Annotated in this window: 52 protein-coding genes and 1 tRNA gene (2 of these 53 running past the window's edge); 27 read left to right on the top strand and 26 right to left on the bottom strand. The window is 71.7% G+C overall.

Features of this window, described 5'->3' with window-relative positions:
• From GJ743_RS14980 to GJ743_RS14945, 8 genes are all read left to right on the top strand, one after another.
• Nucleotides 1-950, top strand: the 3' portion of a protein-coding gene (locus GJ743_RS14980; protein WP_155052683.1) for a fumarylacetoacetate hydrolase family protein. It extends 595 nt beyond the left edge of the window; 950 of the gene's 1,545 nt are visible here — the last part of the coding sequence; its start codon lies off the left edge, out of view; its stop codon occupies nt 948-950.
• Nucleotides 947-1,636 carry a GntR family transcriptional regulator gene (locus tag GJ743_RS14975; protein WP_155052682.1) on the top strand — a complete coding sequence of 230 codons (690 nt, stop codon included), beginning with the start codon at nt 947-949 and terminating at the stop codon, nt 1,634-1,636. Before GJ743_RS14980 ends, GJ743_RS14975 begins: the two co-directional genes overlap by 4 nt.
• A gap of 80 nt (nt 1,637-1,716) precedes the next feature.
• Nucleotides 1,717-3,222, top strand: coding sequence for a 5-carboxymethyl-2-hydroxymuconate semialdehyde dehydrogenase (gene hpaE / locus GJ743_RS14970; RefSeq protein WP_155052680.1), 1,506 nt, complete (start codon nt 1,717-1,719; stop codon nt 3,220-3,222).
• A 48-nt stretch (nt 3,223-3,270) separates the two neighbouring features.
• Nucleotides 3,271-4,413 (top strand): 3,4-dihydroxyphenylacetate 2,3-dioxygenase, encoded by a 1,143-nt coding sequence (gene hpaD, locus GJ743_RS14965; protein ID WP_155052678.1) that lies wholly within the window; start codon nt 3,271-3,273, stop codon nt 4,411-4,413.
• Between the two features lie 161 nt (nt 4,414-4,574).
• Nucleotides 4,575-5,078 carry a sugar 3,4-ketoisomerase gene (locus tag GJ743_RS14960; protein WP_155052677.1) on the top strand — a complete coding sequence of 168 codons (504 nt, stop codon included), beginning with the start codon at nt 4,575-4,577 and terminating at the stop codon, nt 5,076-5,078.
• Nucleotides 5,075-6,280 (top strand): NAD(P)/FAD-dependent oxidoreductase, encoded by a 1,206-nt coding sequence (locus GJ743_RS14955; protein ID WP_328289237.1) that lies wholly within the window; start codon nt 5,075-5,077, stop codon nt 6,278-6,280. The genes GJ743_RS14960 and GJ743_RS14955 overlap by 4 nt, the downstream gene beginning before the upstream one ends.
• Nucleotides 6,277-7,155: a glycosyltransferase family 2 protein gene (locus GJ743_RS14950; protein WP_155052675.1), complete on the top strand. Its 879-nt coding sequence runs from the start codon at nt 6,277-6,279 to the stop codon at nt 7,153-7,155. Before GJ743_RS14955 ends, GJ743_RS14950 begins: the two co-directional genes overlap by 4 nt.
• Before the next feature lie 272 nt (nt 7,156-7,427).
• Nucleotides 7,428-7,592: a hypothetical protein gene (locus GJ743_RS14945; RefSeq protein ID WP_155052674.1), complete on the top strand. Its 165-nt coding sequence runs from the start codon at nt 7,428-7,430 to the stop codon at nt 7,590-7,592.
• Nucleotides 7,593-7,628: 36 nt separating this feature from the next.
• On the opposite strand, the gene GJ743_RS14940 is transcribed toward GJ743_RS14945, so the two are convergent.
• Nucleotides 7,629-8,270: a MarR family winged helix-turn-helix transcriptional regulator gene (locus tag GJ743_RS14940; RefSeq protein ID WP_328289236.1), complete on the bottom strand. Its 642-nt coding sequence runs from the start codon at nt 8,268-8,270 to the stop codon at nt 7,629-7,631.
• 123 nt (nt 8,271-8,393) lie between these two features.
• On the opposite strand from GJ743_RS14940, the gene GJ743_RS14935 reads away from it, so the two are divergent.
• Both GJ743_RS14935 and GJ743_RS14930 read left to right on the top strand, forming a co-directional pair.
• Nucleotides 8,394-9,827: an aldehyde dehydrogenase family protein gene (locus tag GJ743_RS14935; RefSeq protein WP_155052672.1), complete on the top strand. Its 1,434-nt coding sequence runs from the start codon at nt 8,394-8,396 to the stop codon at nt 9,825-9,827.
• A gap of 166 nt (nt 9,828-9,993) precedes the next feature.
• The gene (locus tag GJ743_RS14930; RefSeq protein WP_155052671.1) at nt 9,994-10,581 is read left to right on the top strand and encodes a TetR/AcrR family transcriptional regulator; all 588 of its coding nucleotides are present in this window, start codon (nt 9,994-9,996) and stop codon (nt 10,579-10,581) included.
• A gap of 54 nt (nt 10,582-10,635) precedes the next feature.
• On the opposite strand, the gene arr is transcribed toward GJ743_RS14930, so the two are convergent.
• Nucleotides 10,636-11,046, bottom strand: a complete 411-nt coding sequence (arr, locus tag GJ743_RS14925; protein ID WP_328289235.1) for an NAD(+)--rifampin ADP-ribosyltransferase — start codon at nt 11,044-11,046, stop codon at nt 10,636-10,638.
• A 114-nt stretch (nt 11,047-11,160) separates the two neighbouring features.
• Between arr and GJ743_RS20245 the strand changes: the two genes are divergently transcribed.
• Nucleotides 11,161-12,711 carry an adenylate/guanylate cyclase domain-containing protein gene (locus GJ743_RS20245; protein WP_155052670.1) on the top strand — a complete coding sequence of 517 codons (1,551 nt, stop codon included), beginning with the start codon at nt 11,161-11,163 and terminating at the stop codon, nt 12,709-12,711.
• Between the two features lie 117 nt (nt 12,712-12,828).
• Here the strand turns inward: GJ743_RS20245 and GJ743_RS14915 are convergent, their stop codons facing one another.
• Entirely contained in the window at nt 12,829-14,859 is a 2,031-nt protein-coding gene (locus tag GJ743_RS14915; protein WP_155052669.1) for a primary-amine oxidase, read from the bottom strand.
• A gap of 84 nt (nt 14,860-14,943) precedes the next feature.
• Here GJ743_RS14915 and GJ743_RS14910 point away from each other — a divergent pair, with 84 nt between their 5' ends.
• On the top strand, nt 14,944-15,519 hold the full coding sequence (locus GJ743_RS14910; protein WP_155052668.1) for a DUF5134 domain-containing protein: 576 nt from the start codon (nt 14,944-14,946) through the stop codon (nt 15,517-15,519).
• On the opposite strand, the gene GJ743_RS14905 is transcribed toward GJ743_RS14910, so the two are convergent.
• A complete protein-coding gene (locus GJ743_RS14905; protein WP_155052667.1) occupies nt 15,516-17,054 on the bottom strand; it encodes an APC family permease in 1,539 nt (512 codons plus the stop codon). The genes GJ743_RS14910 and GJ743_RS14905 overlap by 4 nt on opposite strands.
• Nucleotides 17,055-17,331: 277 nt before the next feature.
• Between GJ743_RS14905 and GJ743_RS14900 the strand changes: the two genes are divergently transcribed.
• On the top strand, nt 17,332-18,267 hold the full coding sequence (locus GJ743_RS14900; RefSeq protein ID WP_407645248.1) for an AraC-like ligand-binding domain-containing protein: 936 nt from the start codon (nt 17,332-17,334) through the stop codon (nt 18,265-18,267).
• Between the two features lie 15 nt (nt 18,268-18,282).
• Here GJ743_RS14900 and GJ743_RS14895 read toward each other — a convergent pair whose 3' ends face one another.
• The 5 genes from GJ743_RS14895 to GJ743_RS14875 form a co-directional block, all read right to left on the bottom strand.
• On the bottom strand, nt 18,283-19,053 hold the full coding sequence (locus tag GJ743_RS14895; protein ID WP_155052666.1) for an alpha/beta fold hydrolase: 771 nt from the start codon (nt 19,051-19,053) through the stop codon (nt 18,283-18,285).
• Nucleotides 19,050-19,712 (bottom strand): isochorismatase family protein, encoded by a 663-nt coding sequence (locus GJ743_RS14890; protein ID WP_155052665.1) that lies wholly within the window; start codon nt 19,710-19,712, stop codon nt 19,050-19,052. The genes GJ743_RS14895 and GJ743_RS14890 overlap by 4 nt, the downstream gene beginning before the upstream one ends.
• Before the next feature lie 94 nt (nt 19,713-19,806).
• Complete coding sequence (locus GJ743_RS14885; protein ID WP_328289233.1) at nt 19,807-21,315, bottom strand: D-alanyl-D-alanine carboxypeptidase/D-alanyl-D-alanine-endopeptidase; 1,509 nt, start codon at nt 21,313-21,315, stop codon at nt 19,807-19,809.
• Between the two features lie 70 nt (nt 21,316-21,385).
• Nucleotides 21,386-22,606: a M20/M25/M40 family metallo-hydrolase gene (locus GJ743_RS14880; protein ID WP_328289232.1), complete on the bottom strand. Its 1,221-nt coding sequence runs from the start codon at nt 22,604-22,606 to the stop codon at nt 21,386-21,388.
• Between the two features lie 30 nt (nt 22,607-22,636).
• Nucleotides 22,637-23,626: a Gfo/Idh/MocA family protein gene (locus GJ743_RS14875; RefSeq protein WP_155052664.1), complete on the bottom strand. Its 990-nt coding sequence runs from the start codon at nt 23,624-23,626 to the stop codon at nt 22,637-22,639.
• A 110-nt stretch (nt 23,627-23,736) separates the two neighbouring features.
• Here GJ743_RS14875 and GJ743_RS14870 point away from each other — a divergent pair, with 110 nt between their 5' ends.
• On the top strand, nt 23,737-24,555 hold the full coding sequence (locus GJ743_RS14870; RefSeq protein WP_196217019.1) for an SGNH/GDSL hydrolase family protein: 819 nt from the start codon (nt 23,737-23,739) through the stop codon (nt 24,553-24,555).
• A 10-nt stretch (nt 24,556-24,565) separates the two neighbouring features.
• Nucleotides 24,566-25,450, top strand: coding sequence for an SGNH/GDSL hydrolase family protein (locus tag GJ743_RS14865; RefSeq protein ID WP_155052662.1), 885 nt, complete (start codon nt 24,566-24,568; stop codon nt 25,448-25,450).
• 126 nt (nt 25,451-25,576) lie between these two features.
• Here GJ743_RS14865 and GJ743_RS14860 read toward each other — a convergent pair whose 3' ends face one another.
• A complete protein-coding gene (locus GJ743_RS14860) occupies nt 25,577-26,317 on the bottom strand; it encodes a hypothetical protein (protein ID WP_155052661.1) in 741 nt (246 codons plus the stop codon).
• Between the two features lie 172 nt (nt 26,318-26,489).
• Here GJ743_RS14860 and GJ743_RS20240 point away from each other — a divergent pair, with 172 nt between their 5' ends.
• Together GJ743_RS20240 and GJ743_RS14850 are read left to right on the top strand one after the other, a co-directional pair.
• On the top strand, nt 26,490-27,641 hold the full coding sequence (locus GJ743_RS20240) for a sensor histidine kinase (protein WP_155052660.1): 1,152 nt from the start codon (nt 26,490-26,492) through the stop codon (nt 27,639-27,641).
• Nucleotides 27,638-28,312 carry a response regulator transcription factor gene (locus GJ743_RS14850; RefSeq protein ID WP_328289231.1) on the top strand — a complete coding sequence of 225 codons (675 nt, stop codon included), beginning with the start codon at nt 27,638-27,640 and terminating at the stop codon, nt 28,310-28,312. Before GJ743_RS20240 ends, GJ743_RS14850 begins: the two co-directional genes overlap by 4 nt.
• Before the next feature lie 82 nt (nt 28,313-28,394).
• On the opposite strand, the gene GJ743_RS14845 is transcribed toward GJ743_RS14850, so the two are convergent.
• From GJ743_RS14845 to topA, 5 genes are all read right to left on the bottom strand, one after another.
• A tRNA-Thr gene (locus GJ743_RS14845) sits at nt 28,395-28,470 on the bottom strand.
• Between the two features lie 95 nt (nt 28,471-28,565).
• The gene (locus tag GJ743_RS14840; RefSeq protein WP_328289230.1) at nt 28,566-30,095 is read right to left on the bottom strand and encodes an alpha/beta hydrolase; all 1,530 of its coding nucleotides are present in this window, start codon (nt 30,093-30,095) and stop codon (nt 28,566-28,568) included.
• Nucleotides 30,092-31,267 (bottom strand): DNA polymerase III subunit delta', encoded by a 1,176-nt coding sequence (locus GJ743_RS14835; RefSeq protein ID WP_328289229.1) that lies wholly within the window; start codon nt 31,265-31,267, stop codon nt 30,092-30,094. Before GJ743_RS14835 ends, GJ743_RS14840 begins: the two co-directional genes overlap by 4 nt.
• A gap of 91 nt (nt 31,268-31,358) precedes the next feature.
• Complete coding sequence (gene tmk / locus GJ743_RS14830; RefSeq protein ID WP_328289228.1) at nt 31,359-31,979, bottom strand: dTMP kinase; 621 nt, start codon at nt 31,977-31,979, stop codon at nt 31,359-31,361.
• Nucleotides 31,976-34,777: a type I DNA topoisomerase gene (gene topA, locus GJ743_RS14825; protein WP_328289227.1), complete on the bottom strand. Its 2,802-nt coding sequence runs from the start codon at nt 34,775-34,777 to the stop codon at nt 31,976-31,978. Before topA ends, tmk begins: the two co-directional genes overlap by 4 nt.
• A 198-nt stretch (nt 34,778-34,975) precedes the next feature.
• Here topA and GJ743_RS14820 point away from each other — a divergent pair, with 198 nt between their 5' ends.
• Entirely contained in the window at nt 34,976-35,209 is a 234-nt protein-coding gene (locus GJ743_RS14820) for a hypothetical protein (protein WP_154344670.1), read from the top strand.
• A 72-nt stretch (nt 35,210-35,281) separates the two neighbouring features.
• Here GJ743_RS14820 and GJ743_RS14815 read toward each other — a convergent pair whose 3' ends face one another.
• The 4 genes from GJ743_RS14815 to GJ743_RS14800 form a co-directional block, all read right to left on the bottom strand.
• Nucleotides 35,282-36,415 carry a bifunctional 2-methylcitrate synthase/citrate synthase gene (locus GJ743_RS14815; RefSeq protein ID WP_376861890.1) on the bottom strand — a complete coding sequence of 378 codons (1,134 nt, stop codon included), beginning with the start codon at nt 36,413-36,415 and terminating at the stop codon, nt 35,282-35,284.
• A gap of 25 nt (nt 36,416-36,440) precedes the next feature.
• Nucleotides 36,441-37,340 carry a methylisocitrate lyase gene (gene prpB / locus GJ743_RS14810; RefSeq protein ID WP_155052657.1) on the bottom strand — a complete coding sequence of 300 codons (900 nt, stop codon included), beginning with the start codon at nt 37,338-37,340 and terminating at the stop codon, nt 36,441-36,443.
• An 8-nt stretch (nt 37,341-37,348) separates the two neighbouring features.
• Entirely contained in the window at nt 37,349-38,887 is a 1,539-nt protein-coding gene (locus GJ743_RS14805) for an MmgE/PrpD family protein (RefSeq protein ID WP_328289226.1), read from the bottom strand.
• Nucleotides 38,888-38,982: 95 nt separating this feature from the next.
• Complete coding sequence (locus GJ743_RS14800) at nt 38,983-39,666, bottom strand: GntR family transcriptional regulator (protein ID WP_155052656.1); 684 nt, start codon at nt 39,664-39,666, stop codon at nt 38,983-38,985.
• Nucleotides 39,667-39,881: 215 nt separating this feature from the next.
• On the opposite strand from GJ743_RS14800, the gene GJ743_RS14795 reads away from it, so the two are divergent.
• The 6 genes from GJ743_RS14795 to GJ743_RS14770 all read left to right on the top strand — a co-directional run bounded on the left by GJ743_RS14795 (nt 39,882) and on the right by GJ743_RS14770 (nt 47,515).
• Nucleotides 39,882-41,846 (top strand): AMP-binding protein, encoded by a 1,965-nt coding sequence (locus tag GJ743_RS14795; RefSeq protein ID WP_155052655.1) that lies wholly within the window; start codon nt 39,882-39,884, stop codon nt 41,844-41,846.
• Nucleotides 41,847-41,910: 64 nt separating this feature from the next.
• On the top strand, nt 41,911-43,710 hold the full coding sequence (acsA, locus tag GJ743_RS14790) for an acetate--CoA ligase (RefSeq protein WP_155052654.1): 1,800 nt from the start codon (nt 41,911-41,913) through the stop codon (nt 43,708-43,710).
• On the top strand, nt 43,707-44,720 hold the full coding sequence (pdhA, locus tag GJ743_RS14785) for a pyruvate dehydrogenase (acetyl-transferring) E1 component subunit alpha (RefSeq protein WP_376861893.1): 1,014 nt from the start codon (nt 43,707-43,709) through the stop codon (nt 44,718-44,720). Before acsA ends, pdhA begins: the two co-directional genes overlap by 4 nt.
• Nucleotides 44,717-45,721, top strand: coding sequence for an alpha-ketoacid dehydrogenase subunit beta (locus GJ743_RS14780; RefSeq protein WP_328289225.1), 1,005 nt, complete (start codon nt 44,717-44,719; stop codon nt 45,719-45,721). Before pdhA ends, GJ743_RS14780 begins: the two co-directional genes overlap by 4 nt.
• Nucleotides 45,714-47,276: a 2-oxo acid dehydrogenase subunit E2 gene (locus tag GJ743_RS14775; RefSeq protein ID WP_328289224.1), complete on the top strand. Its 1,563-nt coding sequence runs from the start codon at nt 45,714-45,716 to the stop codon at nt 47,274-47,276. Before GJ743_RS14780 ends, GJ743_RS14775 begins: the two co-directional genes overlap by 8 nt.
• Nucleotides 47,273-47,515: an acyl carrier protein gene (locus GJ743_RS14770; RefSeq protein ID WP_328289223.1), complete on the top strand. Its 243-nt coding sequence runs from the start codon at nt 47,273-47,275 to the stop codon at nt 47,513-47,515. The genes GJ743_RS14775 and GJ743_RS14770 overlap by 4 nt, the downstream gene beginning before the upstream one ends.
• A gap of 32 nt (nt 47,516-47,547) precedes the next feature.
• Here the strand turns inward: GJ743_RS14770 and GJ743_RS14765 are convergent, their stop codons facing one another.
• Genes GJ743_RS14765 through GJ743_RS14745 form a run of 5 tightly spaced genes read right to left on the bottom strand, consistent with a single transcriptional unit; the run spans nt 47,548 to nt 50,703 of the window.
• Nucleotides 47,548-47,931 (bottom strand): Rv3654c family TadE-like protein, encoded by a 384-nt coding sequence (locus tag GJ743_RS14765; RefSeq protein WP_328289222.1) that lies wholly within the window; start codon nt 47,929-47,931, stop codon nt 47,548-47,550.
• Complete coding sequence (locus GJ743_RS14760) at nt 47,928-48,236, bottom strand: TadE family type IV pilus minor pilin (RefSeq protein ID WP_155052653.1); 309 nt, start codon at nt 48,234-48,236, stop codon at nt 47,928-47,930. The genes GJ743_RS14765 and GJ743_RS14760 overlap by 4 nt, the downstream gene beginning before the upstream one ends.
• 16 nt (nt 48,237-48,252) lie before the next feature.
• Nucleotides 48,253-48,498 (bottom strand): DUF4244 domain-containing protein, encoded by a 246-nt coding sequence (locus tag GJ743_RS14755; RefSeq protein WP_155052652.1) that lies wholly within the window; start codon nt 48,496-48,498, stop codon nt 48,253-48,255.
• A 58-nt stretch (nt 48,499-48,556) separates the two neighbouring features.
• Nucleotides 48,557-49,624, bottom strand: coding sequence for a type II secretion system F family protein (locus tag GJ743_RS14750; protein ID WP_328289221.1), 1,068 nt, complete (start codon nt 49,622-49,624; stop codon nt 48,557-48,559).
• Entirely contained in the window at nt 49,618-50,703 is a 1,086-nt protein-coding gene (locus tag GJ743_RS14745; RefSeq protein ID WP_155052651.1) for a TadA family conjugal transfer-associated ATPase, read from the bottom strand. The genes GJ743_RS14750 and GJ743_RS14745 overlap by 7 nt, the downstream gene beginning before the upstream one ends.
• Nucleotides 50,704-51,289: 586 nt before the next feature.
• Here GJ743_RS14745 and acs point away from each other — a divergent pair.
• Nucleotides 51,290-53,245: an acetate--CoA ligase gene (gene acs, locus GJ743_RS14740; protein WP_155052650.1), complete on the top strand. Its 1,956-nt coding sequence runs from the start codon at nt 51,290-51,292 to the stop codon at nt 53,243-53,245.
• Between the two features lie 107 nt (nt 53,246-53,352).
• On the opposite strand, the gene GJ743_RS14735 is transcribed toward acs, so the two are convergent.
• On the bottom strand, nt 53,353-53,823 hold the full coding sequence (locus GJ743_RS14735; protein WP_155052649.1) for a RidA family protein: 471 nt from the start codon (nt 53,821-53,823) through the stop codon (nt 53,353-53,355).
• Nucleotides 53,823-54,050 carry a hypothetical protein gene (locus GJ743_RS14730; RefSeq protein WP_155052648.1) on the bottom strand — a complete coding sequence of 76 codons (228 nt, stop codon included), beginning with the start codon at nt 54,048-54,050 and terminating at the stop codon, nt 53,823-53,825. The genes GJ743_RS14735 and GJ743_RS14730 overlap by 1 nt, the downstream gene beginning before the upstream one ends.
• Before the next feature lie 135 nt (nt 54,051-54,185).
• Between GJ743_RS14730 and GJ743_RS14725 the strand changes: the two genes are divergently transcribed.
• Both GJ743_RS14725 and GJ743_RS14720 read left to right on the top strand, forming a co-directional pair.
• Complete coding sequence (locus GJ743_RS14725) at nt 54,186-56,768, top strand: transglycosylase domain-containing protein (RefSeq protein ID WP_230386807.1); 2,583 nt, start codon at nt 54,186-54,188, stop codon at nt 56,766-56,768.
• On the top strand, nt 56,765-57,135 hold the 5' end (the start) of the coding sequence (locus tag GJ743_RS14720; RefSeq protein ID WP_376861896.1) for a metallophosphoesterase. 607 nt of this gene lie beyond the right edge of the window; only the first 371 of its 978 coding nucleotides appear in the window; it begins with the start codon at nt 56,765-56,767; its stop codon lies off the right edge, out of view. Before GJ743_RS14725 ends, GJ743_RS14720 begins: the two co-directional genes overlap by 4 nt.

The raw sequence follows: 57,135 nt of genomic DNA, 5'->3' as shown, positions 1-57,135 counted from the left end.
GTGCACCGGGCGCACCCTCGACCGGACGCCTCGCGACCACCGTCACCCAGGGCGAGGTCGCCTTCGGCGACTTCGGCTCGAAGCCCGCCGTCGACGACCTGCAGCGCGTCGAGGCGTGGGGCTCCGAGTCGGCGCACGCCGCTGCGGTCGCCGCCGGCCGGGCGACCCCGCTCGATGCTTCCGACGGGGCGACGGATGCCGCGGAGCCCGCGTTCGAGCTCACCGACGGGCTGCGCGCCCAACTCTCGTCCGTCGCCGTCGCGACCCTGTCGGTCGCGCTCCGCAAGCGCGGCTACCACGACGTCTTCATCGAGGGCGTGTTCGCCAACCACCCGGGCGACCGCATCGTCGGCCGGGCCCGCACGCTCCGCTTCATCCCCGCCCGGCCCGACCTCTTCGCCTCGCACGGCGGCGGCTACAACGCCCAGAAGCGCGCGTTCGACTCGGTCGGCGCGGGCGAGGTGCTCGTGGTCGACGCCCGCGGCGAGCGCGGCACCGGCACCGTCGGCGACGTGCTCGCCCTGCGCGCCAAGGTGCGCGGTGCGGCGGGCATCGTGACCGACGGCGGCGTGCGCGACTTCGACGCGGTCGCCGAGATCGGCATCCCCGTCTTCTCGCAGGGCCCGCACCCGAGCGTGCTCGGCCGACGCCACGTGCCGTGGGAGACCGATGTGACGATCGCGTGCGGCGGTGCGGCGGTGCAGCCCGGCGACGTGATCGTGGGCGACGGCGACGGCGTCATCGTGATCCCGCCGCACCTCGTCGCCGAGGTCGCGGCCGAGGCCGCCGAACAGGACGCCGCCGACGCGTGGGTCGCCGAGCGCGTGGCCGAGGGCGAGGCCGTCGACGGGCTCTTCCCGATGGACCGCGCGTGGCGCGAGCGTTACGAGCGCGAACGGGAGGCCGCGGCATCCGTCGCCGACGAAGGCCGCACCGGGGAGCCGCGATGAGCGTCGAGAGCAAGTCGCAGCAGGCGTACCGCTTCATCCGGGAGCGCATCGACGACGGCCGCTACGTCCCGGGCTACCGGCTCGTCCTCGCGCAGATCGCGGGCGAACTCGACGTGTCGGTGGTGCCCGTGCGCGAGGCCATCCGCCGCCTCGAGGCCGAGGGACTCGTCACCTTCCAGAAGAACGTCGGAGCCCAGGTCGCACTCATCAAGGAGACCGAGTACCTGCACACCATGCAGACGCTCGCGCTCGTCGAGGGCTTCGCGACCTCGCTCACGGCGCCGTACCTCACGCCCGAGCAGCTCGGCCGCGCGCGGGCGATCAACGACGAGATGCGCCGCACGCTCGAGGACTTCGAGCCGCATCGGTTCACCGAGCTCAACCTCGAGTTCCATGCGGTGCTCTTCGAGGGCTGCCCGAACCCGCACGTGCTCGACCTCGTGCACCGCGGGTGGAACCGGATGCGGGTGCTCCGCGACTCGTCGTTCAGCTTCGTGCCGGGCCGGGCCCGCGCGTCCGTCGAGGAGCACGAGCGCATCGTCGAGCTCATCGAGCAGGGCGCCGACGCGCTCGAGATCGAGCTCGCGGCCCGACAGCACCGCACGGCCACGCTCGACGCGGTGCTCGCCTACCAGGCCGATCACAAGCCGGCGAGTGCGCCGGCACCTCAGGCCGTCGCCACCTGACGCACCGACCCACCCGACCACCGGCAGCGGCGCCCGCCGACGCGCGCCGCCCGCCATACGCCCAACCGGAAGGAACCGACATGACCCAGCACATCCCCGAGGGCCTGCCCGACCGCATCCGCCACTACATCGACGGCGAATTCGTCGACTCGATCGGCGGCGAGACCTTCGACGTGCTCGACCCGGTGTCGAACGAGACGTACGTGCAGGCCGCCGCCGGCCAGAAGGCCGACATCGACCGAGCGGTCGCTTCCGCGCGGCGCGCGTTCACCGAGGGCCCGTGGCCGCGGATGCTGCCGCGCGAGCGCTCACGCGTGCTCCACCGGATCGCCGACCTCGTCGAGTCGCGCGACGCGCGCCTGGCCGAACTCGAGACCTTCGACACCGGCCTGCCGATCACGCAGGCGCTCGGCCAGGCGCGACGCGCGGCCGAGAACTTCCGATTCTTCGCCGACCTGATCGTCGCGCAGGCCGACGACACCTACAAGGTGCCCGGCCGCCAGGTGAACTACGTCAACCGCAAGCCGATCGGCGTCGCCGGCCTCATCACGCCGTGGAACACGCCGTTCATGCTCGAGTCGTGGAAGCTCGCGCCCGCGATCGCGACCGGCAACACCGTGGTGCTGAAGCCCGCCGAGTTCACACCGCTCTCCGCATCGCTGTGGGCCGAGATCTTCGAGGAGGCGGGCCTGCCGCAGGGCGTCTTCAACCTCGTCAACGGGCTCGGCGAGGAGGCGGGCGACGCGCTGGTGAAGCATCCGGACGTGCCGCTCATCTCGTTCACCGGCGAGAGCCGCACCGGGCAGATCATCTTCGGCAACGCCGCGCCGTTCCTCAAGGGCCTCTCGATGGAGCTCGGCGGCAAGAGCCCGGCCGTGGTCTTCGCCGACGCCGACCTCGACGCCGCGGTCGACGCGACGATCTTCGGCGTGTTCTCGCTGAACGGCGAGCGCTGCACGGCCGGCAGCCGCATCCTCGTCGAGCGGTCGGTCTACGACGAGTTCGTCGAGAAGTACGCCGCGCAGGCCAAGCGCGTGGTCGTCGGCGACCCGCACGACCCGACGACCGAGGTCGGCGCGCTCGTGCACCCCGAGCACTACGACAAGGTCATGAGCTACGTCGAGATCGGCAAGGGCGAGGGTCGCCTCGTCGCCGGCGGCGGCCGGCCCGAGGGCCTGCCGACGGGCAACTACGTCGCCCCGACGGTGTTCGCGGATGTCGCGAAGGACGCCCGGATCTTCCAGGAGGAGATCTTCGGCCCGGTCGTCGCGATCACCCCCTTCGACACCGACGAGGAGGCGCTCGAGCTCGCCAACGGCGTGAAGTACGGGCTCGCCGCGTACATCTGGACCAACGACCTCAAGCGGGCGCACAACTTCTCGCAGGCCGTCGAGGCCGGCATGGTCTGGCTGAACTCGAACAATGTGCGAGACCTCCGCACCCCGTTCGGCGGTGTCAAGGCCTCCGGTCTCGGCCACGAGGGCGGCTACCGCTCGATCGACTTCTACACCGACCAGCAGGCGGTGCACATCACCCTCGGGGCGGTCCACAACCCCACCTTCGGCAAGGCCCCGGTGCTCGAGTAGCGCGAAGCGCGTACCGAGATCCATCCGACATCGAGCAAGGACGCTGACATGACGAACCGCGACGACAAGACCCTCACTTCCTCGGGCTTCTACGTGAGCCAGGAGGCTCCGATCCATTCGGGGAACCCGATCCCGACGCCGACGGCGCCGGCCCCCGACATCCTGCGCTGCGCCTACATGGAGCTCGTCGTCACCGACCTCGCCGCGAGCCGGAACTTCTACGTCGAGGTCCTCGGCCTCACGGTGACCGAGGAGGACGAGGACACCGTCTACCTCCGCTCGCTCGAGGAGTTCATCCACCACAACCTCGTCCTGCGGAAGGGCCCGGTCGCGGCGGTCGCCGCGTTCAGCTACCGCGTGCGCACCCCGGAGGACCTCGACAAGGCGGTCGCGTTCTACACCGAGCTCGGATGCCGCGTCGAGCGTCGCGCCGAGGGCTGGACGAAGGGCATCGGCGAGTCCGTCCGCGTCGAGGACCCGCTCGGCTTCCCGTACGAGTTCTTCCACGACGTCGAGCACGTGGAGCGGCTCGCATGGCGCTACGACCTCTACACGCCCGGCGCGCTCGTGCGCCTCGACCACTTCAACCAGGTCACGCCCGACGTGCCGCGCGCGGTCGGCTTCATGCAGGACCTCGGGTTCCGCGTGACCGAGGACATCCAGGACGAGGCCGGCACCGTCTACGCGGCGTGGATGCGGCGCAAGCCCACCGTGCACGACACCGCCATGACCGGTGGCGACGGCCCCCGCATGCACCACGTCGCGTTCTCGACGCACGAGAAGCACAACATCCTCGCCATCTGCGACAAGCTGGGCGCGCTTCGCATGTCGGACGCGATCGAGCGCGGACCCGGGCGCCACGGCGTCTCGAACGCGTTCTACCTCTACCTCCGCGACCCCGACGGCCACCGCGTCGAGATCTACACGCAGGACTACTACACGGGCGATCCCGACAACCCCGTGGTCACCTGGGACGTGCACGACAACCAGCGCCGCGACTGGTGGGGCAACCCCGTCGTGCCGTCGTGGTACACCGAGGCGTCGCTCGTGCTCGACCTCGACGGCAACCCGAGGCCCGTCGTCGCGCGCACCGACGACTCCGAGATGGCCGTGACGATCGGGGCCGACGGCTTCTCGTACACGCGCATGGGCGACGAGGAGAAGGGCTTCAAGCTCGGCAACACGCTCTGAGGGCGAGGCGGGATGCGTCGGGGTCGACCATCCCACCCCCCTCCCGCCGACGCGGCGGGGACGGTCGTTGTCCCGCCCGTGCGGAGGGGATATCGTCGGTCCCCTGAGATCCGGTCCGGCGCCGCCGAGGTCCGGCACGGCCCCCGCCCGTGGAGGAACGCATGGCACCCGCCCCCGAGCCCGTCGACATCGGGGTCGATGGCGATGTCGGCGGTGACCCGGGTCACCGCGCCGACGCAGCCCTCCCGATGCTCCGCCCGACCTCGCTGCTCGATGGTGCGGTCCGACCGCTCGCGCCCCCGCGATTCGTGGACGACCGAGGGTCCCTGACGCCGCTCCAGCTCGCGGAACTCGGGTTCGCCGTCGCACGCACGTTCGTCGTGACCGCGCCGGCCGGAGCCGTCCGCGGCGGGCACGCGCACCGCAGCGTGCGCCAGGTGTTCTTCCGCGCGAGCGGCCGGATCGACGTGGAGTTCCGTCATCGCGGTGCATCCGCTCGGCTGACGCTCGACGAGGAGCATCCGGCTGTCCTGGTCGACTCGGGCGTGTGGGCGCAGCAGACGTACCTCGTCGACGGCTCGACGCTCATCGTCTTCGCCGACGGCGGCTACGACCGGAGCGAGTACCTCGACCACGACCGGGGCGCAGACGGGGCAGCCTCGTGACGCGGCGACGCGTCGCCGTGCTCGGCGCGGGCATCATGGGAAGTGCCACGGCGATCGAGCTCGCGCGTCGCGGGCTCGACGTGACCCTCATCGAGCGCGAGCCGGCCCCGATGTCGGGCACCAGTCGGTGGAACGAGGGCAAGATCCACCTCGGGTTCCTGTACGGCGCCGACCCGACGACCGCGACCGCCGAGCACATCCTGCCAGGCAGCCTCGTGTTCAGCGATCGAGCCCGGGAGCTCATCGGCACCGACCTCGACGGTCATGTCACCCGCGAGGACGACCTCTACCTCCTGCACCGCGATTCGGTCGTCGACGCCGACACGATGCGCCGCAAGTTCGAGGCGATCGGCGCCCTCGTCAGGCGGCATCCGGATTCGGCCCGGTACCTCGTCGACGTGTCGGACGCCCGCGTCACCGAACTCGCACACGATGAACTCGCCGCCATCGCGGGCGACGACATCGTCGCCGGCTTCCGGGTCCCCGAGCGGTCGATCGACACACGCTGGTTCGCCGACCGGCTGGGCGCGGCGGTCGCCGCCGAGCCGCGCGTGACGCTCCGGGCCGGCACGACGGTCATCGGCGCCGAACCGGTCCGCTCCGTCGACGGCGCATGGCGGATCCGGACCGCGGACGGCGAGGACGAGGTGGCCGATGTCGTCGTCAACGCCCTCTGGAACGGCCGGTTGCCGATCGACGTCACGGCGGGCGTCGATCCGGAGCCGCCGTGGACCCATCGGTTCCGGCTCTGCGTGTTCGTCCGAACCCGCGCCGACCACCGGGTGAAGAGCGCGCTCGTCGCGGTGGGCCCGTTCGGCGACGTGAAGAGCTACACCGACCGCGACTTCTATCTCTCGTGGTATCCCGAGGGCCTGGTCGCGGAGGGCGACGACCTCGAGCTCGCGGCGCCGGCCATCCCGGTCGGCGCTGACGCCGCCGCGTTCGTCACACGGGTCCGATCGGCCCTCGGCCGTCTCATGCCCGGCATCGACGAGGTGCTCGAGGACGCCGAGGAGACCGTCGTACACGGCGGATTCGTCTTCGCTCAGGGCCGCGGAGCGCTCGACGACCCCGCTTCCGACCTCCATCGGCGCGATCGGTACGGGGTACGGCGACGGGGCACGTATCACTCGGTCGACACGGGCAAGTACTCCACCGCACCCTGGAGCGCGCGCATCCTGGCCGAGGAGATCGCCGGATGACCGGCCCGACCACTCCGACGGACGTCACGACTCGATGGGATCCGCTCGTGACCGCCCTCGTGCCGACGTACAACGGCGCCGCATTCATCCAGCGCACCCTCGACAGCCTGGTGGCCCAGACCTGGCCGAACCTCGAGATCCTCATCGGCGACGACCGGTCGACGGATGACACGCTCGAGGTCGTGCGTCGCTTCGCCGAGCAGTACCCGCGCACCCGGATCGTCGAGCGCGAGGAGAACCTCGGCTGGCTGCGGAACTCGAACGACCTGATGGGCCGAGCGGACGGTGAGCTGCAGTTCTTCGCGTTCCATGACGACGTCGTCGCGCCGACGTACGTCGAACGCCTGGTCGGCGCACTCGCGGCGAACGACCGAGCCGTGCTCGCGTTCACCGACATGCGTGTGCACGAACTTGACGGACGTCTCGAACTGCACGTGTTCGACGAACTCGAGGGCCTGCGCTCTCCCGTGGCGCGCGGCCGGGTGATGGTGCGTCGACCCGGGTTCTGGTGGGTGCCGAATCGCGGGCTGTTCCGGACGTCGGCCTTCCGTGAGGTCGGTGGCATCCACCCGAACGAGCAGGGCGAGTACTCGGCCGACTGGACGTGGCTGCTCGGCCTGTCGCTCATCGGCGAGTTCGTCCGGGTTCCCGAGGTGCTCTGCACGAAGTACTACAAGTCCGGCAGCCTCTCCAAGACGTGGCCGCACGACCTCGACCAGGTGGCGGCGCTCCGGCGCTCGGGGGTTGCGGAGATCCGGCGGAGTTCGCTCCCCTCCCGACAGAAGGCGGTGCTCGCCGGGTACCTGTTGCGGAGGATCTACGGCCGTCGACTCCCGGGAAACGTGAAGGGCGTGTTCCGCCGGATGGGTCTCTGACCGGCGGCACCGGCGCGTTCGCGCGGGGACGGAACATCCCGAGCCCGCTCGGGCGCGCGAACAATAGCGGAATCCGGCCTCCGCCGGAATGGCTGGACGTCCCGTCGCTCGCGGCGGAATGCTGGTCATGTGGTCGCGGACCAGGGAACGACCGCTTCGCGGGCGATCACGACCGGGGGGACGTCCCCGGGGGACACCCGTCCCCCGGGGCCCGAAGGTTCCCGACCCGCCGTGCGCCGCACGGCGTCATCGCCGATCAGAAAGGCACTTCCGTGAACACCCTGCTCATCATCGTCGGAATCATCGCCATCATCCTGCTGTTCACCGGCGGCTTCGTGCAGTCGCTTCAGTTCCTGCTCTGGGTGGGCATCGTCCTGCTCGTCCTGGCCGTGGTCGTCTGGCTCGTCCGGACCCTCACCGGCAACCGGAGCGTCTGATCGAACCCGCCGGGTCGTGTGCGCGCGACCCGGCGATCAGGCCTCGGACGAGGTCGCATCGCCGCCCGCACCGTCTCGGTGCCGGGCGGCGCCCTCGTTTCCGGGCAGCGCATCGCTCGGCTCGGTGATCGAGACGTCGGGGACGTCTCCGACCGACGAGTCATCCACATCGTGGTGCGGTTCGACGAGTTCGAGCGCCTCGATCATGCCGGCGAGGAAGCGCGCCACAACGCCGAGCTCCCGCTGGTCGAGCCCGTCCGCGACCGCGATCATGGCCTGGTGCATCCGACCGAGGGTGGCCCGCACCTCGGCGTCGCTGTCGGTCGTGCTCGCCACGACGAGCGAGCGGCGGTCGGACGGGTGCGGACGCCGCACGAGGTGGCCGCTGCGCTCGAGGCGGTCGATGAGCACCGTCGTCGACGCGGTCGAGATGCCGAGGAGCTTGGCGAGCATTCCCGGCGTGAGCATCTCGCCCTCGCGCTCGGCGCGCAGCACGTAGCGGAGCGCCAGGAGGTCGGTCTCGCCCATGCCCATCGAGTCCCGGGTCCGGCGGCGCATCTCCTGGTCGGCCGCCCGGTACCGCCGGAGCAGGTTGAGCACGTCGACGCTGCCGAGGCGGGAGTCATCGGCCTCGTACCAGTAGCCGCTCGACTCGAATCCGCTGGGACGACTGGACACCCTGACACCCTAGTCCCGGCCCCCGCGCTTCGTGCGCGCACGTCCAAGCGGGTCGCACGCACCGGCAACGGCGCGGACCGGGCCGCTGCCTACCGTGGAACCCCGACTCAACGTGGAGGTGCCATGAACAGCCCGATCCCAGTCCTCGAGGACACGCAGGCCGACCTGCTCGCCGAGGTCGCGCCGGATGCCGGAGAACGCCGCGAGATCCTCGACCCGGCGACGGGCGGACTCGTCGGCCACGCCCCGGTGCACACCGTCGACGACCTCGAAGCGGCGATCGCCCGCGCGAAGGCGGCGCAGCCCGCTTGGGCGGCGCTCGGGCACGAGCGCCGGAGCGAACTGCTCCTGCTCGCCGCCGACGCCATCGACGCCGAGGCGGAGGCCCTCGCTCGCGTGCTGTCGCGCGAGCAGGGCAAGCCGTTGAACGGTCCGAACGCGCGATTCGAGGTCGGCGCGGCATCCGGTTGGATGCGGGCTGCCGCGGCGACGCCGCTCGAAGCCGAGGTCGTCGTCGACGACGGCGAGACGCGCGCCGAGCTGCACTACCGCCCGATCGGCGTCGTCGGCGCGATCGGCCCCTGGAACTGGCCGCAGATGATCACCGTCTGGCAGGTCGCGCCGGCGCTCCGGATGGGCAACACGGTCGTCGTGAAGCCGTCGGAGTACACGCCGCTCAGCGTGCTCGCGCTCATCGAGGTCATCAACCGCGTGCTGCCCGAGGGCGTCGTCGAGGTCGTCTCGGGCGGCCGCGACGTCGGTGCGGCGCTCGCATCGCACCCGTCGATCGGGAAGGTGATGTTCACCGGCTCGACCGCGACCGGCAAGGCGATCATCCGCAGCTCGGCCGACACCGTGAAGCGGCTCACGCTCGAGCTCGGCGGCAACGACGCCGGCATCGTGCTGCCCGACGTCGACCCGACGGCGATCGCCGAGGGCGTCTTCTGGGGCGCCTTCATCAACACGGGCCAGACCTGTGCCGCGCTGAAGCGCCTGTACGTGCACGACGACGTCTACGACGCCGTGTGCGAGGCGCTCGTCGACGTCGCTCGAGCGATGCCCATGGGGGTCGGGCTCGACGAGGCGAACGTGCTCGGGCCGCTGCAGAACCGGCCGCAGTTCGACATCGTCGACCGGCTCGTGGAGTCGGCGAAGGCCGGCGGCGCGCGGGTGCTGCTCGGCGGCGACCCGGATCGCACGCAGCCCGGCAACTTCTACCCGACGACGCTCGTGGCCGACATCGACGACTCCGCACCGCTCGTGCAGGAGGAGCAGTTCGGGCCGGCGCTGCCGATCATCCGCTACCACGACCTCGACGAGGCGATCGCGATGGCGAACGGCGTCGAGGTCGGGCTCGGCGCCTCGGTCTGGTCGACCGACCGCGACGAGGCGCGCCGCATCGCCGCGCGCCTCGAGGCCGGCACGGTGTGGATCAACGCGCACGGCGCGGTCCACCCGATGGCGCCGTTCGGCGGCGCGAAGCAGTCGGGCTACGGGCTCGAGTTCGGCGTCGAGGGCCTCAAGGCGCTCGGCGTCCCGCAGGTCGTCAACGGCTGACCTGCGGAGCGTCCGCGGGGGCGGGCAGGGATGGGCCGGGAGCGCGATCGTGCTCCCGGCCCTCGCCATGTCGCGGTCGCGCCGCGCGCCCGTCTCCGCCTGCCAGGCTCGGCCCGCCGCGGCGCGTATCGTTGACCCCGACGCCGCGGCGTCGCGAGAGGGGACCATGCCGAAGATCGTCGACCACGACGCGCGCCGCCTCGAGATCGTGCACGCGACCTGGCGCCTCATCGCCGAGAAGGGCTTCCGCGCGACCACGATGCGCGAGATCGCCAAGGCGTCGGGCGTCGCGAACGGCGGGCTCTTCCCCTACTTCCGTAACAAGGAGGAGCTGATCGGGGCGACGTTCGAGCACGTGTTCGCCGCGACGAACGAGCGCTTCGCGGCCGTGCGCGCCGACCTCGAGGGCATGGCGGCCCTCCGCGAGCTGATGCTGCAGATCTTCCCCCTCGACGAAGAGCGGATCCTCGAGGCGCGAATCGTCATCCCCTTCTGGGAGTACGCGGCCAACGAGCCCGATCTGCTCGCCCTGCACGAGCGCACCATGGACCAGTGGCGCGTCGAGATCGGCGGGCACCTCGCCGACGCGAAGCGCCTCGGCGAGATCCGCGAGGACGTCGACATCCCCGTGGTCGTCGACCACTTCATGGCGATGCTCGACGGCGTGCAGGTCATCGCGGTCGTCGCCCCGGCGAGCGCCGACGCCGATCGGCTGACCCGATCGCTCGACGGGTACCTCGACCTCCTGCGCTGAGCGCCGACCGCGTTCCGTTGGCGGCGACGGATGCCGCTGCGCCGGCGTCGCGCCTCAGTTGATGATCTCGCCGCGCTCGTCCGCCGCGAGCTCCGCCAACCGATCCCGCCACGCCTGCAGCGCCTCGGGCGCGAGCCGGGTCCAGTCGGAGACCTCGGCGACGACCCGCAACGGTTCCGTGCTCCGATACGACCGCGTCGGGTTGCCGGGGAACTTCCTGTCGGTGACGTTCGGGTCGTCCTCGAACGATCCGGTCGGCTCGACGGCGTAGACGCGCGGCTCGCCGTCGCCGACGGCGAGTTCGGCCGCGAGGCCGGCGCCATCCGGAAGCGCCGTGAAGTAGACGTGGTTCATGACCACCTCGGGGCGGTAGTTCGAGCGGAACCCCGCCGTCAGGAGGTCCCCGACCCCCAGGTCGGCCTTCGTGCCGTGGTAGAACGGCCCCTCGTCCAGTGCGTCGCTCACCGGGACAGCGTAGACCCCCTTTCCCCGACCCGAGCCCCGGCGACGGCACGTCCGCGTACTACGCTGACCCCGAACCAGCCGAGCGGGTACCCAGCTGCGGAAGGGGCGTGCAGCGTGAGCAACTCACCGACGTCGTCACGACGGGTCTCCCGCAGGGTCGCGACGCTCATCTCGGCGGCGACCGTCTTCGGCGCCCTGATCGTCTTCGCCTACTTCGCGCTGATCGATCCGATCCCGGTCGATGAAGCGGCGGTCTCGCCGCTCGAGACCGAGGGCATCGTGGTGTTCGCGGTCGCCGGTGTCGTGATCCTCGTCGCCGCGATCGCGATGGTCGTCTGGCTCGGGCGACCGATCCGGAGATGGCTGCGCCTGATCGAGGCCGGCACGCCCGCCTCGGAGATGCCGCCGAACGTCGCCCGGCTGGTACTGATCTGGCCCCTCGTGGGGGCCTCACTGGTCGCCGCCGGCAGCCTCGTCGTCGCGATCTTCCTCTCGATCCTGTACGACGATCCGGGCAACTTCGTCGGCATCGCCATCGGCGGCGCGGTCGGCACGACGATCGTCTACTTCGGCACCGACCTGATCTGGCGGGAACAGATCCCGACCTTCTTCCCGGACGGGGACCTGAGCAGCATCCACGCGTTCCGGCTCTCGGTACGGCGGCGGTTGCTGCTGGCCTTCGCCCTGATCGGAGGGCTCACGCCGACCCTGCTCGTGGTCCTCACGCAGGCACGCACTCGCGCGATGCTCGACGCGGAGAATCCGCGGGCGATCCTGGACAACCTCGTCGTCGTGCAGCTGTACATCCTCGGAGTCGGCCTGCTCGCCGGCGTCATCACGGCCGTGCTCGTGGCGCGGGCCATCGTGGGGCCGCTCGAGGCGTTGCAGGCGGCGATGGGTCGCGTGGAGAACAGCGAGCTCGACACGAGGGTCGCGGTGACCACCAACGACGAACTCGGCTACCTGGGCGAGCGATTCAACGTCATGACCGACGGGTTGCGTCAGGGCGAGCGGCTCCGGGAGCTGTTCGGCCTCTACGTCAGCGCCGAGGTGGCGCAGGCGGCCGTGGAGAGCGGGGCCGGCCTCGGCGGCACGCTCGTCGACTGCACGGTGGTCTTCTCCGACATCCGCGACTTCACGACGCTCAGCGAGCAGATGCCGCCCGCGCGACTGGTCGACGTGATCAACCGGTACATGACGGCGATGGTGTCGGTCATCGTCGACCACGGGGGCGTGGTCACACGCTTCGGCGGGGATTCCGTCCTGGCGGTGTTCGGCACGCCGCTGAATCCGATGGCCGATCATGCGGACCGCGCGGTGAGGACGGCGATCGGGATGCGTCGAGCCCTGGCGGCGTTCAACGACGAGGAGACCCTCGACCGTCTCCCGAACCTCCGCTCGGGGATCGGCATCGCGACCGGACCGGTCATCGCCGGGAACATCGGCGGCAGGGAGCGCATCGAGTACACGGTGATGGGCGATGCAGTCAATCTCGCCGCTCGGTTGGAGGAGAAGACCAAGGAGGCCGGCGCGCCCATCCTCATGAGCGCCGAGACGTACCAGGCACTCGACGGCGCCGACGCCCCGCACGCCCGCGCGTTGACGGATCTGGAGATCAAGGGGAAACGAAGCCCTGTGACCGCCTACGCCCTCGCCGAACCCTGACCGGTACCAGTCCGCGACTGGTCGGCGCGCGCGAAGTGCACCCCTTGCACGGGAACGACGACGGGCGGATGCCGCGCCCCCGCGACATCCGCCCACCGTCGTTCGGTCGACCGGGCGTCAGGCCCCGTGCCCGTGCGCGTGCCCCGAGCAGGTGCACTCGCCGGCAGCGCAGTGGCAGCCGCCGGCCGCGGCATCCGTGTGGCAGGCCATGCCCATCGCCTCGGAGGAGGGCACGTTCAGCGTGGGGTTCCGCCCGAAGAAGCCGTAGGGCTTGAGCGTGAACTTCGCGTAGTCGACTGGCATGACCGGCCAGTCCTCGACGCGCGGGAAGTGCGTGGGGCCGAAGGTGTGCCAGAGGACGATGTCCTCGCCGTCGATCGAGCGGTCGGCTTCGGTGTAGCGCGGGAGGCCGTCGCCGCCGGGGTTCTGGTTCACGAGGTCGCCCGCGGGGTAGCGCTCGTCCTGGTCGTAGCGCGTGACCCAGAGGTGCTTGCGCGTGAAGCCGGCGCGCTTGGCGATGACCGACTCGGGGTCGGCGAGCAGCGTCGGCGAGCCCTGTGCGAGCAGCTCGTAGGCGACGGGGCGGCCGAGCCGGTTCTGCTTCTCGGTGTTGACGATGTGCCAGGCCCGGCCTGCGACGGGGTCGGCGTCGCGCGCGCCCTCGGCCTCGGTGCGGAGGCGTGTCGTGCGCTTCGTGAAAGCGTTGCCGTAGGGGTTGCCGTCCCCCATCGGCACGCGCACCGCGTCGACCTCCTCGACCGCGTTCGCGACGCCGTCGACCATCATGTCGAGCCGCGCGCTGAACAAGTGCTGGTGGTACGGCGCCCCGAGACCGGGTGCGACCTCGCTCGCGTGATCGCCCGCCTCCGGGTCGTACGCCGATGAGAAGAGCACGCCCGTGAGCTTCGCCTCGCACTCGATCGTGCCGTCGAGGTACAGGTACCAGTAGAAGCCGTAGTCGTAGTTGCCCACCGTGGTGAAGAAGCTGATCACGAGGCGCCGCTGGCGGCGCACCTCGTTCGACCCGGTGTAGATGTCGGTGTGCTTCCAGAGGGTCCCGAAGTCCTCCTCGTGCATGCAGATCGCGTTCGGGATGACGCGGGGGTGGCCGAACTCGTCGGCGATCGTGGCGTCGAAGTAGTGGATCTCGCCGAGGCAGTCGCACCCGAGCTGCAGCGAGTTCGCGTAGCGGCCGAACACGTACTCGCCGGTGTCGAAGTAGTTCTGCCAGAACCGCGCGGGCGACGGGTCGCCGTACGGCACCACCATCTCGGCGATCGAGGCGCGGTAGACGATGTCGCGCTCGGCGCCGCCCTGGTCGGCGTCGACGTAGCGGATGCGGCGGAGCACGAGCCCCTCGCGCGCGTCGAACGCGAGCGAGAAGCGCCAGTTCGCCCAGCTGACCCGGTCCTCCTCGACGGTGAAGCTCGGCCCCTCGGGCTGGGTGATGCTGATCGGCTTCAGCGTGTCGAGCGGCGCGCCCTGCACCTCGGGGTCGTCGAAGTTCCCCGACTCGGCGGGGATCTCGAAGACCTTGTGGTCGACGAGCTCGAACATCCGGCCCTCGATCATGTCGACGTAGGCGCAGAGGCCGTCGACGGGGTGCGCCCAGCAGTGGTCCTGCTCGTCGTGCCGCATGAAGGCGAGCACGCGGATGACGCGACGCCCGCGCTCGGCTTCGAACCCGTACTCCCCCGCCGAGAGCGGGGCGAGCGCGACCTGCTCGTGCGTGATGCCGCGCTTGGCGAGGGCCTCGTGCCAGTCGGGCTCGGCGCCCAGCAGGTCGTAGATCGCCTCGAACTCGACGTCGAGGATCGGGACCTGGCCGTTCGCGCCGTCGATCTCGGTGCGGCTGACGATCGCGCGGTCGGTGACCGAGACGCGGACGTCAGCCGAGGCGCCGGTGGCGCGGTCGAGCAGCAGGACGCGAACGATGCGGGGCAGCTCGGCCCCCGCGAGGACGTCGGGCTTGGCCGGCTCGTCGAGCCCGACGTAGACGAACCGCGTCTGCTCGGCGAGGAGGCCCGCCTCGGCCAGGATCTCGCGCGTCGCGTCGATCTCGGCGGCCGTCAGGCCGCGCAGGGGATCCGCCACAGGCCGGCCCTGATCGGGTGACCGGTGCCGCTCGGCGGCTCGGGTGGTCGACATCGTCGTCATGGTGCACCTCGTTTTTCTCTACGTTTGTCGAGTAATATAGCCGGACTCACCGGAACAGGGAAGATTCGGGGACGAATGGCCGAGATCGCACACGGAGTCATGCTCGCGGGCGCGCTCGCCGGCACCGGCGCGACGCTCGCGCGGGGTCGGCGACTGCGGGCCCTGGATGCGCTCGCCGCGCTCGCGATGCTCGCCGCCATGCTCGACACGGCGTTCACCGGCGTCCTGCCCGGAGTGGCGTGGGCGGCCGTCCTCGTCCTCGCGGGCCTCGCGATCGGCATCCGCTCGCGCCTCGACCGGTCGCGCCGGTCCGCTTCCGCTGTTCCGAAGGGCCCTCGGCCGGTCGGCTCCCGCAGTCGCCCACTTCACGACCTGCACCACGCGCTGGCCCTCATCGCGACCGGATGGCTCGTGGCCGCCGCCGGTCGCAACGACGCCGGGGTGTCCGGTGCGACGCACGCCCACGCCGCCGCGCTCCTCCCCGCCGGGACCATCGTCGTGCTCGCGGTGGTCGCGCTCGGCGCGTGGGTCGCGGCTCGCGCGCTGCGCGAGGGCCGCCGCGGGGTCGGCCACGGCGTGATGGCGGCGAGCATGACCGTCATGCTCGCCGCCATGGCCGCTCCCGGCCTCGCGACCGCGCTGGGGGCCTAGAACCCCCGGTGCGCCGGGACCTCGACGACGGCCGCCTCGGCCTCTTCGATACCGTGGCCGACCCGGGCGTAGAGCTCGGGGTTGCGCCGGCGGATGACGAGCCCCCACACGACGCCGGCGATGCCCGGGACGATCAGGAGCGCGGGCAGCACGAACGTGACCGCGGTGGTCTCGGCCTGGCCGAGCAGCACGTTGAAGTTCGCGAGGATGAGCACGAACACCGCGAACAGGACGACCGCCGAGATCGCCGGCGCGATGAGCGTCTGCCAGGCGCCGAGTCCGCGTCGGTCGCGGCGGAAGAACCCGATCACCGCGATCGCGATGACGCCCATGAGCAGCACGAGCCCCATGGCACCCGTGTTCGTGAGCCACGTGAACATCGTGAGGACCGGGTAGAGGAACTCGACCGGCGCGAAGTCGGCCTTCAGCCCCATGACCTCGCCCGCGATGACGAACCCGAGCGTGACGACGATCGCGATCACGCTCTGGGCGACCGAGCCGGCCCACGGCGCGCGCGAGGCGGCCCGGACCGAACCGAGGCCGCGGTGCAGCACGCCCTCGCGTCCGAGCGAGAAGAGGTAGCGCGCGACCGCGTTGTGGAAGGACTGCAGCGCCGCGAAGAGGCTCGTGAGGAACAGCACCTGCATGAGGTCGCTCACGATGACCGGCGCGTGCTCGCCCATGAAGACGAACATGAGGTCGGGGCCGTAGGTCGCCGACGCCTCGACGATCTGCGACGGTCCGATGCCGACGGTGAAGGCCCAGGCGCTGAACGCGTAGAACACGCCGATGATCGCGACCGCGGCGTAGGTCGCGCGCGCGACCGTGCGCTTGGGGTCCTTCGACTCCTCGCCGTAGATGGCCGCCGACTCGAAGCCCATGAACGCGGCGACGCCGAACGAGAGCACCGCGCCGACACCGGGCACGAACAGGTTGGCCGGCTCGATGCCCGCGGTGCTCACGCCCTCGGGCGCCACGGCGAACGAGACGAGGTCGAAGACGAGCACGGCCGCGAACTCGAGCGCGACGAGGATGCCGAGCACCTTCGCCGAGAGGTCGACGCGGTTGACGCCCAGCGCGCCGACGACGGCGATGCAGGCGAAGATCCAGAGCCACCACGGCGTGACGAGCCCGAACTTCGCCTCGAGGAACATCGACAGCTGGAAGCCGAAGAGCCCGTAGATGCCGACCTGCATGGCGTTGTAGGCCACGAGCGCGACGAGCGAGGCGCCCACGCCGAAGGGCCGCCCGATGCCCTGGGCGATGTAGGCGTAGAACGCGCCGGCGTTCGTGACGTAGCGGCTCATCGCGGCGTAGCCGACGGCGAAGACGGCGAGCGCCGCGGCGAGCACGATGAAGCCCACGGGCACGCCGATCACGCCGGTCACGGCGAAGGTCGTGGTCACGCCGCCGGCGACGACGGTGAGCGGCGCCGAGGCCGCGATGATCATGAGAGTGACGGATGGCACGCCGAGGCGCCGGTGGCCGAGTGCCCCGGTCGCCGCGGGCGTCGACGTCGTCGTTGAGGAGGTCATGGCTGGGGATCCCTTTGTCGACGGAGGGCGAGCCACGGCGGCATCGCCCGGTTCCGGCCCATGGTTCCGTGCGCCGACGTCCGGGACTTGTCGGAGAGCGTACGCCAGTTGACGTCGACCGCAGACCCGCCCTGTCGCTTTTCGCTCAACGGGCGTAGAGTTTCCTCTCGACCCGGACATCGTCGTCCCACCCAGAGATGAGGTGCATCCCGTGCCCCACGGTTCCTCCCCCTCCCCCGCTCTCGCGTCGGACGCGCCCGCCGCTGACGCGACCGCCATCGACACGTCGGCTCTGCCGCTCGACTTCGCCGAGTTCAGCGCACTCGCCTCGCAGTCCTTCGTGCCGCTCCGGGTCCGCTCCGACGATCCCGACGCGTTCCGCGGCGACATCCGTGCCTCGGTCGGCGACGACATCCAATTGTCGGTGGTCACCGCCACGGGCCACGAGATCCACCGCACGCCCGAACTCGTCGCGCGATCGGAGCATCGCTCGTTCAAGCTCGGGCTCCAGCTCTCCGGCACCGGCCTGCTCATCCAGGACTCCCGGGAAGCCGTGCTCCGACCCGGCGACCTCACGATCTACGACACCGATTCGCCCTACACGCTCGTCTTCGAGGAGGCGTTCAGCACGCTCGTGCTCATGGTGCCGCACCGGATGCTCGAGCTGCCCACCGACGCCGTGCAGGGCATGACCGCGGCCCGCATCGCGGGCGACCAGGGCCTCGGCCGCGTCGTCGCGCGCTTCCTCGCCGAGCTGGCGGGCGACCTCGACCAGCTGGGCGGTCCCGTCGGCGGCCGTCTCGCCCGCAACGCGGTCGACCTCGTCGCGACGCTCTACGCCCGCGAGCTCGACGTCGCCCGCGACGCCGACCGCCCTCATCGGGCGATGCTGCGCGGCATCCAGGCCTGGCTCGAGGACCGGCTGGGCGACCCCGACCTCACGCCGGCGACGATCGCGGCGGCGCATTTCATCTCCACGCGCCACCTCCACGCGATCTTCCACGAGGAGGGTCTCACCGTCTCCAGCTGGATCCGCTCGCGGCGGCTCGACCGCTGCCGCCGCGAACTCGGCGACCCGCTCGCGGCGCACCGACCGGTCGCGCAGGTCGCCGGCCGCTGGGGCTTCGCCGACGCCGCGCACTTCAGCCGCGCCTTCCGCGCCGAGTTCGGCGAGCCGCCGAGCGCCGTCCGGGCTCGCGCGACCGCCGCGTGACGCGGGCCCCGGCGCTCAGACGAGGAAGTCGATCGCCGCGTCCTTGAACGTGCGGGACGTCAGCGTCGAGACGTGGTCGCGGCCGCGGATGGTGATGAGGTCGCTCCCCCAGTCGAGCGCGAGCTGCTGGACGCCCACCGGCACCGGGTCCTCCTCACCCGCGACGAACAGCACCGGGATGTCGCCGGGGATCGCGAGCGGGGCACCCGAGACGCCCTCGACGCACGCGAGGAGCGCGTCGCGGTCGGCGCCGGCGCGGATCGCCGGACCGAGCACCTGGGCGATCACGGGGTTCCGAGGCGCCGTGCCGTCGTGGAGGTAGGCGCGTGCGTCCTCGACGTCCCACGTCGCGAAGAGCTCCGTCGGTCCGGCACCTCCGACGACGACCCGCCGAACGCGATCGGGCGCGAGCTCGCAGAGCGCCGAGATGATGCGGTTGCCCATCGAGTAGCCCACGGCGTCGCAGCGTGCCGCGCCGGCCGAGTCGAGCACGGCGACGAGGTCGGCGCCGAGCCGGTCGGGCGCGTACGCGTCGGCCGTCACCGGCTTGTCGCTCGCGCCGTGCCCGCGAAGATCGGTCGTGATGACGCGACGCCCGGACTCCACGAGCGCGCGCACCCACCCCGTGCCGTCCCACGTGATCGTCGAGTCGGACGCGAAGCCGTGCACCAGGAGCACGGGCGGGCGTCCCGACTCGGCGTCGTCGCCGTGCACGCGGTAGGCGATGAGCACCCCGTCGGGCGCCTCGGCGTGCAGGATCGGGGCCGGGGACGACTGCTCGTTCACGCGCGACCCGCCTCGTCGTCGGCCGGCGAGCCGGCGGCATCCGCATCGGGACTCTCGACCACCTCGCCCGGTGGCAGCTCGGACGACTCCACGATCGCCGCCCCGGCGTGGCCGAGCTCGGCGATCGCCGCGTCGGACGTCTCAGTTGCGACGCCCGCGATCAGGTCGCGGAGCACGCGCACGTGCCTCCCGTGCTCGATCGCGTCGAGCGCGCTCGCGCGCACGCAGTAGTCGGTCGCGATCCCCGCGATGTCGATGTCCGTGATGCCGTGCCGCTCGAGCACCTCCGAGATCGACGCGCCCGAGTCATCCGTGCCCTCGAAGATCGAGTAGGCGGGCACGCCCTGGCCCTTGCGGATGTGCACGTGGACGCCGCTCGTGTCGAGCGCGGGGTGGTACTCGGCGCCGGGCGTGTCGGCCATGCAGTGCTTCGGCCATGTGCTCACGAAGTCGGGCTCGGCGTCCGTCGCGAAGTGCCCGTCGTTGTGGTCGTCGGGGTTGTGCCAGTCGCGGGAGGCCACGACCAGGTCGTAGCGTTCGGCGTGCTCGGCGAGGTAGGCCGTGATGCCGGCAGCCACGGCCGCACCGCCCTCGACGGCGAGCGCGCCGCCCTCGGTGAAGTCGTTCTGCACGTCGATGATGAACAGGGCCCGACTCATGATCGGCTCCTTCGCTCCTCGGGTCTCGGGCGGGGTTCTTCCGGCCGCCGCTCCCATTCTGTCGCGATTCGCGGATGCCGCGGCGGGCCCTCGGTCACTCGTTCGAGAGCTCGTCGCCGCAGCGGTAGAAGCCGGTCGTGAGGGTGTCGATCGCGACCTTCGCGTCGGCCGTGATCTGCGAGACGTCGCCGAGTGCGTAGATCGCGAAGGTCAGGGTCGTGCCGTCCTGGGCGTGGATGATGCCGCCGAGCGTGTAGCCCGTGTCGATCCATCCGGTCTTGGCGAACACCGCGCCGTGCGCGGCGGCGTTGTCGCCCGCGAACCGGTCGGCGTACGACAGCGACCCGCGCTGTCCGGCGATCGGGAGCCCGTCGCGGATGACGCCGAGGTTCGCCTCGCGCGCCTCGACCTTCGCGAACAGTCGCGTGAGGTACGCGGGCGGCACCGCGTTGTCGGGCGAGAGACCCGAGCCGTCGATGACGCGGATGCCGCCGCGCGCGATGCCGTACGCCTCGAGCGCCTGGCGCACGGCCGGGTCGATCGCCTCGAACGTGTTGCCGGTACCGACCGCGATCGCGACCTGCCGGGCGAGCATCTCGGCGACGGTGTTGTCGGAGACGACGAGCGACTTGTCGACGAGCTGCGCCACGGTGGGCGACCACACCCGACCGAGCTCGGTCGCGCCGCCGGGCGCCGTGCCGCGCTCGATCACCGAGACGCCGCCGAGTTCGGCCGCGAAGGCGTCGCCCGCGCGACCGACCGCGTCGGCCCCTCGACGCGAGGTGTTCGCGTACGGGTCGTCGCGGTCGCCGTCGACCATGAGCGCCGTGATCTCGGGCATGTAGCCGAGCTCGCGCTCGGTCGGCGCCCAGCTCGCGTGCCAGGTCTCGCCGCCGAAGTACGACGCGTCGAGGACGAGCTTCGTGAGCGGCGGGTTCGACGGGTCGGCGTCCCACGCCGCCCGCACCTGCCGGGCCAGGTCGTCGAGGTGCGCGGCACCCGGGTAGACCGTCTCGTTGCCCGTCGCGGTGCGCGAGAGCGTCAGGTCGCCGCCGCCGACGAGCACGACCGATCCGGGTTCGGAGCCCTTCACGACCGTGGTCGCGAAGCGGTCGTCGGGCGAGAACACGGCGAGCGCCGCCGCCGCCGTGACGACCTTCATGACGCTCGCGGTGCGCGAGGCCGTGAGACCGCCGCGGTCGAAGAGCACCTCGCCGGTCTCGGCGTTCATGACCTGCGCCTGCAGGTTCGCCAAGCGCGGGTCGGCGGCGAGGCCTGCGACCGAGCAGGTGCGGACGCGCGCCGCCGGTTCCGGGGTGGGCGTCGGCGTGGCGGTCGGCGTGGGCGTCGGTGTCTGGGTCGGGGTCGGCGTCGGGGTCGCCGTCGGCGACGCGTCGTCGCCCGTCATCGTCGCGGCGAACGCGACGGCCGTGCCGAGCAGTCCGACGGCGGCCACGGCGGCGACCGCGGCGAGCACGCGATGCTCGGCGATCAGCGAGCGGATGCCGCGTGGGCGGGTGGGCTTCGACGGGACGGGGTCGCCCGGCGGCCGGGGCCCGCCCGGCAGGGGCGTCGCGCCCGCGGCATCCGTCTCATCGTTCACCCGGGCATTGTACGGACGCCGCCCGGGCGACTCCCGAGTGCCGGCGCCGTCCTCCGCGGCCCGAACGCCGTCAGCGGGCGGATGCCGCGGTGTCCGGCTCCCCGCAGAAGTCCCTGATGACTCGGCCGATCACCGCGACCAGCGTTTCGAGCGACGCGACCGACACCCACTCCTCGTCGGCGTGCGCGCCCCCGCCCGACGGACCGACGAGCACGACCGGGATGTCGGCGGCGGCGATGAGCCCCGCGTCCGTCCACCACGGGTCGCCGCGGCGGACCGCGGTCGCACCGGTGACGCCCTCGACCGCGTCGAGCACGGCGCGCGCGATGCGGCTCGTGGCGTCGGCCTCCATCGCGGGCCGTGCGACGAGCGCGACCACACGCGCGGGTCGCGACGCCGCGAGCACGCGCTGGAGCTCGGCCATCGGGTCGGCATCTCCCGGCAGGGTGCGCCGCTCGACGACGAGCTCGCAGCGATCGGCGACGGTCGCGGCATCGGTCCCACCCTCGACGGCAGCCACGCGCACGCTGCCCGATCCGAGCAGCGGATGCCGCGACCGCGCGTCGAGCTCGGCGCCGAGCGCGCGCAGGGCGACGAGCCCGTCGAGCGCGCGGTCGATCGCGTCGACCCCGAGCTCGGGCTGCGAGCCGTGCGCCGCGACCCCCTCGTACTCGACTCGGTACCAGGCGAAGCCGCGGTGCGCGAGCGTGACCTCGAGGTCGGTCGGCTCGAGCACGACGGCGCCGTCGGGGCGACGATCCGCCGACTCGGCGTGCGTCTCGTCGGCGTCGATCGCGGCCAGGAGCTCCTCCATGCCGCTGGAGCCGAACTCCTCGTCGGCCGCGAACGCGAGGACGACGTCGCCCACGAGATCGCGTGGCGCGTCGGCGGCCGCGATCATCGCCGCGGCGAGTCCGCCGGCCATGTCGTACGCGCCGCGGCCGACGATCCGGTCGGGGTCGGCGTGCGCGGCGCCATCCGCCCCGGTGCCGTTGCCTTTGCCGGTGCCGGTGCCGGTGCCGGTGCCGGTGCCGCCTACCGTGTCGAGATGACCGGCGAGCAGAAGCGTTCGGCCGCCACCCGTGCCCCGCCGTCGCGCGAGGACGCTGGGCCGCGCCGCGTCGGCGCCCACGAGTCGCGCCTCGAATCCACGCCCGGCGAGCCACTCCGCGATGATCACCGCGATCTCGCGCTCACCCGCCCCGCCGGCGACCAGCGACGGATTCGTCGCGTCGACCTCGACCAGCCGGCGTGTCAGCGCGGCGACGTCATCGGTCGACTGCACGGACACGCCCTCGCCTCTCGCGTCGTACGCGCCCGATCAGTCCTCGCCCGGGTACCGCAGGCCGATCTCCGCTCGGATGCGGTCGAGCGTGCCCATGATCGCGACCGACTCCTCGGTCGGAAGGATGTCGCCGCCGTCGAGACGACCATCGGCGACGAGCTGCTCGAGCGCTGCGGCCTGGTAGTGCATGCCGCGGCCGTTCACCTCGGAGGTGAACTCCTCGATCACGGCGTCGTCGTGCCCGATGACGCGGAAGCTCGTGGGCGTGTACCAGACGCCGTCGATCTCGATGCGCGCCTCGGAGCCGAGCACGAGCGCCCGGTTCGGCCCACGGGCGTCGCTCGCCGAGAACGTCGAGGCGATGCGTCCGTCGACATAGCCGAACTGCACGGCGACCTCCGCGTCGGCGCCCGTCTCCTTGAAGATGGCGGTCGACTGGATGACGGCGGGCTCGCCGAAGAGATCCCACGCGAACGAGATCGGGTAGATGCCGAGGTCGAGGAGCGCGCCACCACCGAGCTCGAGGGCGTTGAGGCGGTGACCCGGGTCGTCGGAGAGCTTCTGGGTGTGGTCGGCGATCATCGAGCGCACCTCGCCGATGGTGCCCGACGCGATGATCTCGCGGATGCGCACCATGTGCGGGAGGTAGCGCGTCCACATCGCCTCGAGCACGAGCACGCCCCGCGCGCGGGCCGCGTCGGCGACGATGCGCGCCTCGGCCTCGTTCAGCGTGAACGGCTTCTCGACGAGGACGTGCTTGCCCGCCTCGACCGCCGCGAGGGCCGAGGCCGCATGCCACGGATGCGGCGTAGCGACGTAGATCGCGTCGACCTCGGGATCGGCGAGCAGCGCGTCGTAGCTGCCGTGGGCCGTGGGGATGCCGTGCTCGTCGGCGAACGCCCGCGCCGACTCCGCTGAACGGGAGCCGACGGCCCGCACGTCGAAGCCGTTGGCCAGCAGGTCGGAGGTGAAGAGGCGGGCGATGCCGCCGGTGGCGAGGATGCCCCATCGCAGTCGTGCCGTCATGCGCGCCAGCCTAGCGGCGACCTCCCCTCCGATGGATCCGGAGGTGCGCATCCAGATGACACCTGTTCTGGGATATGCGGAAGACTCACGTTTGCCGCTACGTTTCGGCCATGTCGGCACATTCGAACCGAAGGAGCCGCATCGTCGGCTCGATCGCCGGGGCCACCGTCGCCCTCGTCGCCGTCTTCTTCGGCGCCGCTCCATCCGCCCTCGCCGCCAAACCAGATCCGGTCAACAGGTACGTCTCGCTCGGCGATTCGTATGCGGCAGGGCAGGGCGCCGGCATCCCGCTCGACGGATGTCTCAGGTCCGATGCCGCCTATCCCGTCCTGCTCGACGCGGTACCGAGGACGAACCTGCTCCGCCAGGCCGCCTGCACCGGCGCGACGATCTCGAATGTCGCGGAGTCGCAGCTCTCCCAGGTGAACCGCGGGACGACCCTCGTGACGCTGACCGTCGGCGGCAACGACCTCGGCGTCGGCGAGATCCTCGCGATCTGCGCGCCTGACCCGGAATCATTCGCCTGCGCGACGGCCGTCTTCGAGGCCGAGCAGCTCCTCACCTCCGGAGTCATCGGGCAGCAGTACGTCGGGCTGCTGCTGGCGATCGCAGAGCGCGCACCCAACGCGCGCATCGTCGTGACCGACTACCCGGTCCCCTTCGTGAGCGGATGGAGCGCGCTGACCGACTCGGTGAACGCCGCGACCCTCGCACTCGACGCCCAGATCGGCGCCGCGGTGGACACCGTCGGCGCGATGAGCATCGAGGTGGAGTACACGAGCCTCGCGTTCGCGTACGTCGGCCATCAGGTCGGCGACCTCGAGCCGTGGCTGGGGGCCGACCAGTTCGACCCGCTGACCTTCCTGCACCCGACCGCGACCGGTCAGGCCGTCTACCGCGACGCGATCCTGCTCGTGCTGGCGAGCTAGGGGCCCACTCATGTCGAAGGTCGAAGCCGTCACGACGGTCTCCTCGCAGGTCGAACGCCGGCGCGTCGCACTGCTCGTCGCCGCCCTCCTCGCCGCACTGGCGCTCGTGCTCGGCGCCGCCGTCGCCGGGCCCGCGGATGCCGCATCCGCTGCCGTCGCGACCGGCAAGCCCGACAAGCCGGGCGGCGGCGGCACGACCGAGCAGAAGTACTCCGCACTCGGCGATTCCTTCGCGTCCGGCACCGGCTCGGGAAGCTACATCGACTCCACCAGCTGCGACCGCAGCAGCCTGAGCTACCCCAAGGTGCTGGACGCGGACGCGACGGCGAACGTGCAACTCGTCGCGTTCCCCGCCTGTTCGGGCGCCTCGACCGCGGAGGTCATCAGCTCCCAGGTGAAGTCGATCGCGAGGGGCACGACCCGGGTGACGCTCACGGTCGGCGGGAACGACCTCGGCTTCACGAACGTCATGACGTGGTGCTTCGTGATCACGTGGTTGCCGGGTCGGTGCGACTCCTACCTCGACACGGCCGAGTCGCTGATCTCGAACGGGACGATCGGGGCTCGGATCACCTCGACCGTGAACGCGATCGCGACGAAGGTCCCGAAGGCCAAGATCATCGTCACCGGCTATCCGCTGCTCTTCGACCCGGCATCCGGGTATGCGAACGCCGCCAGGGTGAACGCCGACACCGTTGCCCTCAACGCGGCGATCAGGGCAGCCGCCGAGGGCGCCGGCGCGGTCTTCGTCGACGTGGCCGGCCCGTTCACAGGCCACGGGATCGGAAGCGGCGAGCCGTGGATCAACGGCTTCAGCAACCCGGACATCGCCGCACACCCCACCCAGGCTGGCAACGCCGCCTACGCCGAGGCGGTTCGAGCCGTCATCGGCTGAGGCGCGCGGGTCCTCCTCGATCCGCGGTCGGCACTGCCCGTCCTCGCTCGACAACCGAAGGCCCCTCCGATGGAGGGGCCTTCGGCGCGGGTGCGCGCCGGTCGCGCTCGACCGCTCGGACTGCGATCAGGCCGAAGCTGCGGCGCCGGCCGATGTTGCAGCATCCTGCCGTTCCTTATCCTCGGGTGCGGCCTCGAGCACCGTCGTCCAGGCGCCGACCCCGCCGCGCAGCACCGCCACCGCCGCGCCGGTGAACGCGATGACGCCGAGCACGAGCGACGTGTACGTGATCCAGGCGCCGGAGAGGAAGTTCGGCAGCAAGAACTCGACCACGGTCCACGCGAGCAGCGCGATCGCGACCCACCGCGGCACGACGGCGGAGCGCAGCAGCGCCACCGCGACGAGGATCACGCCGAGCACGGTGCCCGCGAGCCCCGCGAGGAGGTACGGGACGAAGTCGCCGCCCTGCGTGGTCGCGAACGCCGCCTGCGCCGCGTCGAGGTCGCCCGACTCGAGGGCGTACCGCGCCATGCCGAGCGTGACGAGGCTCGCGCCTCCGAAGGCGGCGTGGCCGAACGCGCCGAGCCCGCTGAAGACGGCGCCGAGCGCGGCGAGCACGGGCGAACGGTGACTCGTTGCGTGCGCGAGCCCGACGAGGCCGATCGCCCAGAACACCTGCGACCAGAGGAAGAGCTGAAGCCCGACCGCGGCCGATGCGGAGCCGGCCAGGAGCTCGACGTACTCGCTCGGGTCATCGGGGAACTCGGGCTGCAGCAGCATCCCCACCGCGGCGAGGACGATGGCCGCGACGAGTGAGCCGGCGACGAGCCCCCGGCGGACGGACGGCAGTGCACGGGACGTGGACATGAGCGATCTCCCCTCGATTCGGCCGCGGCTGCTCCGCGGCGACGGCACGACGCTACGAGCGCCACGACGGCGAGCGCATCGGTCGCGCGGACCGCCACGATCACCCGAAGTCGACTCGCGGATCACCCGCGGGTGATTCCGCCGATGGCGTGCGGACCGCTAGCCTTCGGTCGTGGACCGCCGCACCCGCTGGCATCTCGCGCAGGACGTCGCCGTCGCCGCGCTCATCGCGGCGCTCGGACTCGCCGAGGTCTGGGTGCCGTTCGAGTCCGTGCAGGGCTCGGGCTCCCCGGTGCTCAGCACGGTGGCCATCCTCGTCTGCGCGGTCCTGCTCGCGCTCCGCCGGATCGTCCCGCTGGCCTTGGTCGGCGTCCCGATGACGTGGGTCGTGTGCTTCGTCGCGACCGGCGGCGACACGCAGGTGCTGTTCTTCGGTGGGTTCCTTCCCCTCCTGCTCGCCCTCTACACGGGCGCACGGCACGGCGACGTGCGCACCTCAGCGACGGTCTGCGGCTCGATCTTCGCGGCCGTGGTCCTGGCCGATCTCTTCGTGCCCGAACTGCAGGGACCGAGCGAGATCTTCTTCCACTGGGGCGTGCTCCTCACGATCTTCCTCGTCGGCATGGGCATGCGGCTCTCAGAGCGGCGAGCGGTGGATGCCGCGGTGCGGGCCAGCGCCGCGGAGACCGAGGCCCGCGAGGCCGCCCTCCGCGCGGTCTCGGAGGAGCGCGCACGGATCGCCCGCGAGCTCCACGACATCCTCGGCCACTCGGTGAGCGTCATGGTGGTGCAGGCCGGAGCCGCGGCCGAGGTCGTCGACGTCGACCCGGTCGCCGCGCGTCGCGCGATGGAGGCCATCCGGACGACGGGCACCGATGCGCTCGCCGAGGTGCGCCGTGTCGTCGAGCTGCTCCGCGAGGACGAACACGAATCACTCTCGCCCCAGCCGGGCATCGCCCGTATCCCCGAGCTCATCGCGCGGGCGCGCGACTCCGGACTCGTCGTGGAGTTCCGGGCCGATGACACGAGTGACCTGTCGGCGGGCCGCCAGCTCGCCGTCTACCGGGTCGTGCAGGAGGCGCTCACCAACGTGCGTCGCCACGCGCGCGCGGCATCGGCCTCGGTCGCGATCGACCGCTCGGTCGACCGCATCGACGTCACGGTGACCGACGACGGCGATGCCGCGGGTGCCGACCGCCCCGCCGGTCATGGGCTCCTCGGCATGCGCGAGAGGGTCATGCTCTACGGCGGCACGCTCGAGGCCGGGCCGGGGCCGAGCGGATGGCGCGTCCACGCGACGCTCCCGATCGGAGCCGGGTCGTGAGCGGGCCCGCGCCGACGCGCGTGCTCCTCGTCGACGACCAGGAACTCGTCCGGGTGGGCTTCCGGCTCATCCTCGAGCGTGCGGGCATCGACGTCGTGGGCGAGGCCGCCGACGGTGCGGCCGGCGTGGCCGCCGCTGCCGCGCTGGAACCCGACGTCGTCCTCATGGACATCCGCATGCCGGTCATGGACGGCATCGAGGCCACGCACCGCATCCTCGACGCCGACGCCTCGCGCCGGGTGCTCGCGCTCACGACGTTCGACCTCGACGAGGTCGTGTTCGCGGCTGTGCGGGCGGGCGCGTCGGGGTTCCTCCTCAAGGACGTGCCGCCCGCCGACCTGGTGCACGCGGTCGGGGTGGTCTCCCGCGGGGAGGCGATGCTCGCGCCGACGGTGACGGCGCGGCTCCTCGAGCGGTTCGCGTCGGCGCCGTCCCCCGACGCCGTGCTGCCCCGGGACCTCGACCTCACCGAGCGCGAGGTCGAGATCGTCCGCCTCGTCGCGCGCGGCCGGTCGAACGCCGAGATCGGCGCGGCGCTCTTCCTCAGCGAGTCGACGGTGAAGACCTACGTCTCGCGCCTCCTCGCCAAGCTCGGCGCCCATGACCGGGTGCAGATCGCGATCCTCGCCTACGAGTCGGGGCTCGTGCGCCCCGGCGAGCGATCGCCCTGACCAGCCGGCGCGGCGGCATTCCCGGGCCTTCGGGTATGCCCCGGAACGCCGGAAGGCCCGGACATCGTCCGGGCCTTCCGGGTGGAGCCGCCTGAGGGAATCGAACCCTCGACCTATTCATTACGAGTGAATCGCTCTGCCGACTGAGCTAAGGCGGCGTGGCATCCGTTGCGAATCGCACCGAACGGCACGAGAGACCATGTTAGCGGGTTTTCGGAGCCCTCATGACCACTCGGTCTCCGTGCGCCCGCCGTCAGCACCGCGGGTCGGATGCGGGCACGGTGCCGTCGATGAGGAAGTCCTCGACCGTGTCGTCGATGCACGCATTCGACTTGCGGTAGGCGGTGTGCCCCTCACCGTCGTAGCTGACGAGGAAGCCCGAATCGAGCTGCTCGGCGAGCGCCTCGGCCCACTGGTAGGGCGTCGCGGGGTCGCCGGTCGTGCCGATCACCATGATCGGCGCCGCACCCTCGGCGGTGATCGCGCTGCGATCCGCTTCGCTCACGACCGGCCACTGCGCGCATCCGATGTCGCCGAAGCCGAAGTACGGCCCGATGATCGGCGCGGCCTCTGCGAGCGCGGCCGCATCGGCGCGCATCTTCGCCGGATCGTCGTCGTAGGTGTAGTCGAGGCAGTTGATCGCGCGGAACGCCTCGGTGGAGTTGTCGGCGTAGGTGCCGTCTTGTTCGCGGCCGTTGTAGAGGTCGGCGAACAGGAGCGCGGTGTCGGCCTCGCCGAACATGACGGACTCGAACATGTCGCTGAGGTAGGGCCAGCTCTCGACGCTGTACAGCGGGTAGATGATCGCGGTGACGAGCGCGTCGGCCCCGAGCATGCGGCCGTCGGTCCCGCGAAGCGGGCTCGCGCCGACCGAGGCGAGCAGCCGCGACACCTCGTCGGCCGCGGCGTCGACCGAACCCGAGAAGGGGCAGTCCTCACCGGCGAGGCAATCCCCGAGGTAGGCCTTCAGGGCGTCCTCGAATCCGACGGACTGCGCGACGTTGACCTCCTGGTTGCTCGCCGTCGGGTCGATGGCGCCGTCGAGCACGAGCCGGCCCGTCTTCTCGGGGTAGAGCCCGGCGTAGGTCGCCCCGAGGAACGTGCCGTACGAGTAGCCGAGGTAGTTCAGCTGCTCGTCGCCGAGGATCGCGCGCAGCAGGTCGAGGTCGCGTGCGGCGCTCTCGGTGTCGACATTGGCGAGGAGCTCGCCGGTCTCATCGGCGCAGGCCTGCCCGAAGTCCTGGTTCGCCGCGGTGACCTCGGCGATCCACTCGTCGCTGCCGCGCTCGGCGGGCACGATGCCGTACAGGAACTCGTCCATCTGCGCCGCGTCGTAGCAGGTGACCGCCGACGACCGGCCGACGCCCCGCGGGTCGAACCCGACGATGTCGAACCGCTGCTGCAACCGTGGCCCGGTGGCGTAGTCGATCGAGTCTGCGATGAACTCGTACCCGGAACCGCCCGGACCGCCCGGGTTCACGAGGAGCGAGCCGATCTTGTCGCCACTCGTCGGTCGGCGGACGAGCGCGAGCTCGATCTCGCCGGCCGCCGGATCGCTCCAGTCGAGCGGGGCGGTCGCCGTCGCGCACAGCTTGTCGTCGCAGCGCTCCCACTCGAGCACCTGCGAGTAGAACGGCTCGAGCTCGGTCGCGACGGTCTCACCGGTCGGCTCGGACCGATCGGTGCCGCCGCCGAGGAACGACGGCACGCTGCATCCGGCCAACACCAGGACGGATGCGACCACGGCGGATGCCGCGGCGATCAGCCGTCGCCGCGCCGTCACGAGCGCACCCCGCGAGCCGGCTCGGGCCGACGGATCGCCGAGACGAGCATCGCCTCGAGCGCGAGCGTGGGCTGGACGTTGGCGTCGATGCGGATGCGGGCCTCCTGGATGGCGTCGAGCGTCGCGAGGGTCTGCGCCGGGGTCGCGGATGCCGCGGCGCGGGCGATGTCGGCGGCGATCTCGAGGTTGACGAGGTCGACCTCCGCACCGAGCTGGGTGACGAGGATGTCGCGGAACAGCGACGCGAGGTCGACGAGGATGCGGTCGATCCCGTCGCGGAGGCTCCGGGTCGCGCGACGCTTCTGGTCCTCCTCGAGCGCGCGCAGCTGCGACCTGAGCGCCGCGGGCACCGCCTGGCCGGGCGCGACGCCGAGCGAGCGGAGCGTGTGCTCGCGCTCCTCCGCGTCGCGCAGCTCGGTGATGGCCTTCGCGTCGTCGCCCGCGATCTCGAGCAGTCGCGCCGCCGTGAGCACGGCGCCCGGCGTGGACCGCACGTGCAGCGCGAGCCGCAGCGTCTCGTCGCGCCGGTCGCGCGCCTCGGCGCTCGTGGCGAGACGGTGCGCCATCCCGATGTGGCTCTGCGCCTCGCGCGCCGCGCGCTCGGCGATGTCGGGGTCGACGCCGTCGCGCCGCACCAGGAGGTCGGCGACCGCCGCGATGTCGGGCACCTGGAGCCGCACGGACCGGACGCGCGAGCGGATCGTGGGGATCAGGTCGGCCTCGCTCGGCGCGCACAGGATCCAGACCGTGCGCTCCGGCGGCTCCTCCAGCTCCTTCAGCAGCACGTTCGAGGTCTGCTCGGTCATGCGGTCGGCGTCCTCCACGACGATCACCCGGTGGTGGCCGACGGATGGCGCGTAGTGCGACCGCTCGACGATCTTGCGCACGTCGGCGACCTTGATGATCACGCCCTCGGTGGCGAGCACGTGCAGGTCGGGGTGGCTTCGCGCGGTCACCTGCGCGCGCGTGGCCTCGTCGCCGTCGGGGGTGCCCGAGAGCAGCGCCTCGGCGAACGCGTACGCGAGGTTCGATCGACCCGATCCGGGCGGCCCGGTGATCAGCCACGAGTGGGTCATGTCGGCCGTGACGCGTGCCTCCGACGCCGCCCGGGCGGCGGAGCGCAGCACGGCGATCGCGGCATCCTGACCCGTCAGGTCGCTCCACACGGTCACGGTTCCACGCTACCTTCGGCCGCGGACAGCGGCGCTGTGAGGCGCCTGACCATGTGCCGAGCGGATGCCTCGGGGCGGGCGACGGGCCGGCTCACGCCAGCGTCTCGACCCGCGCACGGATCGTGGCGTGGATGTCGTCGACCGGCAGCGTCGCGTCGACGACGAGGAAGCGGTCGGGCTCGGCCGCGGCGAGCGCGAGGTACGCCTCGCGGACCCGCCCGTGGAACTCCCCCGCCTCGGCCTCGAGCCGGTCGTACCGCGTCCGCGCGCCGTCGAGTCGGCGACGGGCGACGTCGGAGGGCAGGTCGAGGAGGATGGTGAGGTCGGGCGCGAGGCCCTCGGTGGCCCACTCGGAGATCGAGCGGACCTCGCGGGCGTCGAGGACGCGCCCGGCGCCCTGGTAGGCGACGGACGAGTCGATGTAGCGGTCCTGCACGACGACCTCGCCGCGCGCGAGCGCCGGTCGTACGACCGTCGCCACGTGGTGGGCGCGATCGGCGGCGTACAGCAGCGCCTCGGCGCGCGGTGCGATGTCGCCGCGGTGGTGCAGCACGATCTCGCGCACCTCGACCCCGACGTCGGTGCCTCCGGGCTCGCGCGTGCGCACCACGGTGCGCCCCTCGGCGGTGAACCACTGCTCGAGCAGTTCCGCCTGGGTGGTCTTGCCCGATCCGTCGCCGCCCTCGAGGGTGAGGAACAGCCCGCGACTCACGAGGTCTTCTTCGCCGTGCGCGTGCTCGTGCGCTTGGCCGGCGCCTTGGCCCCCGACTTCGCGGTGGTCGTGCGCGTGCCGCGTGCCGGGGCCGGCCCCTTGTCGCGCTTGATCTGCAGCAGTTCGACGGCGCGCTCGAAGGTGATGTCCTCGACGGACTCGGCGCGAGGGATCGTGGCGTTCGTCGTGCCGTCGGTCACGTACGGGCCGAAGCGGCCGTCCTTGACCTTGATGGGCTTGCCGCTCACGGGGTCCTCCGCGAACTCCTTGAGCGCGCTCGACGCGCGACGCGCGCCGTACTTCGGCTGGGCGAAGAGCTCCTGCGCACCCGCGAGGTCGATGTCGAAGATCGCATCCTCGCTCGGGAGCGTGCGGGTGTCGGTGCCCTTCTTGAGGTACGGGCCGTACCGGCCGTTCTGCGCGGTGATCTCATCGCCCGACTCGGGGTCGAGCCCGACGACGCGCGGCAGGTCGAGCAGCTGGAGTGCGGTCGCGAGGTCGACCTCCTCGATCTGCATGCTCTTGAACAGCGACGCGGTGCGCGGCTTCGGCGCGGCGGCCTTCTTGGTGCCGCGCTTGGCCGTCTTCGCCGGCTGCGCCTCGACGACCTCACCGGTCGCCGGGTCGACGGATGCCTCGGCGGCCTCGGGCTCGGGCTCGAGCTCGGTCACGTAGGGGCCGAACCGGCCGTCCTTCACGACGACCTGCTTGCCGTTGTCGGGGTTCACGCCGAGCACTCGATCGGTCTGCACGGGCGCCTCGATGAGCTCGCGCGCCTTCTCGGCGGTGAGCTCGTCGGGCGCGAGTCCCTCGGGCAGGTTCACGCGCCGCGGCGGCGCGTCGGCGGCCGCGTCGGGGTCGACCGTCTCGAGGTACGGGCCGTACCGGCCGATCCGGAGCGTCACGCCCGGGCCGATCACCATCGAGTTGATCTCGCGCGCGTCGATGTCGCCGAGGTTGTCGACGACCTGACGGAGGCCCGTGTGGCGGTCGCTGCCGAAGTAGAACTCGTTGAGCCAGTCGACGCGGTCGGCCTCGCCCGAGGCGATGCGGTCGAGGTCGTCCTCCATCTCGGCGGTGAAGTCGTACTCGACGAGGTCGCCGAAGTGCTCCTCGAGGAGGCGCACCACCGAGAACGCGACCCAGCTCGGCACGAGCGCCTGGCCGCGCTGCGTGACGTAGCCGCGGTCGAGGATGGTCGAGATGATCGAGGCGAACGTCGAGGGGCGACCGATGCCGAGCTCCTCGAGCCGCTTGACGAGGCTCGCCTCGGTGTAACGGGGCGGCGGGCTCGTCTCATGGCCCTTGGCCTCGAGCTCGGCGAGCCCGACGGCCTCGCCCTCGGCGAGCTGCGGCAGCTTCGCCTCGCCCGGGGCCTCGTCGGCGTTGCGCTCCTCGTCTCGGCTCTCCTCGTAGGCGGCGAGGAAGCCGCGGAAGGTGATCACGGTGCCGCTCGCGGTGAACTCGGCGATCGTGCCGGCGACGGCGGCCGTGGGCGTCTCGGGCGCCGCGGCATCGCTCGCCGTCGGGCCGACCTCGATCGTGACGGTCGCGGTCTGCCCCTTGGCGTCGGCCATCTGCGAGGCGACCGTGCGCTTCCAGATGAGGTCGTACAGCTTGAACTCGCTGCCGCGGAGCACGCTCTGCAGCTCGGCGGGCGTGCGGAAGACCTCGCCCGACGGGCGGATGGCCTCGTGCGCCTCCTGCGCGTTCTTCGACTTGCCGGCGTAGGCGCGGGGCTTGTCGGGCACGCTGTCGGCGCCATACAGCTTCACGGCCTGCGTGCGCGCGGCCTGGATCGCCTGCTGCGAGAGCGACACCGAGTCGGTGCGCATATAGGTGATGTACCCGTTCTCGTAGAGCGACTGCGCCACGCGCATCGTGTCACGGGCGGAGAGCCGGAGCTTGCGCGCCGACTCCTGCTGCAGCGTCGAGGTCGTGAACGGCGCGGCCGGGCGCCGCGAGTACGGCTTCGACTCGACGCGGCTCACGCGGCGCGCGACGGTGTCGTCGCGCAGTGCCGCGGTCAGCGACTGGGCGGTGGCCTCGTCGAGCACGACGGCCTTGCCGGTGAGCCGGCCCGAGTCGTCGAAGTCGCGGCCGGTGGCGATGCGCTCGCCGCCGACGCGCACGAGGCGGGCCTCGAACGACGAGGACTCCTTCGTGAATCGTCCGATCAGGTCCCAGTACGACGCGGCGACGAACGCGAGGCGTTCGCGTTCGCGATCGACGACGAGGCGCGTCGCGGCCGACTGCACCCGGCCCGCGGACAGGCCCGGCCCCACCTTGCGCCACAGCACGGGCGAGACCTCGTAGCCGTAGAGCCGGTCGAGGATGCGGCGGGTCTCCTGCGCGTCGACGAGCGCGGTGTCGAGCTCGCGGGTCTGGTCCTTGGCCTTGAGGATCGCGTCCTTGGTGATCTCGTGGAAGACCATGCGGCGCACCGGGACCTTGGGCTTGAGCTCCTGCAGCAGGTGCCACGCGATGGCCTCGCCCTCGCGGTCCTCATCGGTGGCGAGCAGGAGTTCGTCGGCGCCCTTGAGCGCGCGCTTGAGTTCGGCGACCGTCTTCTTCTTGGCGTCGGAGACGACGTAGTAGGGCTCGAACCCGTTCTCGACGTCGACGGAGAACTTGCCGAGCGAGCCCTTCTTCAGCTCGGCGGGGAGGTTCTTCGGCTCGATGAGGTCGCGGATGTGCCCGACCGACGAGAGCACCTCGTAGCCGTCGCCGAGGTACTGGGCGATCGACTTCATCTTGGTCGGCGACTCCACGATCACGAGTTTCTTCGCGCCAGACACCGGACTCCTCTTGCTCATGGACGGAAAACGAGGGACGCACATCATCGCCGCGCCCCCGAGCGGTGTGCCATCGGCCGGCGGATGACGCCGACATGGCACACCATACACACAACGACCGTGAGGAAACCCCTCATGGCACGATGCGACGCGGGGAGGAAAGTCCCTTGCGGCCGTGCAGGACGAGTGGAGAATGGCGGCATGGACACGTCATCCGGCACCTACACCGCCAAGCTGATCGACGGACCACTCGAGGGGAAGACGGTCTCGACCGGGTTCCTCGACACCGGCGATCCGCAGCCGAGGATCAGCTTCCCCGGCGACGGCGGCAAGCACTACGTCTACTCGCGCGGCGCGGGGCTCGAGTTCGATGCGCCGGGCGACGACCGGCCCTCGGCGGTCGAGTACCGCTTCATCGAGACCGTCTTCGACTGAGACCGGGACGGATGCCTGAGGCGTGACGCACCACGACGGTGCGCCACGCCTCAGGTGCGCGTGCCTCCTCGACTACACGGAGCGCTCGTCGACCCCGTCGTAGTGGGACAGCGGGCGGATGAGCGCGTTCGACGCGGCCTGCTCGATGATGTGCGCCGTCCAGCCCGTGACCCGCGAGGCGACGAACAGCGGCGTGAACGTCTCGGTGTCGTACCCCATGAGGTGGTAGGCGGGGCCGGAGGGGTAGTCGAGGTTCGGGTGGATGCCCTTGCGCTCGACGAACTCGCCCGAGAGCGTGTCGTAGAGCTCGGCGAGGTCGGGCCGGTCGTAGTACGCGATGAGCGTGTCGAGCGAGGCCTTCATGGTCGGCACGCGCGAGTCGCCGTTCTTGTAGACGCGGTGGCCGAAGCCCATGATCTTGCGCTTCTCGGCGAGCGCCGCGTCGAGCCAGGGCACGACGTTCTCCGCCTCGCCGATCTCGTCGAAGATCCGCATGACGGCCTCGTTCGCCCCGCCGTGCAGCGGGCCCTTGAGCGCGCCGATCGCGCCCGTGACCGCGGAGTACAGGTCGGAGAGCGTCGAGGTGATGACGCGCGCCGTGAAGGTCGAGGCGTTGAACGAGTGCTCGGCGTAGAGGATCATCGACACGTCGAACGCATCGACGACGACCTGCTCCGGGACCTCGCCGAAGGACATGTGCAGGAAGTTCGCGGAGTAGTCGAGGTCGTCGCGCGGCGGAACGAGGTCCTCACCGCGACGGCGCCGCTGGTCGTACGCCACGATCGCGGGCAGCGCCGCGAAGAGCGACATCGACTTGGCGAGGTTCGCCTCGCGGCTCGCATCGTCGGTCGTCGGGTCGGAGGCGCCGATCACGCTCACGGCCGTGCGCACGACATCCATCGGGTGCGCGGTCGTCGGCAGCAGGTCGATCGCGGCCTTCACGTTCGGCTGCAGTGCACGGCCGGCACGCTCGGCGGCGCGGAACTCCGCGAGCTGCGCGGCATCCGGCAGCTCGCCATGCCAGAGCAGGTACGCGACCTCCTCGAAGCGCTTGGTCGCGGCGAGCTGCTGCACCGGGTAGCCCCGGTAGAGCAGCGAGTTCGTCTCGGGGTTCACCTTCGAGATCGCGGTCGTGTCGACCACGACGCCCGCGAGGCCCTTGCGGATCTCGGGCACGGACGCCGGGGCGGTCATGGTGTCGGTCATGTCGTGCTCCTCTCGGGGTCGCGCGTCAGCGCGCGACCGTGAAGTTGAAGATGGAGGTGTCGAAGTGGTTGTAGCCCTCGTAGTCGATGAGCTCGTAGAGCTCGGCCCGGTGCTGCATCTGCGGGAGGAGGCCGGTGAGGGCACCGGCATCCGTCAACTCGTCGAGACCGCGCTCGGCGGCGCCCATCGCAAGGCGCAGGAGCGAGACGGGCCAGATCACGAGGTTCATGCCGACGTCGGCGAGCTGCTGCACGGTGAAGAGCTCGCTCTTGCCGAACTCGGTCATGTTCGCCAGCAAGGGCACGTCGACCGCGGCGCGCATCGCCGCGAACTCCTCGAGCGAGCGCATCGCCTCGGGGAAGATCGCGTCGGCGCCCGCGTCGACGAGCGCCTTGGCGCGGTCGATCGCGGCGTCGAGCCCGTCGACCGCGGCGATGTCGGTGCGCGCCATGATGAGGAAGTTCGGGTCGCGGCGGGCGTCGACGGCGGCGCGGATGCGCTGCAGCGCGGTGTGCTCGTCGACGACCTGCTTGCCGTCGAGGTGGCCGCAGCGCTTCGGATTGATCTGGTCCTCGATGTGCAGGCCCGCGAGGCCGGCGTCCTCCATCTCCTGCACGGTGCGGGCGACGTTCATGGGCTCGCCGAAGCCGGTGTCGGCGTCGACGATCGCGGGCAGCTCCGTCATCCGCGCGATCTGCTTGGCCCGACCGGCCACCTCGGTGAGGGTCGTCAGTCCGATGTCGGGCAGGCCGAGGTCGGCGGAGAGCACGGCGCCCGAGATGTAGACGCCGTCGAAGCCCTTGCGCTCGATGAGCCGCGCCGAGAGCGGGTTGAACGCGCCGGGGAAGCGGAGCAGCTCGCCGCTCGCGAGGCGCTCGCGGAAGCCCGCGCGCTTGTCGGCCGGGGTGGTCTGTGCGTACAGCATGGGTCCTCCTAGAAGATGCCGCGGGGCGTCTCGAACTGGGCGAGCACGCCCGGCGCGGCGATGATCGTGAGCTGGCCGAGCTCGTCGGGGCCGAGCTCCGGCAGGCGCTGGGCGAGGTCGAGGAAGCGCTCGATCTCGGCCGCCTCGAGGACGCCGTCGGCGAGCGTGCGGAACTTCTCGACGTACTGCTCGCGGCCGAACGGCCGGGCGCCGAGCGGGTGGGCGTCGGCCACGGCGATTTCGTCGACGACGGTCGTGCCATCCGCCAGCGTGATGACCACGCGGCCGCCGAACGCCTTCTCGGCGATGTCGAGCGAGTGGTACCGGCGGGTCCACTCCTCGTCCTCGACCGTGGTGACCTTGCGCCACAGCTCGACGGTGTCGGCTCGGCCGGCGCGCTCCGGCGCGTACGAGTCGACGTGGTGCCAGGTGCCGTCCTGCAGGGCGACGGTGAAGATGTACGGGATCGAGTGGTCGAGCGTCTCGCGCGACGCGGTCGGGTCGTACTTCTGCGGGTCGTTCGCACCGGAGCCGATCACGTAGTGCGTGTGGTGCGACGTGTGGATGACGACGCTCGCGATCCGCGACGGGTCGGCGACGAGCTCGGGGTGCTCGCGGTTGAGCTTGCGCGCGAGGTCGATCCAGGCCTGCGCCTGGTACTCCGCCGAGTGCTCCTTCGTATAGGTGTCGAGGATGGCGCGCTTCGCCTCGCCGGCGACGGGGAGCGGCACCTCGTAGCTCGCGTCGGGTCCGTCGAGGAGCCAGGCGATCACGCCGTCCTCGCCCTCGTAGATCGGCACGGGGCTCGTCTGCCCGCGCATCGCGCGGTCCACGGCCTCGACGGCCATCTTCCCCGCGAAGGCCGGCGCGTGCGCCTTCCAGGTCGAGATCTCGCCCTTGCGGGACTGTCGGGTCGCGGTCGTCGTGTGGAGGGCCTGGCCGACGGCCTGGAAGATCGTCTCGGGGTCGAGTCCGAGGAGGGTGCCGATGCCCGCGGCCGCCGACGGGCCGAGGTGCGCGACGTGGTCGATCTTGTGCTTGTGCAGCGAGATCGCCTTCACGAGGTCGACCTGGATCTCGTAGCCCGTCGCGATGCCGCGCACGACCTCGCGGCCGGTGAGGCCGCGCTGGGAGGCGAGGTGCTGGGCGACCGCGACGATCGCCGGGATGTTGTCGCCCGGGTGCGAGTACTCGGCCGCGAGGAACGTGTCATGGAAGTCGAGCTCCCGCACGGCCACGCCGTTCGCCCACGCCGCCCACTCGGGGCTCGTTCGGCGCGCGGGCTCGAGGCCGAACACGGTCGCGCCGTCGCCGCCGACCGACACGGGGTGCGCGGTGGCCTGCGAGCGCGCCGCGATGATCGGAGCGCGCGTGAGGGATGCCGCGGCGACCGCGGCGTTGTCGATGACGCGGTTCACGGCCATCTCGGCGACCTCGTCGGTGACCTCGACCGGGTCGGCGGCGACCTCGGCGATCTTCCAGGCGAGCTGGTCGGGGCGGGCGAGGTTCTCCTCGCTGCGGTGGACGCGCACGTGGTGCAGCTGCACGGTTCGGCCTTTCGGTTCGGTGTTCGCTTGGTTCGTTCAGGTGGTCTGCGGGCCCGGCGCGAGCGGGCGGCCCCGGCGGCGAGCGGATGCCTCGCTCACGCGACGCGCGACCCGTCATCGGTCCCCGGTGACGCGGCGGCCTCGTCGTCGGGGGCCGTGGCGAGCGCGTTGGTGAGGCTCCGGTGCAGGTGCACGTGGGTCGCGTGCGACGCGAGCTCGGCGTCGCCGGCGAGGATCGCGTCGACGATGAGCTCGTGCTCGCCCGCGGCCGCCCGGAGGCGGTCGGGGTTGTGCCGGGACAGGCGGCGGATGCGCGCCGAGTGCAGCTGGACGCTGCGGAGGGCGCTGCCGAGGAACGGGTTCGCGGCCGCCTCGTCGATCGCCCGGTCGAGGTCGTCGACGATCTCGAAGTAGCGCGTGAGCCCGGCCTCGCCCTCGGCGAGGAGTCGGGGGGCGTCGTGGAGCCGGTCGCGGATCGCGAGGAACGGGGCATCCGCTCGTCGTCTCGCGGCGAGGCCGGCCGCGCGGGCCTCGAGCGCTTCGCGGAGCTCGTAGAGGGCGACGATGTCGGCGCGCGAGATCGCGGTCACGATGGTGCCGCGGGCCGTCGGCTCGACGAGGCCGTCGGCGGCGAGCCGGCGCAGCGCCTCGCGCACGGGCGTGCGGCTGACGCCGAGGCGCACCGACTGGTCGACCTCCTGCAGGACCGTGCCCGCGCCGAGCACGCCGTCGAGGATCTCGCTGCGAAGGGTCTCGTACGCGCGTTCTCCGGCTCGCATGCGGTTCCTCCCGTCTTCGTCGGCGACAAGTCATGTATACACGGATGCCACCAACGGCGCAATCATGGCCGCGTTTCCTGCGAATGTGCCGGATTCTCTCGACTCCGCGATCATTCGTGTATACATTGAGCGCGTGCCCGGGCCAGAGCCGGCTCGGGAGGGAACGCACGTCCCGAGGGCCCGGCACCGGTGCCGCCCTCGAGGGAGGAACCGCGATGAGCACGACGACGAGCTACGCCGACGAGTACCGCCGCAGCATGGAGGACCCCGGGGGGTTCTGGCTGGATGCCGCCGGGCTCATCGACTGGATGCGCCCGCCCGCGCGGGCGCTCGACTCGGGCTCGGCTCCCCTGTACCGGTGGTTCCCCGACGGCACGTTGAACGTCAGCGCCAACGCGCTCGACCGCTGGGTGGCCGCCGGCCGCGGCGACCAGGTCGCCCTCGCGTACGACTCGGCGATGACGGGGTCGAAGCGCACCTTCACCTATGCGGAGCTGCTCCACGAGGTCGAGCTGTTCGCGGGCGTGCTGCGGCAGAACGGCGTCGAGCGGGGCGACCGCGTCGCGATCTACCTGCCGATGACGCCCGAGGCCGTCATCGCGATGCTCGCCTGCGCCCGCATCGGCGCCGTGCACTCGGTGATCTTCGGCGGCTTCGCCGCGAACGAGCTCGCCGTGCGCATCCAGGACGCCGCACCGAAGCTCATCGTCACCTCCTCCGGCGGCCTCGAGCCCGGCCGGGTCGTCGAGTACCTGCCGATCGTCGAGAAGGCCCTCGCGATGATCGTCGGCGATCGCTCCGTCGCGGGCACCGTCACGAGCTCGATCACCGTGGTCTCGGAGGACGAGCTGAGCGTCGAGGCCGTGATCGTGCGCAACCGCGAGGCCGTGCCGGGGGATGCCGCGGCGTTCGACGGTCGCGTCGGCGTCCGCTGGCTCGACTTGGAGGACCAGCTCTCGCGCGCCGAACCGGTCGCGCCCGTGGAGCTCGCGGCCACCGACCCGCTCTACATCCTCTACACCTCGGGCACCACGGGGACGCCGAAGGGCGTCGTGCGCGACAACGGCGGCTACGCGGTCGCGCTGGCCTGGTCGATGCGGAACATCTACGACGTGCACGCGGGCGACGTGATGTGGACCGCGTCCGATGTCGGCTGGGTCGTCGGCCACAGCTACATCGTCTACGGGCCGCTCCTCGCGGGCGCGACGACCGTGCTCTACGAGGGCAAGCCGATCGGCACGCCCGATGCGGGCGCGTTCTGGCGGATGGTCGAGGAGTACCGGGTGAAGGTGCTGTTCTCGGCGCCCACGGCGGTGCGCGCCATCCGTCGCGAGGACCCGGCGCTCGAGCACCTCGCCGGCTACGACACGTCGAGCCTCGAAGCGCTGTTCCTGGCCGGCGAGCGCCTCGACACCGAGACGTACCACTGGATCGACGAGGCGCTGCACTGCCCGGTGGTCGACCACTGGTGGCAGACCGAGACGGGCTGGGCGATCGCGGCGAACCCGCGCGGCATCGAACCCCTGCCGGTCAAGCCGGGCTCCCCCACCGTGCCGGTCCCCGGCTACCGCGTGGGCATCGTCGACGGCAAGGGTCGCCCCATCTCCCCGGGCGTCGAGGGCAACATCGTGCTCGAGCTGCCGCTGCCGCCCGGGAGCCTGCCCACGCTGTGGGGCGGCGACGAGAAGTACGTCGCCTCGTACCTCACGGCCTTCCCCGGCCACTACGCGACCGGCGATTCCGGGTACCTCGACGACGACGGCTACGTGTACGTGATGGGCCGCACCGACGACGTCATCAACGTCGCCGGCCATCGGCTCTCGACGGGCGGGCTCGAGGAGGCCCTGAACCACCATCCCGCGGTCGCCGAGGTCGCCGTCATCGGCATCCGGGACGAGCTCAAGGGCCAACGTGCAGCCGGCTTCGTGACGCTCAAACACGGCACGGTGATCGACCACGACGTGCTCGTGACGGAGCTCGTCGCGCTCGTGCGCGAGACGGTGGGCCCGGTTGCGGCCTTCCGCGACGTGACCGTGCTCGACCGCCTGCCGAAGACGCGCTCGGGCAAGATCCTGCGCAAGACCATGCGGCAGATCGCCGACGGCGAGCCCTACAAGGTGCCCGCGACGATCGAGGACCCGACGGTGCTCACCGCGCTCGAGGCGGCGCTCGGGCGGTAGCCCGCAGCATCCGCGGGACGTAGGACCCCACCCGCGAGGCATCCGGGCTGCCTATCCTCCTCGCATGGAGGCGACGACGCCGTCATCGACCCGCTGGGCTCCCATATCGAAGGATGTCGCGGCGCTCCGGGTGCGCCCGAACCTCGTCGACTACGACGGGGCCCGCGCGTCGTTCACGTGGGACGAGGCGCGCCGCGGCCTGACCGGGCTGCCCGGCGGCGGCGTCAACATCGCGTACGAGGCCGTCGGCCGCCACGCGTCCGGACCGCTCGCCGACCGCGAGGCGCTGCGGTTCGTACGCGCCGACGGCACCGTCCGCTCGCTCACCTATGCGCGACTGGCCCGCGAGGCGGCCCGGTTCGCGGGTGTGCTGGCCGGCCTGGGCGTCGACCGCGGCGAGCGCGTCTACTCGCTGCTCGGGCGCCGCCCCGAGCTGTACGCCGCGGTGCTCGGCACCCTCCAGTACGGCGCCGTCTTCTGCCCGCTGTTCTCGGCGTTCGGTCCGGAGCCGGTGCGCCAGCGGCTGCAGATCGGCTCCGGGGCGGTGCTCGTCACGACGCGAGCGCTCTACCGCAAGAAGGTGGCGCCGATCCGCGACGAGGTCCCCGCGCTCCGGCACGTGCTGCTCGTCGACGCCGACGGCTCGCCCGAACCGGGCACGCTCGACCTCGCCGCGCTCCTCGAGGGTGCGCCCGACGACGCCCCGACCGCCGCGACGGGCCCGGAGGACTGGGCCCTGCTCCACTTCACGAGCGGCACCACCGGGAAGCCGAAGGGCGCGATGCACGTGCACGACGCGGTCACGGCGCACTTCGCGACCGGGCGCTTCGCCCTCGACCTGCACCCCGATGACGTGTACTGGTGCACCGCCGACCCCGGCTGGGTCACCGGCACCTCGTACGGCATCATCGCCCCGCTCGTGCACGGCGTGACCGCGATCGTCGACGAGGAGGAGATGGACGCCGACCGCTGGTACCGCATCCTCGCCGAGCAGCGCGTGACCGTCTGGTACACCGCGCCCACGGCGCTCCGCATGCTCATGAAGGCCGGCGCCGAGCGCGCAGCCGTGCACGACCTCTCGGCGCTCCGGTTCGTCGCGAGCGTCGGTGAACCGCTCAATCCCGAGGTCGTCGTCTGGGGGCGGGAGGCGTTCGGCCTCCCGGTCCACGACAACTGGTGGCAGACCGAGACCGGCGGCATCATGATCTCGAACTACCCGGCCATGGAGATCCGGCCCGGCTCGATGGGCCGGCCGCTCCCCGGCATCGAGGCGGCCGTGCTCCTGCGCGATGGGACGGGCGCGCCCGTCATCCGCGACGGCGAGGCGGTGGTGTGCGAGCCGGATGCCACGGGCGAGCTCGCCTTGCGACCGGGCTGGCCATCGATGTTCCGCGGCTACCTCGACGAGGAGGAGCGGTATCGGAAGTGCTTCGCCGGCGGCTGGTACCTCACGGGCGACCTCGCCCGCCGCGACGCCGACGGGTACTTCTGGTTCGTCGGCCGCGGCGACGACGTCATCAAGTCGTCGGGGCACCTCATCGGCCCGTTCGAGGTCGAGAGCTGCCTCATGGAGCACGACGCGGTCGCCGAGGTCGCCGTCATCGGCGTCCCCGACGCGGTGGCCGGCGAGGTGGTGAAGGCGTTCGTCGAGCTGAAGCCCAGCCAGGAGGCATCCGACGCCCTGCGCCTCGAGCTCATCGGCTTCGCCCGCAAGCGGCTCGGCCCCGCGGTCGCGCCGCGGATGCTGGACTTCGCGTCCGCGCTGCCGAAGACGCGCAGCGGCAAGATCCTGCGCCGGCTGCTCAAGGCCCGGGAGCTGGGGCTGCCCGAGGGCGACACCTCGACGTTGGAGGCCGGACGATGACCCCGCCCATGACCGCCGAGGAGCGCGCGGCGCTGATCGCCGCCCGGCCCGACCGCACGCTCGACCTGCTCCGGCAGATGCTCCGCGTGCGCCGGCTCGAGGAACGCTGCGTCGAGCTCTACTCGGCGTCGAAGATCCGCGGGTTCCTGCACGTCTACATCGGCGAGGAGGCCGTCGCCGCCGGCGTGATGTCGGTGCTCGGACCGGACGACGCGGTCGTCGCCACGTATCGCGAGCACGGCCACGCACTGCTGCGGGGCGTACCGGCGAGCGCGATCATGGCCGAGATGTACGGCCACGCCGAGGGCTGCTGCCGCGGACGCGGCGGGTCGATGCACCTCTTCGACGCCGGCACACGGTTCTACGGCGGCAATGCCATCGTCGCGGGCGGGCTGCCGCTCGCCGTCGGCCTCGCGCTCGCCGACAAGATGCTCGGCCGCGACCGCGTGACGGCGTGCTTCTTCGGCGAGGGCGCGATGGCCGAGGGCGAGTTCCACGAGAGCCTCAACCTCGCCGCGCTCTGGGACCTGCCGGTGCTGTTCTGCTGCGAGAACAACCTCTATGCGATGGGCACCGCGCTCGAGCGGTCGGAGTCGCAGACCGACCTGGCCCTCAAGGCGGCCGCCTACGAGGTCGCCTCGTGGGCCGTCGACGGCATGGACGTGCTCGCCGTCGAGGAGGCCGCCCGTCGAGCGGTCGACGCGGTGCGGTCGGGCGGCGGCCCGCACTTTCTCGAGTTCCGGACCTACCGCTTCCGTGCCCACTCCATGTTCGACCCCGAGCGGTACCGGGAGAAGGCGGAGGTCGAGCACTGGATGGAGCGCGACCCGATCGCCTCGCTGAAAGTCGAGCTCGAGGCATCCGGCCACCTCGACGAGGCCGTGTGGGCTTCCCTCTCGCGCGAGGTCGACGCCGAGGTCGATGCGGCGGTCGAGTTCGCCGAGGCCGGCACGCTCGAACCGGTGGCCGAGCTCGCGCGGTTCGTGCACAGCGAGCGGGGCACGCCGTGAAGACCACCTATCGCGAGGCGATGCGCGCGGCCATGCGCGACGCGATGCAGCGCGACGAACGCGTGTTCCTCATGGGCGAGGACGTGGGGCGCTACGGCGGCGGCTTCGCGGTCAGCCTCGGCCTGCTCGAGGAGTTCGGTCCGCAGCGCGTGCGCGACACGCCCCTCTCCGAGGCCGGGTTCGTGGGCGCCGGCATCGGCGCGGCGCTCGGCGGCATGCGACCCATCGTCGAGGTCATGACCGTCAACTTCAGCCTGCTCGCCCTCGACCAGATCGTGAACAACGCCGCCACGCTGCTGCACATGTCGGGCGGGCAGTTCAGCGTGCCGCTCGTCATCCGGATGACCACCGGTGGCGGCCGGCAGCTCGCCGCGCAGCACTCGCACAGCCTCGAGGGCTGGCTCGCGCACATCCCCGGCCTCCGGGTCGTCGCCCCCGCCACCCTCGAGGATGCGCGCGGCATGCTCTGGACCGCGCTCGAGGATCCCGATCCGGTGCTGATCTTCGAGCACGGTTCGCTCTACAACGTCGCCGGCGAGCTGGCGGATGAGGCGGGACCGGTCGACATCGACCGCGCCGCGGTGCGCCGGGCGGGGGCGGATGTCTCCCTGATCACGTACGGCGGCACGCTGCCGACCGTGCTCGCGGCCGCCGACGCGCTCGCCGCGTCCGGGATCGATGCGGAGGTGCTCGACCTGCGCACGCTCCGCCCGCTCGACGACGCCGCGATCCTCGCGACCGTCGCGAAGACCCACCGGGCGGTCGTCGTCGACGAGGGATGGCGCAGCGGCAGCCTCTCAGCCGAGGTCAGCGCGCGCATCACGGAGTCGGCGTTCTACGACCTCGACGCGCCGGTCGGGCGGGTGTGCAGCGAGGAGGTGCCCGTGCCCTACGCCAAGCACCTCGAGGAGGCGGCGCTGCCGTCGGCGGAGCGCGTGGTCGCGGCCGCCCGCGTCGCCGTCGGCGAGGCGGTGGGTGAGGCGGTGGGTCCGCGTGCCTGAGCTGCGGATGCCGTCGCTCGGCGCCGACATGGAGCACGGCAAGGTCGTCGAGTGGCTCGTGAAGCCCGGCGACTACGTGCACCGCGGCGACCTCGTCGCCGAGGTCGACACCGAGAAGACCGTGATGGAGATCGAGTCGTTCGAGGAGGGCGTCGTCGCCGAGTACCTCGTCGACCTCGGCGAGACCGTCCCGGTCGGCACGCCGATCGCACGCGTGACGGGGACGCCGGCGGATGTCCCGGTCGAGGTCGCCGCGCCCGACGGTGGTGCGGTCGAGCGGGCCGTCGCGGCCGAACCGGCCGTCGAGTCGGAGCCGACGGTCTCGGCCGGGCCGGCCGTCGCGGCCGAGCCGGCCGTCGCGGCCGAGCCGGTGGCAGCGGTCGCGGTCGGGCACGCGGACGCCCCGGTCGAGCATCCGGCCGTCGCCCCGCCGATCCGACACCTGGCCCACCGGCTCGGCATCGAGGTCGACGGCCTGCACGGGACCGGCCGGCACGGCGCCGTCACCCGGGCGGACGTCGAAGCCGCCGCCGAGCGGTTGCACCGGGCTGCCGAATCGGTTGCGCCGACGGTCGCCGCCCGCCCCGCGGCTGCGACCGGGGCAGGACGCGTGCGCTCGTCGCCGCGCGCCCGGCGTCTGGCCGTCGAGCTCGGCGTCGACCTCGCCACGGTCGAGGGCACCGGCCCGGGCGGAGCGGTCACCGAGGCCGACCTGCATCGCAACGCCGCGTCGCGTCCGGTCCCGGCCGCCGAGGCCGCGCCCGCCCCGCATGCAGAACCCGAGCCGACCCACGTGGGCGAGGCCGGGCCGGGGAGACACCCGCGGTCGTCAGGAGCGGCTGAGACGAGCGAGACGGGAGCGGCCCCCGATGGTTCGAGTGCGGCCCAACGTGTCGCGAGCCTCCGGCGGGCGATCGGCTCGCTGATGTCGCGTTCGAAGCGCGAGATCCCGCACTACTACCTCAGTACGACGATCGACCTCGGAGCGGCCCTGGATTGGATGCGCGGGGCGAATGCCGGCCGTCCGCTCGCCGAGCGCCTGGTCCCCGCGGCGCTGCTCCTGGCCGCGAGCGCGCGTGCGGCGCGCGATGTGCCCGAGATGAACGGGTTCTTCGTCGACGGCGAGTTCCGGCAGAGCGAGGCCGTGCACCTCGGCGTCGCCGTCGCACTGCGCGGCGGCGGACTGGTCGCTCCCGCGATCCACGACGCGGACCGTCTCGAGCCCGACGAGGTGATGGCCGCACTGCGCGACCTGGTGGCACGGGCGCGGGCCGGGCGCCTGCGTCGCGCCGAGATGGCCGACCCGACGATCACGGTCACCAACCTCGGCGAACTCGGCGTCGAGTCGGTCTTCGGCGTGATCTACGCGCCGCAGGTCGCCCTGGTCGGCTTCGGCCGCGTGGTCGAGCGGCCGTGGGCCGAGAACGGCCTGCTCGGGGTCCGCCCGGTCGTGACGACGACGCTCTCGGCCGACCATCGCGTGAGCGACGGCCTCCGAGGCGGCCGTTTCCTGGCCCGCGTCGACGAACTGCTGCAGAGACCGGAGGAACTGTGAACGACACCGATGCCCGGGTGGCCGTCTTCGCCGCCCTCCACGAGATCGCCCCTGACGTCGAGCCCGACGACCTGGATCCGGGCGCTCGATTGCGCCAGGACCTCGAACTCGATTCGCTCGACTTCCTCCGACTGCTCGAGGTGCTGGCCGGTTCGACGGGTGTCTCGACGCCCGAGGACGACTACCGGGACCTCACCACGGTGCAATCGCTCATCGACTACTTCGCCGCACGCGGCTGACACCACGCCCGGCCCGATCGTCGACCGCGTCCTCATCCGTTCCACCCCGGCGGCCCGGCCCGCGCCGTCGCCGTCGCCTGCATCGGTCCGTACCGGACGACCACCGAGACGACGGCGACGGGTCCGTCCGCGCGGCACTCGACCACCTCCGCACCGTTCCGTCGAGCGAGTCCGTTCGCCACCGCGCACGGCTCGCCGGCCACGGCACCGCTCACCGCGTCGGCGGCGGCGAGCGCCGCGGCATCCGCGGCGTTCGCGGCCCGCTGCGCGGCGACCGACGCTCCGAGCACCCCGATCACGGCCACCGCCACGAGGACCACGGCCCCGACGATCGCCACCGCGACGACCGTCGCCGCGCCCGCGTCATCGGCGATCCGGCGCTCGCGGACTCGGCGGTGTGCGGACGGATCCCTCACAGTCCGCCTCGCATCGCGCACGACTCCGCGTGCAGCTCGACGGCAGCGAGCACCCCGCCGGGGCTCGCCGACAACGTCGCGCACACGAAGTCGACCTCCTCGGCGACCGCGAGGCTCGCGCCGCCGACGTGCCGCCCCGCGATCCCGGCCGCGACGTCCACCGGCTCGCCACGGCCGAGCGCACGGGCGGCGTCGGCCGCAGCGTCGGCGAGCCGGACCTGCAGCGCGACCGCGTGCACCGAGGCGAGTGCGGCGGCGAGCACGAGGGCGATCGCGGGCAGCGCGACGGCGAACTCCGCCGTCACGCTGCCCCGCTCGGCGTCACCCGACCGTGAGCGCATTCCGCACGAGGTCGGTGAGGATGCCGCGGACCTCGTCGCCACGGAGGATGACGACGAGGAGCCCGGCGAAGCCGACAGCGGCCATCGTCGCGACGGCGTACTCCGCGGTGGCGGCGCCGCGTTCGCCTGCGAGGCGCCGAGCGACCGCGGCGAGGCGCCCGCGAGCGCCACGGGTGCGAGGGGCGCGTCCGAGGGTCGGGCGGACGGCGGGCGGTGACGGGTGCATGCGGTTCTCCTTCTCTCTGCCGCACGGAGCGGCGACGGTGGCACGAGTCGGGTCGTCGTCACACGGCACCGCCGAGGGTGCCCGTGACGACCGAGATCATGAGCGGGACGACGCCGAGCAGCACGAACGCCGGCAGCACGCAGCATCCGAGCGGGAGCATCAGCTGCACCCCGAGTCGGGCGGCACGCGCGGCGCCCTCGGCGCGCGCCGCGCCCCGGAGCCTGGCCGCTTCGGCGCGGAGCAGGTCGGCGACGGGCGCCCCGGCCCGTTCGGCGAGGGCGACCACTGCTCGGGCCGCACCCCGCGGCGGCGAGTCGGGCAGGTGGGCCGCGAGCGCCTCCTGCACGATCCGCTCGGCTCGCACGATCGACGCGCCGCTCGACAGGGCCATCGCGAGCAGCTCGAGTTCGAGACCGGCGTCCGGGTTCTCGACCGCAGCACGCCGGATGAGCGCCCGATTCCAGCGCGCACCGCCCCAGAGCAGCGCCGAACCCAGGGCGAGGCAGGCGAGTCCCACCGGTCCGCCGACCAGCACGCCGAGGGTGTCGAATCCGAGGAGGGCACCGAACGCGACGGCGATCAGCGGCAGCGCGGCCACGAGTCGCGCGCTCGCGGCCGGGCCCGCGAGGAGCGCCGCGGCCTCCCGACGCAGTTGCGCCTCGTCCCGCAGGGTCCCGGCGAGCATCGTGAGGCAGCGCGCGAGCGGTGCGCCCGCGGCATCCGCCACCGCCCAGGCCGCGGCGAGCACGCGCCACGCGGCCGCGGCTCGAGCGTTCGCCCGCCGCGCCGCCTCGACGGCCTCGGCGACCGGCGACCCGTCGGCAGCGGCACGCGCCGCGCGCGCGATCACGGCCGAGTCGGCATCGCCGACCTGGTCCGGACGTGCGCGATCGCCTCGGGCGTTCGGACGCGCCCGATCGTCCCTCGCGCCCGGACGCGCCCGATCCCCTCCGACGTTCGTCGGCGCGTCGAGCGCGGCCCACGCCGTCGCCGGCGCGAGTCCGGCCGACAGCAGCGCCGCCAGCCGCTCGGCAACTCCGGCCACCCGGTCGGGCCCGGTCGATGCATCCGCGGAACGCAGCCCGAACCTCTCGACCAGGCGCACCGGACCTCGATCTCTCAGCACGCCTCGACCTCCAGCCGATCGCCCGTGAGCCGGAACGCGCCGATGCCGGCGATGCGACGGCGGCCGTCGACCCGCTCCAGGTGCACGACGAGGTCGAAGGCGCTCGCCGCCTGGCGGGCGACGGCCTCGGCGGACATGCCGGTGGCGGCGCCGAGCGCCTCGAGCCGTGCGGGCACGTCGGCGAGCGAGTTCGCGTGCAGCGTGCCGGCCCCGCCGTCGTGCCCCGTGTTCAATGCCGCCAGCAGGTCGCGCAACTCGGGGCCGCGGCACTCACCGACGACCAGCCGGTCGGGCCGCATGCGCAGCGCTTCGCGAAGCAGCACGTCGAGTCCGATCCGCCCCGTGCCCTCGAGGTTCGCCTGCCTCGCCTCGAGCGAGACCACGTGGGGGTGCGCCGGCCTGAGTTCCGAGACATCCTCGAGCAGCACGATACGGTCGCCCGCCGGTGCCTCGCCGAGGAGTGCACCGAGCAGCGTCGTCTTGCCCGCGCCGCCCGCGCCCGTGATGAGCACGTTCCGGCGATCACGCACCGCATCGCGCAGCCGTCGTTCCTGCTCGGGGTCGAGCATGCCCGACCTGGCGAGTCCACCGAGACTCGCTCCGGTCGTGCGCGGCACCCTGACGGACAGCAGCGTGCCCGAACCCGACACGGGCGGCAGCACGGCGTGCACTCGGATGCCCTCGCCGAGACGGACGTCGACGGCAGGCGTCGCCTCGTCGATGTGGCGGCCGCCGCGGGCGATGAGGTGCACCGCGAGCGCGCGCACCTCCGCCTCGTCCGCGCTCCATCCGGCGTGCTGCTCCGCCCCGCGCCCGCGGTCGATCCACAGCCCGCGCTCGCCGTTCACGAACAGGTCCGTCACGTCGGCGTCGGCCGCGAACGGTGCGAGCGGGCCGAGGGCGGCGACATCCGGGCGGATGGCTCGGCCGTCATCGAACGGCGAGGATGACTGCGACTCGAACGGGTCCTCCTCGCCGATGCCGGACGGCGTGCGCGCCCACACGTCGCTGCCTGGCGGAGCCCACTCGGGCGCGGCCTCGATCTCCCATGACGGGACGGCGACGAACGGGACGGACATGCGGTCGACCGTAGGCGCGCGCCGAGCGCGACTCACGACGCCGGGGTCGAGAAACGAGACGAGCTCCCCGCCACGCCGTTGTGGAGGAGAGCTCGTATGGTCGGCATCGGAGACGCCGCGTTAAAAGAAGGGGGCGGCACCCATTGGGGGGAACAGGTGCCGCCTCGGCAGCGCAAGGATTGGGGGGAATCGCGAGCGCTGCAGGCCTCGAATCGAAGTCGTTCGGGCGTACATCAGTGTATGGGCTGGATATCCATGCGCAAGTACTTTTTGTCCTCATTTGTGCGGACGCACAGAAATCTCTGCGAGATCCTCCAGCCGCTGGGAGGATCTCGACGGAAAACGGGGGTGGAAGCGGCTGCGGACGACGGTTTCCGCACCGGATCGGGATCGAGGGCCGTCGCGCCGGACGGTTTCAAGCGAACGAATCCCCCACTCGCCCCCTCGCGCGTGCCCAGCGTACGCCCGACCGCGCGCGATCCGCGACCGACACCCGCAGCGAAACATCGGGGAGCGGGCGCTATGGTGCTGTGTGGGGCAGGCGACCCGTCATCTGAACATTTCGCGAAGGAGCGATCGCACCACTATGAACGCGCAGATCGATCACGCGCTCGAGGAGATCCGGCGCTTCCGCCCGAGTCCCGAGTTCGCCGCCCAGGCCGTCGCCGACGAGGGCCTCTACGACGCCGCTCGCGCAGACCGGCTCGAGTTCTGGGCCGACCAGGCCCGCACGCTGCTCCAGTGGGAGAAGCCCTTCACCCGTACGCTCGACTGGTCGAACCCGCCGTTCGCGAAGTGGTTCGACGACGGCGAGCTGAACGTCGCCGTCAACTGCCTCGACCGCCACGTCGAGGCCGGCCTCGGCGACCGCGTCGCCATCCACTGGGAGGGCGAGCCCGGCGACTCCCGCGACATCACGTACGCCGAACTGACCGACGAGGTCAAGCGCGCAGCGAACACCCTCGCCGACCTCGGGGTGGGCGAGCAGGATCGCGTCGCGATCTACCTCCCCATGATCCCCGAGGCCGTCGTCGCCATGCTCGCCTGCGCGCGCATCGGCGCCATCCATTCGGTCGTCTTCGGCGGGTTCAGCGCCGACAGCCTCGCGTCGCGCATCGACGATGCCGAGGCATCCGTCGTCATCACCGCCGACGGCGGTTACCGCAAGGGTCGAGTGTTCCCGCTGAAGCCCGTGGTCGACGAGGCGCTCGGCAAGGCCGAGGGCGGCACCGTACGCAACGTGCTCGTCGTCAGGCGCGGCGAGAACGAGGTCGACTGGAACGCCGACCGCGACCTGTGGTGGCACGAGACGGTCGCGACCGCGTCGAACGAGCACGAGGCGAAGGGGTTCGAGGCGGAGCATCCGCTCTTCATCCTCTACACCTCGGGCACGACCGGGAAGCCGAAGGGCATCCTGCACACCTCGGGCGGCTATCTCACGCAGGCGGCGTTCACGCACAAGAACGTGTTCGACCTGCACCCCGAGCGCGACGTGTACTGGTGCACGGCCGACGTCGGCTGGATCACGGGCCACTCGTACGTCGTGTACGGCCCGCTCGCGAACGGCGCGACACAGGTGCTCTACGAGGGCACGCCCGACACGCCGCACCCCGGCCGCTGGTGGGAGATCGTCGAGAAGTACGGCGTCACGATCCTCTACACGGCGCCGACCGCCATCCGCTCGTTCATGAAGCTCGGCCGGCAGATCCCGCACGAGTTCAACCTGCGCACGCTCCGCCTCCTCGGCTCGGTCGGCGAGCCGATCAACCCCGAGGCGTGGATCTGGTACCGCCACGTCATCGGCGGCGGCTCCATCCCGGTCGTCGACACGTGGTGGCAGACCGAGACCGGCGCGATCATGATCTCGGCGCTGCCGGGCGTCACCGACCTCAAGCCGGGTTCGGCGCAGGTGCCCGTGCCGGGCATCTCGATCGACATCCTCGACGACGACGGCACGGCGGTCGAGGGTGAGGGCGGGGGCCTGCTCGTCGCGACCGAGCCGTGGCCGTCGATGCTGCGCGGCATCTGGGGCGACCCGGAGCGGTTCAAGGAGACGTACTGGGAGAAGTTCGGCGACAAGTACTTCGCCGGCGACGGCGCGCGCCGCGACGAGGACGGCGACATCTGGCTGCTCGGCCGCGTCGACGACGTCATGAACGTCTCGGGGCACCGGCTCTCGACGGCCGAGATCGAGTCGTCGCTCGTCGCCCACCCGTGGACCGCCGAGGCGGCGGTCGTCGGCGCCTCCGACGAGACCACGGGCCAGGCGGTCGTCGCGTTCGTGATCCTCAAGGCCAGCCAGGTCTCGCACGTGACCGACCCGTTCGAGGCCAGCGAGGAGCTGCGCAAGCACGTCGCGACCCAGATCGGCGCGATCGCGCGCCCACGGCAGGTCTTCATCGTCAACGAGCTGCCGAAGACGCGGTCGGGCAAGATCATGCGGCGCCTGCTGCGCGACCTCGCCGAGGGCCGCGAGGTCGGCGACACGACGACGCTCGCAGACACCTCGATCATGGAGGTCATCAGCGCCCAGGTGCGCTGACCCGTTCGAACAGCGGATGCCGCGGCCGGAGGTTCCGGCCGCGGCATCCGTCGGCTCGGGAGCGAGGCGCCCGCCGCGGCTGCTCCGCGGCGGGCGCCGGGCCGCCGCTACGCGAACTCGACGACGAGCTCGACCTCGACGGGCGCGTCGAGCGGGAGCACCGCGACCCCGACGGCCGAGCGCGCGTGGCGACCGGCATCGCCGAAGACCTCGCCGATGAACTCCGACGCGCCGTTGACGACGCCGGGCTGGCCCGTGAAGGCGGGGTCGGATGCCACGAAGCCGACGACCTTGACGACGCGCGCGACCCGCTCCAGTGAGCCGAGCTCGGCCTTGACCGCGGCGAGGGCGTTCAGCGCGCAGAGTCGCGCGTACTCCTTCGCATCATCGGCGGGCACGAGTCCGTGGCCGTCGCCGACCTTGCCGGTCGCGGGCAGCGCACCGGCGACGAACGGGAGCTGGCCCGAGGTGAAGAGGAGGTTGCCCGTCACGACGGCGGGCACGTAGGCGGCGACGGGCGCCGCGACGGCGGGCAGTTCGACGCCGAGCTCGGCCAGGCGGTCCTCGACGGCACCCATCAGGCGTCGCCCTCGAACTGCTTGGCGGCCTGGGCCGCAGCGGCCTGGCCGGCGGATGCCGCGACCGACGACTCCCCGCCGACAGGGCGCTTCAGGTACGCGACGAGCCCGCCCTCGGGACCCTGCACGACCTGCACCAGTTCCCAGCCCTCGGAGCCCCAGTTGTTCAGGATCGCGGCGGTGTTGTGGATGAGCAGCGGGGTGGTGATGTACTCCCATGCGGGCATGGCGTCTCCTCGGTGTCGGAACGGGCGGCTATCCTGAGGCTCGAGCCGGCCGTGGGCGCTGCGGCCCCTCGGCATGCCGGATTTTGCCAGCCTTCCTCAGTTAGGCTCCACTCTATGTCTGCCCAAAATCGAACGATGAGCGATGCCGCCGCGGGAATCCTCGGCTTCGTCGGCATGAGCGCGCTCGCCGGCATCCTCGTGACTGCCGCGGTGACCCCTGCGCTCGCCGTCACGGGCATGGCCGCGAACAACAGCATCAACATGTTCGAGAACCTCCCGGCCTACCTCAAGGTCGGCGAGCTCTCCGAGAAGACCGACATCTACGCGACGCGATCCGACGGTTCCGAGGCGCTCCTCGCCTCGTTCTTCGACGAGAACCGTGAAGAGGTCCCGTGGGACGCGATCAGCCAGTACGCGAAGGATGCCGCGGTCGCCGGTGAGGACCCGCGGTTCTACGAGCACGGCGGCATCGACATCCAGGGCACGGTCCGCGGTGCGGTGAGCACCGTGACCGGTCGCGACGTCCAGGGCGGTTCGTCGATCACGCAGCAGTACGTCAAGAACGTGCTCATCAACAACGGCGTGAACGCGGCGCAGACCGAGGAGGAGAAGGACGCGGCGTACGCCGAGGCGACCGAGGTCTCCGCCGAGCGCAAGCTCAAGGAGATGCGCTACGCGATCGCGCTCGAGAAGGAGTCCTCGAAGGACGAGATCCTCCTCGGCTACCTCAACATCGCCGCCTTCGGCGGACGCGTGTACGGCATCGAGTCGGCCTCCCAGTACTACTTCGACACGAGTGCGAAGGATCTCTCGCTCGCCCAGGCCGCGAGCCTGATCGCGATCGTCAACCACCCGGAGAAGTTCCGCCTCGACCGGCCCGACAGCGAGGAGAACGGCGCCAACACCGTCGTCGACGGCGAAACGGTGCCGTACGCCGCCAACAAGCAGCGGCGCGACTACATCATCGACGAGATGCTCGAGTACGGGAAGATCACGCAGGAGGAGCACGACGCGGCGATCGCCGAGCCGATCGCACCCAAGATCACCGAGCCGAGCACGGGCTGCCAGACGGCCGGAGGTTCCGCGTACTTCTGCGACTACGTCGCGAACGTGATCCGCAACCAGTACGACCTCCCCGAGACCGAAGACGTCAACGAGGGCTCCGTGCTGCTGCAGCAGCGCGGCCTGAAGATCTACACCACGCTCGACCTCGACCTCCAGAACCGCGCCGAGACCGCGATCGCCGAGAACATCCCGTTCACCGACCCGCGCTTCGACGTGGGTTCGGTGGCCGTGAGCGTCGAGCCCGGGACCGGGCGGATCCTCGCGATGGCCCAGAACAAGAAGTACTCGGCCGACCCCGAGGTGCTCGAGAGCAGCAACGAGTACTCGGCCGTCAACTACAGCACCGACCAGGACTACGGCGGCTCGAGCGGCTTCCAGCCGGGTTCGACGTACAAGGTCTGGACGCTCGCCGAGTGGCTCAACGAGGGGCACTCGCTGCTCGAGTCGTTCAACGGCTCGAAGCGCGCGTTCACGCACTTCACGAACTCGTGCGAGGGTGACTTCGTCGGCTCCTACGAGCCGAACAACGACGACTCGACGACCGCCAACAACGCCGTCGAGGCGACGAAGTGGTCGGTGAACTCGAGCTTCATGGCCATGGCCCAGCAGATGGACCTCTGCAACATCAAGAAGACCGCCCAGGCGTTCGGCATGCACCGCGCCGACGGCGGCGACCTCACGATGTACCCCTCCGACGTGCTCGGCACGCAGGAGATCGCGCCGGTCACGATGGCGGCCGGCTTCGCCGGTATCGCCAACGACGGCAATACCTGCACGCCCATCGCGATCGACAAGATCGTCGCATCCGACGGCGAGGAGATCGCCCCACCGAAGTCCACGTGCACCCAGTCGGTGACCCCGGATGTCGCGCACGCCATGCAGTACGCGATGCAGCAGACCTTCAACGGCGGAACGGCGTCGCAGTCGAACACGGGCACCGGCGTGCCGCACATCGGCAAGACGGGTACCACCGACTACGCGTTCGACACCTGGATGAACGGCGCCAGCAAGGAGGTCGCCACGGCGGTCTGGGTCGGCAACGTCACCGGTGGCGACAACCGCACGAGCCTGCGCTCGATCGACTTCGCGAGCGGCTACGGCGCGTCCGCGCGTCACCGCATCTGGAGCGCGATCATGGCGGTCGCCGACAACAAGTACGGCGGCGGCGCGTTCGCCGAGCCGAAGGCCGAGTACTTCAAGCAGGTCCTCGTCGACATCCCGAACGTGGCCGGCCTCAGCGTCGACGCCGCGAGGCAGGCGATCGAGGCCGCGGGCTTCCAGTTCGAGCAGGGCCCCGAGGTCGACAGCGACCAGCCCAAGGGCATGGTCGCGGGCACGGATCCGTCCGGCCAGGCCGGCCGCGGCTCGCTCGTCCGCGTGCTCATCAGCAACGGCAAGGTGGCGGGTGTCCCCGATGTGCGGGGCATGGACCGCGACTCCGCCGAGTCCACGCTCGAGGGCGCCGGATTCAGGGTCCAGGTCCGCGAGGAGGACACGACCGATCCGAGCCAGGACGGCGTCGTGATCTCCCAGTCGCCCGACGCGGGAGCATCGGCGAAGGCCGGTGATCGAGTGACCATCGTGGTCGGCAAGCTCTCGGCCGGAGGGCCGACGCCACCGGGCGGCAACGACGGTGGAGGCAACGACGGGTGAGTCCTCGAGCCTCGAGCGCCGCCACGCAGATCGCCTCCGCGGTCGGCGTGGCGGCGCTCGCCGCACTGGCGTGGGGAAGCTTCGTCGAGCGGACCCGCTGGACGCTCCGTCGGGTCGACGTCCCCGTGCTCCCGGCCGGCTCCGGGCCGATTCGCGTCCTGCACGTGTCCGACCTGCACATGGCGCCCTGGCAGACGTCCAAGCAGGCCTGGGTCGCCTCGCTGGCGGCACTGGAACCCGACCTCGTCGTCAACACCGGTGACAACCTCGGGCACGAACGAGGCATCGAGGGCATCCGGCGGGCGTTCGCACCGTTCCGGGGTGTACCGGGAGTCTTCGTCAACGGCTCCAACGACTACTTCGGCCC

It is taken from the genome of Agromyces bracchium (assembly GCF_009709675.1).
GTDB classification, from domain to species: Bacteria; Actinomycetota; Actinomycetes; order Actinomycetales; family Microbacteriaceae; genus Agromyces; species Agromyces bracchium.
This window is presented reverse-complemented; position numbering and strand designations above follow the sequence as displayed.

Excerpts from the sequence above, each read along its gene's own strand:
- GJ743_RS14975 (WP_155052682.1), top strand. The coding sequence starts at position 947 with ATGAGCGTCGAGAGCAAGTCGCAGCAGGCGTACCGCTTCATCCGGGAG.
- hpaE (WP_155052680.1), top strand. The coding sequence starts at position 1,717 with ATGACCCAGCACATCCCCGAGGGCCTGCCCGACCGCATCCGCCACTAC.
- hpaD (WP_155052678.1), top strand. The coding sequence starts at position 3,271 with ATGACGAACCGCGACGACAAGACCCTCACTTCCTCGGGCTTCTACGTG.
- GJ743_RS14960 (WP_155052677.1), top strand. The coding sequence starts at position 4,575 with ATGGCACCCGCCCCCGAGCCCGTCGACATCGGGGTCGATGGCGATGTC.
- GJ743_RS14950 (WP_155052675.1), top strand. The coding sequence starts at position 6,277 with ATGACCGGCCCGACCACTCCGACGGACGTCACGACTCGATGGGATCCG.
- GJ743_RS14935 (WP_155052672.1), top strand. The coding sequence starts at position 8,394 with ATGAACAGCCCGATCCCAGTCCTCGAGGACACGCAGGCCGACCTGCTC.
- GJ743_RS14930 (WP_155052671.1), top strand. The coding sequence starts at position 9,994 with ATGCCGAAGATCGTCGACCACGACGCGCGCCGCCTCGAGATCGTGCAC.
- GJ743_RS14915 (WP_155052669.1), bottom strand. The coding sequence starts at position 14,859 with ATGTCGACCACCCGAGCCGCCGAGCGGCACCGGTCACCCGATCAGGGC.
- GJ743_RS14910 (WP_155052668.1), top strand. The coding sequence starts at position 14,944 with ATGGCCGAGATCGCACACGGAGTCATGCTCGCGGGCGCGCTCGCCGGC.
- GJ743_RS14905 (WP_155052667.1), bottom strand. The coding sequence starts at position 17,054 with ATGACCTCCTCAACGACGACGTCGACGCCCGCGGCGACCGGGGCACTC.
- GJ743_RS14890 (WP_155052665.1), bottom strand. The coding sequence starts at position 19,712 with ATGAGTCGGGCCCTGTTCATCATCGACGTGCAGAACGACTTCACCGAG.
- GJ743_RS14875 (WP_155052664.1), bottom strand. The coding sequence starts at position 23,626 with ATGACGGCACGACTGCGATGGGGCATCCTCGCCACCGGCGGCATCGCC.
- GJ743_RS14870 (WP_196217019.1), top strand. The coding sequence starts at position 23,737 with ATGTCGGCACATTCGAACCGAAGGAGCCGCATCGTCGGCTCGATCGCC.
- GJ743_RS14865 (WP_155052662.1), top strand. The coding sequence starts at position 24,566 with ATGTCGAAGGTCGAAGCCGTCACGACGGTCTCCTCGCAGGTCGAACGC.
- GJ743_RS14860 (WP_155052661.1), bottom strand. The coding sequence starts at position 26,317 with ATGTCCACGTCCCGTGCACTGCCGTCCGTCCGCCGGGGGCTCGTCGCC.
- GJ743_RS14820 (WP_154344670.1), top strand. The coding sequence starts at position 34,976 with ATGGACACGTCATCCGGCACCTACACCGCCAAGCTGATCGACGGACCA.
- GJ743_RS14815 (WP_376861890.1), bottom strand. The coding sequence starts at position 36,415 with ATGACCGACACCATGACCGCCCCGGCGTCCGTGCCCGAGATCCGCAAG.
- prpB (WP_155052657.1), bottom strand. The coding sequence starts at position 37,340 with ATGCTGTACGCACAGACCACCCCGGCCGACAAGCGCGCGGGCTTCCGC.
- GJ743_RS14800 (WP_155052656.1), bottom strand. The coding sequence starts at position 39,666 with ATGCGAGCCGGAGAACGCGCGTACGAGACCCTTCGCAGCGAGATCCTC.
- GJ743_RS14795 (WP_155052655.1), top strand. The coding sequence starts at position 39,882 with ATGAGCACGACGACGAGCTACGCCGACGAGTACCGCCGCAGCATGGAG.
- acsA (WP_155052654.1), top strand. The coding sequence starts at position 41,911 with ATGGAGGCGACGACGCCGTCATCGACCCGCTGGGCTCCCATATCGAAG.
- pdhA (WP_376861893.1), top strand. The coding sequence starts at position 43,707 with ATGACCCCGCCCATGACCGCCGAGGAGCGCGCGGCGCTGATCGCCGCC.
- GJ743_RS14755 (WP_155052652.1), bottom strand. The coding sequence starts at position 48,498 with ATGCACCCGTCACCGCCCGCCGTCCGCCCGACCCTCGGACGCGCCCCT.
- GJ743_RS14745 (WP_155052651.1), bottom strand. The coding sequence starts at position 50,703 with ATGTCCGTCCCGTTCGTCGCCGTCCCGTCATGGGAGATCGAGGCCGCG.
- acs (WP_155052650.1), top strand. The coding sequence starts at position 51,290 with ATGAACGCGCAGATCGATCACGCGCTCGAGGAGATCCGGCGCTTCCGC.
- GJ743_RS14735 (WP_155052649.1), bottom strand. The coding sequence starts at position 53,823 with ATGGGTGCCGTCGAGGACCGCCTGGCCGAGCTCGGCGTCGAACTGCCC.
- GJ743_RS14730 (WP_155052648.1), bottom strand. The coding sequence starts at position 54,050 with ATGCCCGCATGGGAGTACATCACCACCCCGCTGCTCATCCACAACACC.
- GJ743_RS14725 (WP_230386807.1), top strand. The coding sequence starts at position 54,186 with ATGAGCGATGCCGCCGCGGGAATCCTCGGCTTCGTCGGCATGAGCGCG.